This window comes from Nocardioides sp. LMS-CY, assembly GCF_018732145.1.
In the GTDB taxonomy this organism is placed as follows: domain Bacteria; phylum Actinomycetota; class Actinomycetes; order Propionibacteriales; family Nocardioidaceae; genus Nocardioides; species Nocardioides soli.
The window spans coordinates 5,179,045-5,236,715 of the sequence record NZ_CP076104.1 but is presented as its reverse complement, the minus strand read 5'-3'; the positions used below and the strand labels follow the sequence as shown (position 1 = coordinate 5,236,715).

The window sequence follows — 57,671 nt, the reverse complement described above, 5'->3', positions numbered from 1 at the left end:
CGCCGGTAGCCCGGCGAACCGCAGGATGCTCCGGGTCTCGCTCTCCTTGATCGATCGCGAGCGACCGTCGAGGTGCTCCAGGAGGACGACCGCCTCGTCGGCCCCGTCGCGCCACAGGCACGACAGCGCGAACGTGCGGATGGCGTCGATCGTGGTGTGGTGGTGATGGAGCAGCCAGTCGCCGACGTTGATCGCGTCGATGAGGCGTGCCCGCGCGCAGTAGGCGACGAAGGCCGCCTCGACCGTCACGCCGACGTCATCGGTGGGCGGCAGCCTCTTGGTCCGATGCAGGAAGACGTCGTTGAGGGCGAGGTGGTGGTCGCGGTCCACCACGAAGCGGATCGGCCGAGCCGGCCCGTAGTCCAGGCCGAGCCGCTGGAGCCGGGTGATCCCGGTCAGGTGGGCGTCGTCGGGCAGGGCGAGACGGGCGGCCGCGACCCAGTCCGCCTCTGTCATGACGTGGATCGTGGCCCGCCAGACGTCCTGGTGGAGTCGCGTGAACCGCTTGCCTTGCAGCATCCGGGAGGTCACGCCGAGACGCCGGGCGTCGGTGCGGGTGAAGGAGCCGGTCAGGAGCTCGGGCGGGATCGGTCGCATCCACCCAGTCGACGCCGCCGGCGCCGATGCTGGCGGTGTGCTGGACGGTGGCTGTGGATCCGTCCGTCGGACGCCGGCCTGTGGGCGGACAACGGGCCCGGCTGGCGATGAGTCGGCCGGTTGGCGGTGAGCCAGCAACCGATCACTCCGGGCAAACGGTTGCCTGCTCACCGCCGCACCGACGGGCACCTGCCACCCCAGAACCCACCAACCGTGACAGCACTTCTGTCATGATGCGGGACATGCCGGACGAGACGTACGAGCTGGGACAGGGCACCGGGCCGCTCCGGGGCGTGAAGGTCGTGGAGATCGCGGGGATCGGGCCGAGCCCGCACGCGTGCATGATCCTCGCCGACCTGGGGGCGGACGTGATCCGCGTGGAGCGGCCGGGCGGTCAGCTGTTCGCGGGCGGGGGCAGCCACATGCTGCTCAACCGCGGCCGGCCCAGCGTCGCGCTCGACCTCAAGAGCAAGCAGGCGCGGGCCACGGTGAAGCGGCTCGTCGAGGGTGCCGACGTGCTGGTCGAGGGGATGCGGCCGGGCGTGATGGAGCGGCTCGGACTGGGGCCGGCGGACCTGGAGCAGGTCAACCCGCGGCTCGTCTACGGCCGGATGACCGGCTGGGGCCAGCACGGCCCGCTCGCCCAGGTGGCGGGCCACGACATGAACTACATCGCGATCACCGGCACGCTCTTCGGCCTGGGCCAGGACAAGGGTCGGCCGCACTTCCCGGCCAACCTGGTCGGCGACTTCGGCGGCGGCTCGACGTACCTCGTCATCGGCATCCTGGCCGCGCTCCTCGAGTCGCGCACCAGCGGGAAGGGTCAGGTCGTCGATGCCGCGATCGTCGACGGCACCGCCCACCTCAACGCGATGACGGCGGCGTTCCTGGCGTCCGGCGGCTACCACGAGGAGCGCGCGGCCAACCTCCTCGACGGCGGCGCGCCGTACTACGACATCTACGAGACCGCCGACGGCCGGCACATGTCGGTCGGCGCGCTGGAGCCGCAGTTCTACGACGCCTTCGTCGCCCTGCTCGGCATCGGCGCCGACGCTCCCGACCGCTACGACCCGGCCAACAACGACCGCCTCCGGACCCTGATCGCCGACGCCTTCCGGCAGCGGACCCAGCGGGAGTGGATCGCGGTCTTCGAGGGCACCGACGCCTGCGTCGCCGGGATCGTCCCGATCAGCGAGGCGTTCGAGCACCCGCACCTGCGCGCGCGGGGGACGTTCGTCGAGAAGGACGGCCACACCCAGCCGGCCCCCGCACCGCGCTTCTCGCGCACCGAGGCCACCATCGGCCGCGCCGCGGAGAGCGCCGGCGACAGCACGCGTACGGCGCTGACCGCGTGGGGCATCGACGACGTCGACGCGCTGATCGGCATCGGCGCGGCGGTCCAAGCCTGACCCTAGGCTTGTTGACAGATATTCAGTAGAGTGCCGGCATGACCGAGCACGTCGACGTCCTCATCGTCGGTGCCGGGCTCTCGGGCATCGGCGCCGCGTGCCGCCTGCGCACCGAGCATCCCGGCCGCAGCGTGGCCGTGCTGGAGGCGCGCGCCGCGAGCGGCGGCACCTGGGATCTCTTCCGGTACCCCGGGGTCCGCTCCGACTCCGACATGTTCACCTTCGGCTACCGCTGGCGGCCCTGGGTCGGCGAGCGCGCGCTGGCCGACGGCCCGTCGATCCTGCGCTACCTGCGCACGGTCGCCGAGGAGTATGGCGTGGACCGGCTGATCCGCTACCGCCACCGTGTCATCGCGGCCGGCTGGGACTCCGCGACCGCCCGCTGGACCGTCGAGATCGACCGCGACGGCGAGCCCGTCACGATGACCGCGAGCTTCCTGTGGGGCTGCGGCGGCTACTACGACTACGACCGCGGCTTCGCGCCCGACTTCCCGGGGCTGGCGGACTTCCGCGGCACCGTGGTGCACCCCCAGCACTGGCCCGACGACCTCGACTACGCCGGCAAGCGGGTGGTCGTGATCGGCTCGGGCGCGACCGCGGTGACACTGGTGCCGGCGATGGCCGAGGCCGGCGCCGGGCACGTGACGATGCTGCAGCGATCGCCGACGTACGTCCTCTCGTTGCCCGGCGACGACCCGCTCGCCACGCGGCTGCGCCGGCTCCCGACGAAGGTCTCCTACCCGATCGTGCGCTGGAAGGCGATCCTGGTCGCGACGGCGTTCTTCCAGCTCGCCCGCCGCCGCCCCGACCGGGTCAAGGCCTTCATCCGCAAGCAGGCCGCCGGTCAGCTGCCGCCGGAGGTCGACGTCGACACGCACTTCAAGCCGGCGTACAACCCGTGGGACCAGCGCCTGTGCTTCGTGCCCGACGGCGATCTCTTCCGGGCGCTCCGCAGCGGCCGGGCATCCGTCGTCACCGACCACGTCGACACGTTCACCGAGACCGGCATCCGGTTGCGCTCGGGCGAGGAGCTCGAGGCCGACGTCGTCGTCAGCGCGACCGGCCTGACGCTGAAGGCCATGGGCGGCGTCGAGCTCACCGTCGACGGCACCCCGGTGAAGATGCACGACACCCTCACCTACCGCGCGCTGATGCTCAGCGACGTGCCCAACTTCGCCTTCACGATCGGCTACACCAACGCCTCGTGGACGCTCAAGGCCGACCTGGTCGCCGACTTCGTGTGCCGGCTGCTGCGGCACATGGACGACCACGGCGTACGCCGGGTGGTGGCGCCGCGCGACCCGACGGTCGGCGAGGAGCGGCTGATCGACTTCAGCTCCGGCTACATCCTGCGGGCGCTCGACGAGCTACCCCAGCAGGGGGACCGGGAGCCGTGGAAGCTGCGGCAGAACTACCTGCGCGACGTCCGCGCCATCAACCACCGGCCGCTCGACGACGGCGTACTGGCCTTCAGTTGAGCCCCGATCGGCCGCTGACGATTCGGACGCGTGCCGTCCGGCACGGTAGGGTTGGCGGCAACAGCCCGTCCTGTCTTGCCTCGGGCGACTGCGCGAGCCGTGAGTTCTGCGCCCCTCTCGGGATCCATACGCTGGCGAGACACCCCCAGCAGTGAGTGACCCTTCCTTGTCTTCTGCAGCAACCGCTGCGGGCTTCGCCGAGCTCGGCGTGCCCGCGGACCTGTCCACGATCCTCGCCGACCTCGGCATCACCACCCCCACGCCGATCCAGGCCGCGACCCTGCCCGACTCGCTCGCCGGCCGCGACGTCCTCGGTCGGGGCCGTACCGGCTCCGGCAAGACCTACGCGTTCCTGCTCCCGCTGGTCGCCCGGCTCTCCGGCGGGAAGCCCGCCCAGTCCCGCCGGCCGCGGGCGCTGGTGCTCGCGCCCACCCGGGAGCTGGTCGCCCAGATCGAGGCCGCCCTCAAGCCGCTCGCCGAGGCCGCCGGCCTGCGCACCCGCACCGTCTTCGGCGGCGTCGGCCAGAACCCCCAGGTGCAGGGCCTGCGGGCCGGCGTCGACATCGTGCTGGCCTGCCCCGGCCGCCTCGAGGACCTGATCGGCCAGGGCCACTGCGACCTCGGCGCGATCGAGATCACGGTGCTCGACGAGGCCGACCACATGGCCGACCTCGGCTTCCTCCCCGGCGTACGCCGCCTGCTCGACCGCACCCCGCGGGAGAGCCAGCGGCTGCTGTTCTCCGCCACGCTCGACAAGGCGATCGACGTCCTCGTCAAGCGCTACCTGCGCAACCCGGTGACCCACCAGGCCGACTCGGCGCAGTCGCCGGTCGCGACCATGGACCACCACGTGCTGCACGTCGCGCGCGAGCACCGCGTGCCGGTGCTCGTCGACCTGACCAGCGCCCCGGGCCGCACGGTCGTCTTCACCCGCACCAAGCACGGCGCCAAGGCCCTCTCGCGCCAGCTCAACCGCGCCGGCGTGCCGACGGTCGAGCTGCACGGCAACCTGAGCCAGGGCGCGCGCACGCGCAACATGGACGCGTTCCACTCCGGCCGCGCGTCCACGCTCGTCGCCACCGACATCGCCGCCCGCGGCATCCACGTCGACGACGTGGCGCTGGTCGTGCACGCCGACCCGCCGGTGGAGCACAAGGCGTACCTGCACCGCTCGGGGCGGACGGCGCGGGCCGGTGCCCGCGGCACCGTCGTGACGCTGATGACCGACGAGCAGGTGCGCGAGGTGCGCAGCCTGACCCGCGCGGCCGGCATCAAGCCGACCACCACCAAGCTCGCCGACGCCTCGCACCCCGTGCTCGCCACGCTCGCGCCGGGTGAGCGGGTGCTGGTGCCGGGTGGCCTGGTCGTCGAGGCGCCGGCGCCCGCCCAGCCCGCGCGGCGCAAGCAGCCCGCGCGTCCGCAGGGCGGCGGGAGTCGCCCGGCGGGTCAGCAGGGTGGCCGTCGCCGGAGCCGCGGCGGTCGCGGTCGCGGCCGCCGTCCCGCGGCCTGAGGTGCGTCCCTGACGTTTGCCGCCGGGGCCGCCGGTCACCGCCTCCCCAAGCACGCGCGATGAAGGAGGCAGTGATGGGACTCAAGGACAAGGCCGAGCACAAGCTCGAGGAGCTCAAGGGCCACGGCAAGGAGTCGGCGGGCCGTGCATCGGGTGACCGCGACCTCGAGGCCGAGGGCAGGGTGGACCAGACCAGCGCCAAGGCCAAGAGCGCCGGCGAGCACGTCAAGGACGCCGTCAAGGACGTGAAGGACGGGCTGCGGAAGTAGCGACCCGCGACCCCCGGGACCATCGACTCTCGCCCTCGCGACCGGCGACTCCCTACGCTGGAGCCGAGGGCGGGGTCCCGGGAGGTGGAGCATGAGCGAGGAGTCGCCCGTGGTCGAGATGACCACGCAGGAGTGCTGGGAGATGCTGCGCGACCACGAGTTCGGCCGGCTGGCCTTCACGATCGTGGACGAGCAGCACATCACCCCGATCAACTACGCCGTCGACGGCGCGACGCTGCTCTTCCGCACCGCGCCCGGCAGCAAGCTGCTCGGCGTGGTGCTCGGCGCCGAGGTCGCTTTCGAGATCGATGACTTCGCCGGTGAGACCGCGGCCAGCGTCGTCGTCCGCGGCCGGGCGCGCCACCTCGGCGAGGCCGAGGAGCACCGCGCCGAGAACGTCCCGCTCCGCCCCTGGGTCGGCTCCGACAAGTACGACGTGGTCGAGATCGCCCCGATCGAGGTCACCGGTCGGCGGTTCGTCCTCGACCGCCCCTGGCTGCACCTGCGGCTCGACAACTGAGCGCCGTGCTGCCCCGGCGTACCCGTCGCTTCTGGGTGTGGCATCGGCCGTGAGGTGCTCGCGATCCGGGATAGTCCGTCACGTTCTGGTGGTCGTTTCTGCCTGGGGCAGCCGTATTGTGACGGACTATCGGCCTGGCGGCACTCGGAGGTGGGTGTCCCGCCGGGACGACTCGCCGGCCACGCGAACCGGCCACGCGAACCAGTCACGTGTCGGGTCACGAGACCCGGGCCTACCTCGCCCGCCGCTCGATGTTCTCGCGGCGGGTCTCGTCCATGGCGGACTCGTACGCCGCGACCAGGCTGGCGACCGAGAGCGGCTTGAGGTTCTCGACGACCCTGCGCAGCGACTCGGTGGAGGCGCCGGACTCCTTGTAGACCGGCCAGACCATGGTGCGAAAGAGCTCGTTGAGCTCCTTGGCGATCTGGCGTCCGTGCTCGGCGTACACCTCGGAGGCCGCGATCGCCGCCTCGACCGGGAAGCCGAGATCGAGCAGGGTGAGCCCGACCGAGAGCTGGGAGACCGCGACCTCGTAACGGCCCCGCGCCGTCGGGAACACGATGCCCAGCGCCTTCAGCGTGCTCAGGTCGTCGGCGGAGAGCGTCCGGCCGGTGCGCCGGTCGAGCTCGGCGCGCGACATCTCGACGGGCAGGTCGGCCTGCCACGGCGCGAGCATGGTCCGGTGCAGCGCGATGTCCTCGGGGGTGGCGTCGGCGGGGATGCGGGCGACGTACTTCTCGATCGCCGACAGCGTGAAGCCGTGCGCCTGGAGCTCCTGCACCAGCTCGAGCCGTGCCACGTGGTCGGGGCTGTAGTAACCGGAGCGGCCGCGCCGGATCGGGGGCGGCACCAGTCCCTTGGTCGTGTAGAAGCGGATGTTGCGCACGCTCATGCCGACGCGGTCGGTCAGCTCGTCGAGGGTGAGCAGCCCGCTCGACGGCTCGACGGTCTCCTCCATGACCCTCCTCACATCCGGTCCCTGCCTTGACGATGACAGTAATAGTGTCACAATCGAGCGCACAGGTTCTTGTGGCATCGCCCCACCATCATGGAGTAGGACATGGCTGAAGCATTCGTCTACGACCACCTTCGTACGCCGCGCGGCAAGGGCAAGGCGGCGGGCGCGCTGCACGAGGTGAAGCCGGTCGACCTGATCGTCGGGCTGCTCGACGAGGTCAAGGACCGCAACCCCGGCCTGGAGCCCGCGCGGGTCGACGACGTCGTCCTCGGCGTGGTGTCGCCGGTCGGGGAGCAGGGCGGCGACATCGCCAAGACCGCCGCCCTCGCGGCCGGCTACCCCGAGACCGTCGCCGGCGTGCAGCTGAACCGGTTCTGTGCCTCCGGCCTCGAGGCGGTCAACCAGGCCGCCTCGCGGGTCCGCGGCGGGTTCGAGGACCTGATCCTCGCCGGCGGCGTGGAGTCGATGAGCCGGGTCCCGATGGGCTCCGACGGCGGCGCCTGGGCGTCCGACCCGGCCACCGCGCTGCGCACCGGCTTCGTGCCGCAGGGCATCGGCGCCGACCTGATCGCGACCCTCGAGGGCTGGAGCCGCGAGGACGTCGACGCGTACGCCGCGGAGTCCCACCATCGCGCGGCCAAGGCCTGGGCCAACGGCTACTTCGCGGGCGCCGTGGTGCCGGTCGCCGACCGCAACGGGCTCACCATCCTCGACCACGACGAGCTGATCCGCCCCGACACGACCGTCGAGGGCCTGTCCGGCCTCAAGCCGAGCTTCGCCCAGGTCGGCGCCGACGCGGGCTTCGACGACGTGGCACTCGAGAAGTACCACTGGGTCGAGCGGATCAACCACGTCCACCATGCCGGCAACTCCTCGGGCATCGTCGACGGCGCCGCGCTGGTGGCGGTCGGCACCGAGGAGATCGGCACCGAGCTCGGCCTGACCCCGCGGGCCCGCATCGTCGCGACCGCCGTCTCCGGCGCCGACCCGACGATCATGCTCACGGGTCCGGCGCCCGCCGCGCGCAAGGCGCTCGCCCGGGCCGGCCTCGAGGTCGGCGACATCGACCTCTTCGAGATCAACGAGGCGTTCGCCGCCGTCGCGATGCGCTTCATGCGCGACCTCGGCATCAGCCACGAGATCACCAACGTCAACGGCGGAGCGATCGCGATGGGCCACCCGCTCGGCGCGACCGGCGCGATGATCCTCGGCACGCTCGTCGACGAGCTGCACCGCCGGGACCTGCGCCGCGGCCTCGCCACGCTCTGCGTGGGCGGCGGCATGGGCATCGCCACCATCGTCGAGATCGTCTGAGACCCGACAGGCGCCAGGTTGACCCGCGTGTCGAACCCGGTGAGGCGGACGCGGGCCGCAGGTCAGAACAGCAACTCCACAGCGGTGGTTCGAGGCTCGGCGTCGGCGCGCCTCGCACCTCGACCACCGTCATCCAGACAGGACAGACCATGAGCACCAGCACCGAGCAGCAGACCGCGGTCCACTACGAGCGCGACGCCGACGGCATCGTCACCCTGACGATGGACGACCCGACGTCAAGCGCCAACACGATGACCGAGCTCTACCAGTCCTCGATGGCGGCGGCCGTGCAGCGGCTGTACGACGAGCAGGACGACGTGACCGGCGTCGTGATCGCGAGCGCGAAGAAGACCTTCTTCGCCGGCGGCAACCTCAAGAACATGATGGCCGCCACCAAGGACTCCGCCGCCGACGTCTTCGCGATGGGCGAGGCCGTCAAGGCCGGGCTGCGCAGGCTCGAGCTCTACCCGCGCCCCGTCGTCGCCGCGATCAACGGCGCCGCGCTCGGCGGCGGCTACGAGATCTGCCTGGCCTGCAACCACCGCGTCGCCGTCGATGACCGTGCGGTCAAGATCGGCCTGCCCGAGTCGACCCTGGGCCTGCTCCCGGGCGGCGGCGGCGTCACGCGCGTCGTACGCCTGCTCGGGCTGCAGCAGGGGCTGATGGACGTGCTGCTCCCCGGCACCCAGTTCTCACCGGAGGCCGCGAAGGAGAAGGGCCTGGTCGACGAGCTGGTCGAGACCCGCGAGGAGCTCGTGCCCGCCGCGAAGGCGTGGATCAAGGCCAACCCCGACGCGGCCCAGAACCCCTGGGACAAGCCCGGCTACAAGATGCCCGGCGGCACCCCGAAGACCCCGGCCCTCGCGGCGTTCCTGCCGGCGTTCCCCGCCCTGCTGCGCAAGCAGACCAAGGGTGCCGTCTACTCGGCGCCGCGCGCGATCCTGTCCGCGGCGGTCGAGGGCGCGAGCGTCGACTTCGACACCGCGTCGCGGATCGAGTCGCGCTACCTGACCAGCCTGATCGTCAACCAGGGCGCGAAGAACATGATCCAGGCGTTCTTCTTCGACCTGCAGGCGATCAACGCCGGCAAGCTCCGCCCGCAGGGCATCGAGCCGTACCGGGCCACCAAGGTCGGCGTACTCGGCGCCGGCATGATGGGCGCGGGCATCGCCTACTCCTGCGCCCGCTCGGGCATGCAGGTGGTGCTGAAGGACGTCTCGGTCGAGAGCGCTGCGCGGGGCAAGGAGTACTCGGAGAAGCTCAATGCCAAGGCGATCTCGCGCGGCAAGCTGACTCCGGAGTTGAGCCAGGAGCTGCTCGACCGGATCACCCCGACCGCCGACCCGGCCGACCTGGCCGGCTGCGACCTGGTGATCGAGGCGGTCTTCGAGGACCCGTCGCTCAAGCAGCAGGTCTTCGCCGAGATCGCGCCGTACGTCAACGCCGACGCGCTGCTCTGCTCGAACACCTCGACCCTGCCGATCACCGAGCTCGCGACCGGCGTGGACCGCCCGGCCGACTTCATCGGGCTGCACTTCTTCAGCCCCGTCGACAAGATGCCGCTGGTCGAGATCATCAGGGGCAAGGAGACCTCCGACGCCGCGCTGGCCAAGGCGTACGACGTGGTGCAGCAGATCAGGAAGACGCCGATCGTCGTCAACGACAGCCGCGGCTTCTACACCTCACGGGTGATCGGCACGATGGTCAACGAGGTCCTCGCGATGGTCGCCGAGGGCCAGCGGCCCTATTCGATCGAGCGCGCCGCGACCCAGTCCGGCTACCCGGTCGGCCCGCTGCAGCTCACCGACGAGCTGAACATGGAGCTGATGGCCAAGATCGCCCAGGCGACCCGGGCCGCCGCCGAACGTGACGGCGCCGACCACGAGCCGCACCCCGGCACGCTGGTCGTCGAGAGGATGATCGCGGCCGGCCGCCCGTCGCGGCTCGCGGGCGCCGGCTTCTACGAGTACGCCGACGGGAAGCGCGGGTCGGTGTGGTCCGGGCTGGCCGAGCTGTTCCCGATCGCCGACGCGGTCCCCTTCCAGGACCTGAAGGACCGGATGCTCTTCGTCGAGGCCATCGAGACCGCGAAGTGCTTCGAGGAGGGCGTCATCGAGTCCGCCGCCGCGGCGAACATCGGCTCGATCATGGGCATCGGCTTCCCGGCGATGACCGGCGGCGCCGCGCAGTTCATGCAGGGCTACGAGAGTGCTTCCGGCGAGATCGGCCTGGCCGCCTTCGTGGCGCGTGCCGACGAGCTCGCGGATGCGTACGGCGAGCGGTTCCGGCCCTCGGCGTACCTGCGCGACCTGGCTGCCTCTGGGGGCTCGTTCCCGGCGTAGGGGGCTTGCTCGTTTCCCCGGTCGGCCGGTGAAACGGACGCGACACGCCGAAGGAGCTCGGCGTGTCGCGTTCGCTTCACCTGGCCAGGCGACCCGCGCACGACACGCCGCGGGTGTCCGGCGTGTCGTGCTCGTTTCGCCGGGCAGCCGGTGAAACGAGCGCTGAGCGACACCCTCAGTGCGACGAGAACCAGGGATGGTGCAGGTCGTAGAAGGTCGCGCCGTGCATGGCGTACTCCAGCTCGGTGCGGACGTCGGGGGGCGGCTCGACCGACTCGCCCTCGCGGGCGCTGGCCTCGTCGGTGAAGGCGACCGTCTCGGTGAAGGTGCCGTCCGGCTCGATCGCGAGCGTGGCGCCGAGGATCTCCGGGCGCATCCGCTTGAGCTCGGTCGGATCGCTGGTCATCATCGCGCGCAGCCGCTCGGGGTCGTCGACCTTGCCCCGGATCACCTGCACGAAGCCGGCGTCGTCGGAGCCGCCGTCGAGCAGCAGGCTGACGTCGTCGCAGTCGTGGAACTCCACCGGGCCGTCGAAGAGCGCCATCATCTCCTCGGCCCACCTGCTCTGCTCGGGGCGCTCGGAGTTCCTCATCGCGAGCTCCCGGTCGGTGAAGCGGACCACGGCGACGAACATGTCGTCGTCGGTGAAGCCGTAGGTGCCCCCGAGCCAGCCCTCGGCCGTCGGCCCGAGCTCCTGCGGCCAGCGATCGAGCACCGTGCGCAGCTCCGGCTGTCGGGTGCACCTCCCCTGGATGATCTGGATGAACATCGTGGACCTCCCTCCGTGCGGATTGCTGACCTTCGGACGCTAGTGCCGTGCGTCAGAAGTTCTGGTGCGCTTCGCGCACCCATGGCACGCGCTCTGCTGCGTTGCCGTCGCTTGCGAGACGAGCGGGTATGGCGGCACTCCGGCGCCTGGCAGCGCACGCACCGTGAGCACGCCAACCGTTCAACAACTTCCAACGCACGACACTAATCCGAAAATCAGCCGGAGCCGGACACACGACAACCTTGCGCCGTTCCGATGGCTCGGTGCTGCGTGTCGGCTTCAGTTGTGGACGGGTGACCTCCGCGCTGTTGGAGCAGGGGTGTGACAGGTGACCGCCCGGGGGGACTGATGAGGTGGATCGAATCTAATCCTCGTGCTCTGACCCTGAAGGGTCGTGGCGACATCGAAGGGCACATGGCCGGTCCCCGCGCGCAGGCTAGTCCACGGCCTCGTAACGGACCATAGGGTGAGCGTCGTCGACCGGGCGGCCACCCACCGATTTTCAGCCCGGAACGGGCGCCCCCGCAAGGGGGCAGGATGGCTAGTCCCGAACGGCGGCCGGCGAATCGCCCGAATTCGTCGTTCGTCTAGCCTGCGGCGCATGGGCGTGGTGTTGCTGGTCCGGCACGGGCAGGCGTCGTTCGGCGCCGACGACTACGACGTGCTGTCCGGCGCCGGCTGGGAGCAGGGGCGGCTGCTGGGCCGGTGGCTGCGCGATCGGAAGGTCGAGCCGACGACCGTGCTGCGCGGCGGCATGAGGCGGCACCGCGAGACGGCGGAGGCGATGTCCGCGCCGGGCGGCTGGCCGGCGGCGGCCGTCGATCCCGGGTGGGACGAGTTCGACCACCTGGGGGTGGTCGCGGCCCACCCCGACGCGCCCGCCGGCGAGCTGGACCGGCGCGAGTTCCAGCGTGTCTTCGAGCTCGCCACCGCGCGCTGGTGCGGCGGCGGCCACGACGACGAGTACGCCGAGCCGTGGCCGGCGTTCCGGGGCCGGGTCCGGGTCTCCTTCGCCGCCGCGGCCGCGCACGCCGGACCCGGCGGGACCGCCATCGTCGTCAGCTCGGGCGGGCCGATCGCGTCGGTCTGCGCCGATCTGGTCGACCCCGAGGCGGACGATGCGATGCACGCCCGGCTCTGGAGCCGCCTCAACACCGTGCTCGTGAACTCCTCGGTCACCCGGGTCGTCGTCGGCTCCACCGGAGCCCGGCTGCTGACCTTCAACGAGCACCCGCACCTCGAGAGCGAGCACCTCACCTACCGCTGAAGCCGCGCGGCTTGACGGGGCCGCGCCGCTGCCGTTGAGTGGGCCGGTGAGCTTCTCTGGGGTGGCGGGTTCGGCCAGGGTGCGCGTCCTCGGGATCGGAGTCGTCATCGCGGCACTGCTCGCGATCGTCCCGGTCCCGTCGGCGCACGCCAAGACCCGCCCGGCGCCCAGCTCGCTCGCCGACGGCCGCTACATCGTGCTGTTGCGCGCGCCCGCGGCCACGGGCTACGCCGGGGGCACCGGCAGCTACGCGGCGACCCGGTCGACGACGGGGCAGTTCAACGCCCGGTCGGCCCGCGTGGCGGCGTACTCCGCCCACCTCCGGCGCACCCATGCCGAGGTCGCCCGCGACCACGGCACGGAGACGGTGCAGGACTTCACGGTGGCCGCCAACGGGTTCGTCGCGGACCTGACGAAGGAGCAGGCCTTCGACCTGTCGACCGACCGCCGGGTGCTGCTCGTCGAGAAGTCCCGCACCCTGCGCCTCACCACCTGGCACTCGCCGGACTTCCTCGGGTTGACCGGCCGCCACGGCGCCTGGGCGCGGCACGGCGGCCGGGACGACGCCGGCGCCGGCGTCGTGATCGGCGACCTGGACTCGGGGATCTGGCCGGAGTCGAAGTCGTTCGCGGGCGAGAAGCTGACGACGAAGCCGAAGACCACCTGGGACGTCTCGCGCCGAGGCGAGAAGACCCGGATGGAGAAGGTCGACGGACAGGTCTTCCGCGGGCGCTGCCAGATCGCGGAGAAGTGGCACAAGCGGGACTGCACCACGAAGATCATCGGCGCCCGCTACTACGCCGACAGCTTCCTGCAGACGGTGCCGGCAGCCAAGCTGGCCAGGACCGAGCAACTCTCGGCCCGGGACGGCAGCGGCCACGGCACCCACACGGCCAGCACCGCCGCCGGTGGCGTGGTCGAGAAGGTGCGCACCGAGGGTCGCCGGTTCGGCCGGGTCGTGGGGATGGCGCCGGCCGCCCGGCTCGCGGTGTACAAGGTCTGCTGGGAGGCCGCCGACCCCGACGACAGCGGCTGCAACAACGCCGACTCGATCGCGGCGATCGAGCAGGCCGTCATCGACGGCGTCGACGTCATCAACTTCTCGATCGGCGGTGGCGCGAGCCCGACCCTGGACGCCGTCGAGCTCGCCTTCGAGGGGGCGGCCGAGGCCGGCATCTTCGTCTCCGCCTCCGCCGGCAACTCCGGGCCCGACCCGTCGACGCTCGACCACCCGGCCCCCTGGGTCACGACCGTCGCGGCGACCACCAGCTACAACTACGAGAACACGATCGTCCTCGGCAACGGCAAGCGGATCGTCGGCGCCTCCGTCTCCACCGATCCGGTGCCGAGCACGCGCGTCGTCGACGCCAGCAGGGCGGCCGCGGCCGGTGCGGCCGACGGCGACGCCGACATCTGCGGGCCGAAGTCCCTCGACCGCGACCAGGTGAAGGGCAGGATCGTCGTCTGCCTGCGCGGCGTCTACGACCGGGTGGCGAAGAGCGACGAGGTCGAGCGCGCCGGCGGGGTCGCGATGATCCTGGTCAACCCGTCGCCGAACAGCCTGGACGCCGACTTCCACGCGGTGCCGACCGTCCACATCTCCGACACCGACGGCACCCGGCTCTTCGACTACCTGGGCGAGGCCGGCAGCAAGGCGCGCGCCGAGTTCGTGCTCGGCAACCGGACCAGGCACCAGACGCCGCTGCCGCAGGTGGCGGGCTTCTCCTCGCGCGGCCCAACGCTGGTCTCCGGCGGCGACCTGCTCAAGCCGGACGTCTCCGCCCCGGGCGTGAGCGTGCTGGCCGCGGTCTCGCCGCCGTCGAACTCCGGCCGCAAGTACGACCTCTACTCCGGTACGTCGATGGCCGCGCCGCACATCGCCGGCCTCGCGGCGTTCATCCACGGCGAGCGCCCCCAGTGGACGCCGATGCAGATCAAGTCCGCGCTGATGACGACGGCGCGGCCCGCGCTGACCGAGAAGGGCGCGGAGTCCAAGGACGCCCTCGCCCAGGGCGCCGGCGAGGTCACCCCCCGCAGGTTCTTCGACCCCGGGCTGTTCGTGACCTCCACCCCGGTGCAGTGGCGCGGGTTCGTGACCCAGCAGGGCATCGCGACCGGAACGCCCGCCCTGGCGCCGAAGAAGGTCAACGTCCCGTCGCTGGCCGACGGCGCCGTCACGGCGAAGACCACGCTGCGGCGTACCTTCCAGGCGACCCGGCCCGGCGTCTGGGAGATCTCCGCCTCGGTGCCCGGCTTCACCGTGAAGACTTCGCCGGCGCGGATCCGCTCGGACCGCAAGAACGACGCCATCGACGTGAAGTTCGTGTTCCACCGCACCAACGCGAAGCTCGGCCGCTACAGCCAGGGCGCGGTGGTGCTCGAGGGGCCGACCACCGTGCGGCTGCCGGTCGCGCTCCGGCCGGTCTCGGTCGACGCTCCGGCGGCGGTCACCGGCACCGGGCCGAGCGGCTCGGTGAGCGTGCCGCTCGTCGCCGGCTTCACCGGCGACCTCGACGCCAACGCCCGGGGCCTGGCGCAGTCCACCACCGTGAACGACTCCGTCGCGGCCGGCGCGGACGACTACCAGTGCGTGACCGTCACCCCCGAGACCACGCTGGCCCGCTTCCAGGTCGACGCGGTCGACGACACCGCCGACCTCGACCTGACCGTGCTGTCGTCGACGTCGTGCAACATCGAGGACGCGTTCGCGATCGCCGGGCAGTCCGGTACGGCGTCCGGCGACGAGGCCGTCACGCTGCGCAACCCGGATCCCGGCACCTACCTCGTCCAGGTCGCGGGCTTCTCCGCGGGAGACCAGGGCTCCCCGATGGCCTACGGCTTCGACTTCTGGGACGTCAACCCGGCGGCCACCGCCGGCGGCCTCCGGCTCACGCCCGACCCGGTGCCGGTGCGGGCCAACCGGAAGACCTCGGTCGACCTGTCCTGGGGCGGCCTGGTCGCCGGCGTGCGCTACCTGGGCTACCTGACCTACCCCGACTCCGACGACATCACGCTGGTCCGGGTCGACGGCTGACACCCCGGGCTGACCCGCGGCAGCCTCCTACTACGGTGGGCGGGTGTCGGACCAGACCCTGAACGCGGTCATCGCGATCGTGCTCGGATCGGGCCTGTCGGTGCTCCTGCTCGCGCCGGTCGCGGCGGTGCAGTACCGACGCGACGGGCGCCTCGGACCGGGCGACCTGCTGGTGCTGGTGAGCGCCGCCGTCTACGGCCTGGCGCTGTGGACCTACACGCTGCTGCCGTTGCCGGCCGGCGACTACCGCTGCGTCGGCCGGCAGACGGTGCCGTTCGCGACGATCGGCGAGATCGACCTGGCGCGGGCGGTCGACCTGCTGCGCGACCCGGCGTTCCTCCAGGTCGCCCTGAACGTCGCGCTCTTCGTGCCGCTCGGCTTCTTCGTACGGCTCGTCCTGCGTCGCGGCGTCCTGGTCACGACGCTGCTCGGCTTCGGGATCTCGCTGGCGATCGAGTGCACCCAGGGCACGGCGCTGTGGGGCCTGTACCCCTGCCCCTACCGGCTCCTCGACGTCGACGACCTGATCGTGAACACGTTCGGCGCCTTCGTCGGCGGGGTGCTCGCCGCCGGGCTGCTGCGCCGGCACCGGCCGCGGGTCCGGCCGCTGCCCACGCGCGTCAGCGTCGGCCGGCGCTGGACCGGCATGGTCTGCGACGGGCTGTTCGTGCTCGTCGCCGGCGCCGGGGTCGCGATCGCCTGGCGGGCCTGGCAGCTGTACGTCGTGCACCGGCCCGTCGCGGAGATCGACCTCGAGGTCCAGACCCTCCTGCAGTGGGGCGTCCCGGCGCTGATCGAGGCCGCGGCCGTGCTGGTGGCCGGCCGCACCGTGGGCGACTGGGTGGTCGCGACCCGCACCGTCCGCGGCCGGCGGTGGCCCACCGCGGCGGCTCGCCTGGTCAAGCTCGTCACGGGCGTCGGCGGCTACCTCGCGCTGCTGGTCGCCGACCTGCCCGGTGGGGCGCTGCTGCCCGCCGGCTTCGTCCTGGCGAGCGTCCTGGCCGTGCCGTGGTCGCGGGGGCGCCGCGGCCTCAGCAACGCCGCGGCGGGCCTCGACCTGGTGGTCGACTCAGGCCGGTCCGACTAGCCGGTCCCGCAGCCGGCCGAGCAGCCGCCCGGGGTCGGCGCGCAGGCCGTCGTGCTCGTACTCGTTGGTGACCCAGGCCCGCACGTTGCCGACCCGGGCCGCGGTCTCGAGCGAGAGGTCGGGGTCGACGTACATGTCGTTGTGGTAGACGACCGCCGCGACCGGCACCTCGTTGGCCGTGAGCCGGTCGAGGTCGTAGAGCGGCGGCCAGTCGTCGTACGCCGCCAGCAGGTCGGCCGCGCCGCGGAAGGGGCGCAGTGCGGCGATGTCCTCGAACATCCAGGGGAACATGGTCTCGCCGGTGAACAGCAGCGGGTCGGCGTCGTCGGCGAACTCCGGGCGGCCCTCGATCGCCCGTTGTGCGGCCCAGCCGCTCGGCCCGGAGCCGGGACGGCCGTAGGCGTACTCCTGGAGCGCGAAGAGCGGGGTGTCGACGAAGCCCGTCAGCGCCATCACCTGGTAGCGGAAGCCTGCGGAGAGCCGCTCGTCGTGCCAGGCGTCGTCGAGCAGCCAGTGCAGTCGTTCGAAGGCGTCGCTCATGCCGAACGAGCTGCCGAGCACGCGCAGCCGGCGGGTCGTCAGCCGGTCGCCGTCGGGCAGCCGGACGTCGTCGGCGGCGAGGTGGTCGGCGATCCGCCGCACGGCGGCGGCGTCGCCGGGGTAGCGGCGGTAGAGCGCGGCGTTCTTGGCCGCGATCCGGGGGAAGGTACGGGCGTAGACGTCGTCGGCCGTCGCGGTCAGGCCGGGCAGGCCACCGGTGACGTAGCAGCCGCGCAGTGCCTCGGGTGCCTGCGAGAGGTAGGTCATCGTGCAGAAGCCGCCGTAGCTCTGCCCGAGCGTGTACCACCGCTCGCCGCCGGCCACCTGCCGTCGCAGCGCCTCGCAGTCGGCCACGATGCTGTCGGCGCGGAAGTGGCGCAGGTACGCCGCGAGGTCGGCGTCGCCGCGCCCCGCGACGGTCGCCGCCGAGATCGGGGTGCTGCGGCCGGTGCCGCGCTGGTCGAGCAGCAGCACGCGGTAGTGCTGCGTGGCGGCGGCGAGCCAGCCGTCGCCGGCGCCGCTCGCCGGCCGGGGCGACTTCGTGCCGGGTCCACCCTGGAGGAAGACCAGCCAGGGCAGGTCGTCGTGCTCGCGGCCGATCGCGACCACCTCGCGGGCGAAGACCTCGATCGCGGGCCCGTCCGGGTCGGCGTGGTCGAGGGGGACCGCGGCGGTGTGGTCGGTGACCCGGTAGCCCGGGACGAGGTAGCGCGCCGGCATCGCCGCAGTCTGTCATGCATACGTGGTATACATACCGAGTATCCATCCGTCACGGGGGCGGATGGCGAACGGGGGAGGCCGGCATGTCGGTGCGGCAGGCGCTGCTCGCGCTGCTGGAGGAGGGGCCGCGCTACGGCTACCAGCTGCGCGCGCAGTTCGAGCAGCGGACGGGTGCGACCTGGCCGCTCAACGTCGGGCAGGTCTACACGACGCTGACCCGGCTCGAGCGCGACGGCCTCGTCGAGGGCGCCGGCGACGACGGCGCGGGGCACGTGGTCTACCGGATCACCGAGGCCGGCAGCGATGAGGTGGCGACCTGGTTCACGACGCCGGTCGAGCGCGCCCAGCCGCCGCGCGACGAGCTGGCGATCAAGCTCGCGCTGGCCGTCACCGTGCCGGGGGTCGACGTCGGGACGGTCATCCAGCAGCAGCGCACGGCGACGATGTCCGCGCTCCAGGACTACACCCGGCTCAAGCGCCGGGCCGCCGACGGGCAGTCGCGCGAGGATCTCGCGTGGACGCTGGTGCTGGACTCGCTGGTCTTCGGCGCCGAGGCCGAGATCCGGTGGCTCGACCACTGCGAGGCGCGCCTGCGGCGCGCCCAGCTGGAGCGGCCGGAGGCCGCCCCAGCGACGCCGGCCGCCGTCGAGCGGGAGGCGTCGCGATGACCGCGAGCGTGACCATCGAGCAGGCGCAGCGCCTGCGCGAGGCCGAGACGCGCTGGCTGCGGCAGAGCGCCGACCGGCTCCGCGCCGCCCATGCCCGACCCGCCGCGGCGCGGACCGAGCGCCAGGAGGACGAGTCGTGACCGCCGTGCTCCAGCTACGAGAGGTGACCCGGGTGCACGGTGCGGGCGAGACCGAGGTGCACGCGCTCCGGTCGGTCTCCTTCGCCGCCCATCCCGGCGAGCTGGTCGCGGTGATGGGCCCGTCGGGCTCGGGCAAGTCGACGCTGCTCACCCTGGCCGGCGGCCTGGACACGCCGACCGCCGGCACGGTGACGGTCGAGGGCCAGGACCTCGCCGCGCTCGGCGCCGCCGGCCGCGCGCGGGCCCGGCGTACGTCGATCGGCTTCGTCTTCCAGGACTTCAACCTGATCCCCGCCCTCACCGCGGTCGAGAACGTCGCGCTCCCGCTCGAGCTCGACGGCGTCCGCAGTCGGACCGCCCGGGCCACCGCGCGGCGGGCGCTCGAGGAGGTCGGCATCGCCGACCTCGCCGACCGGTTCCCCGACCACATGTCCGGCGGCCAGCAGCAGCGGGTCGCGATCGCCCGCGCGGTCGTCGGCGACCGGCGGCTGATCCTGGCCGACGAGCCGACCGGCGCGCTCGACAGCGAGACCGGCGAGAGCATCCTGCGGCTTCTCCGCGCGCGCTGTGACGCGGGCGCGGCCGGCGTACTCGTCACCCACGAGGCGCGGCACGCCGCCTGGGCGGACCGGGTCGTCTTCCTGCGCGACGGCGTCGTCGTCGACGAGACCGGCGCCGACCGGGCCGACGCGCTGCTCGACGCGGGCGCCACGCAGTGAGCGGGCTGACCTCCTGGCGACTGGCGCTCCGCCTCGCCGGGCGCGACGCCCTGCGTCACCGGGGCCGCTCGGTGCTCGTGCTCGTGATGATCGCCCTGCCCGTGCTGGCGGTGACGGCCGCGGACGTGATCATCCGGACCCAGGACGTCAGCAGTGTCGAGGGGCTCGACCGGCGGCTCGGGTCGGCCGACGCCCAGCTCGAGGTGCCGGCGGGCGGGGCGCCGGTGCTCCAGGCGTTCGACCCGTTCGACGGCAACACTTCGACGGGTGGGGCCGACCGCGTCCCGACCGCGCAGCAGCTGGCCGACGCCCTGGGAGGAGCCCGGCTCGTCGAGCAGCGCGAGGGCGACCTCCTGGTCCGCACCGAGGACGGCGTGACGTACGCGGCCGGCACCGAGGTCGACCTGCGGGACCCGATGACCGACGGCCTCTTCGAGCTCGCCTCCGGCCGGTGGCCGGCCGTCGACGACGAGGCGGTCGTCAACCAGGCGATGCTCGATCGGGGTTACGCCGTGGGCGACCGCCTCGACCTGGTCGTCGACGGCGCGCCGTCGCCCGTCATCGTTGGCGTGGCGGAGTCCACGGCCTCGCGCGGCTACCCGCTGGCGGCCGGTCGGCTCGGCAGCCTCGGCATCGAGGTCAGCCGCGCCGCGTGGGGCATGGGGCCGGCGTACCTCGCCGCCGGCGGCCCGGTCTCGTGGGAGACGGTGCAGGAGCTCAACGCCCTCGGCGCGACGGTGCTGTCGCGGGCGGTGCTCACCGATCCGCCACCCGACTCGGAGATCCCGGACGAGATCCGTGGCTGGAGCGGCGGCACCGACGACGCGATGATCGCGGTCATCGTGCTGGTCGTGGCGATGGCCCTGCTGGAGGTCGTGCTCCTCGCCGGCCCGGCGTTCGCCGTCACGGCCCGACGCCAGTCGCGCACGCTGGCCCTGATGGCCGCCAGCGGCGGCACCCCCGCCCAGAGCCGACGGGTGGTCGTCGGCGGTGGTGTCGTGCTCGGTGTGGTCGCCGCGGTGAGCGGCGTCCTGCTCGGCATCGCGGTCGGCTGGCTGCTCGTGCCCGTGGTGCAGCACTGGTCGAGCGAGCGGTTCGGTCCGTTCGACGTGCCGTGGCCGCACCTCGTGGGCATCATGCTCTTCGGTCTCGTCAGCGCCGTGCTGGCCGCCGTGGTGCCGGCCTGGATCGCATCCCGCCAGGACGTCGTGGCGGTGCTGGCCGGACGCCGCGCCGACCGGCGCCCGTCGCTGCGCTCGCCGCTGCTCGGCGTCGGCCTGCTCGGCGCCGGGATCGCCGGCTCGGCGTACGGCGCCACCTCGGCGTCGAGCGGCGAGTTCACGATCGCCGCCTCGGCGGTCGTCGCGGTGCTCGGGATGATCCTGCTGGTCCCGGTCGTCGTCGTGGCCCTGGCCCGGCTGGCCGGCCGGCTGCCGCTGTCGCCGCGCTACGCCACGCGCGACGCGGCGCGGCACCGCACCCGCACGGTGCCCGCGGTGGCCGCCGTGGCCGCGACCGTCGCCGGGGTGGTCGCGCTCGGCATCGGCGTGACCAGCGACGAGGCGGAGAACCGCGGCACCTACCAGGCGATGCTGCCGATGGGCGACGGCGCCGTCACCGCCCCGGGGCTGACCGACGAGCAGTGGTCGCGCCTCCAGGACACCGTCGCCGGCAAGCTGCCCGGCGCCGACCTCACGCCGATCGTGGGCGTCCCCGAGAGCTCCCCGATCGCCGACCCCGAGGCGCGGTCCTACTACGTCGAGGCGCACCTGCCCGGCGAGCGCGACGGCGAGCCGCTGCTCGACGGGTGGGGGTCGTCGTACGGCTCGTCGATCCTCGCGGGGGACCGGCTGCCGTCCATCGTCCGTGGCATCTCCCTCGGTGACCGCGACCGCGCCGACGCGGCGCTCGCGACGGGCCGGGCGGTGATCTTCACCGACCACCCGGTCGACGCCGGCGAGGTCGTCCTGCGCGCCTCGTGGTGGACGCCCGGCGACGGCGACGAGTTGCCGCCGGTGACCGTGCCGGCGGCGTTCGTGTCGTACACCGGGACCGACCGGGTCGCGACGATGGTGCTGCCGCACGACGTCCTCCGGCAACTCGACGTGCCGACCGCAAGGGTCGGGCTGGCGGTCGGCGGCGTCGGGATCTCCGCCGAGAGCGAGCGCGCCGTCGCCGACGCCGCGCGGTCCGTCACGAGCGACGCCGGGTTCTACGTCGAGCGGGGCTACCAGATGCCCGACGAGACGATGATCGCGCAGCTGGTGCTCGCCGGTCTCGGCGGCGTGCTGATGCTCGGCGGCACGCTGACCGCGACCTTCCTGGCCCTCTCCGACGCGCGTCCGGACCTCGCCACGCTCGCCTCCGTCGGCGCCTCGCCGCGGCGACGGCGCTCGATCGCCGCGTCGTACGCGCTCGTGATCGGCTTCGTCGGTGCCACCCTCGGCGCCTTGGTGGGCTTCATTCCGGGCATCGCGGTCAGCTACCCGCTCACCCGCGGCTACGCCGAGGTCCGCGCGCACTACCTCGACATCCCCTGGCTGATGATCCTCGGCCTGGTCGTGGCGCTGCCCCTCCTCACCGCCGCCATCGTCGGGCTCTGCGCCCGGTCCCGACTGCCCCTGGTGACCCGGGTCGACTGAGGCTGGCCGGGGTCGGTCGGGGTCGGTCGGGGTCGGTCGGGGTCGGCCGGGGTCGGTCGGGGTCGGTCGGGGTCGGCCGGGGTCGGTCGGGGTCGGTCGGGGTCGGCCGGGGTCGGTCGGGGTCGGTCGGGGTCGGTCGGGGTCGGTCGGGGTCGGTCGGGGTCGGCCGGGGTCGGTCGGGGTTGTGGAGACGTCGGGATAGTCCGTCACGTTCTGGTTGCCGTCACCGGCGATCCGGATCCGGAACGTGACGGACTATCCCGGTCGGTCCCACCTTCAATAAAAAGTCAGGCTTGACTGTTTGTTAGTACGCCGAGCATGCTGGGCGGCATGCCGACCACGACCCGCGTGCCCCAGGAGGAGCGGACCCGGGTGATGCGGGCGCGGCTGCTCGAGGCCACGATCGAGTGCCTGGTGGAGCGCGGGTTCGCGGGAACGTCGACCACGCTGGTGTCCGAGCGGGCCGGGGTGAGTCGGGGGGCCCAGCTGCACCACTTCCCCACGAAGAACGACCTGGTCGTCGCCGCGGTCGAGCACCTCACCGAGAAGCGGGGCGTCGAGCTCGTCGCGGCGGCGGACGCGCTGCCGGACGGGCCGCGGCACACCCGCGCGGTGCTGGAGATGCTGGCCGACCACTTCACCGGGGCCGTCTTCGCGGCGGCGCTGGAGCTCTGGGTCGCGGCCCGTACCGACGCCTCCCTGCTCGCGGCCGTCGAGCCGCTGGAGCAGCGCATCGGCCGCGAGACCCACCACCTGACGGTCGAGCTGCTCGGTCTCGACGAGTCCATGCCCGGCAACCGCGAGCTGGCCCAGGCCACCCTCGACCTCGTGCGCGGTCTCGGGCTGGCCGACACGATCACCGACGACAGCCGCCGGCGCGCGGCGATCCTCGACCGCTGGGCCGACGTGTTGGACAAGGAGCTCGGATGACCCTCCTCGACGACCTGCTCGCCGACCTCACCGCCGAGGGCGACCGGCTCTGGGCCGCCGTCGCCGGCCTCGACGCCGACGGCTGGGCGACGCCCACCCCCGCTGCCGGATGGACGGTCGCCACCCAGATCGCCCACCTCGCCTGGACCGACGAGGTCGCCACCGTCGCCGCGACCGACCAGGACGCCTGGGACGCGATCGTCCTCGATGCGGTCGCGGACCCGATGGGCTACGTCGATGCGCAGGCGCTCGAGGTCGCCCGGCTCGCCCCGGAGGCGCTGCTCGCGCGCTGGGGCGCGGCACGCGACGGGCTGCGGGCGGCGCTGCGCGACCACCCGGCCCGGGAGCAGATGCCGTGGTTCGGCCCGCCGATGTCCCCGGCGTCGATGGCGACCGCGCGGTTCATGGAGACCTGGGCCCACGCGCTCGACGTGTACGCCGCGCTGGGCGTCGACCCCGAGCCGACCGACCGGATCCGGCACGTCGCGCACCTCGGCGTCCGCACCCGGGACTTCGCGTTCGGCGTCCACGCCCTCGAGCCGCCGGCCGGGGAGTTCCGCATCGACCTCGTGGCCCCCTCGGGTGACCAGTGGTCGTGGGGACCCGAGAACGCCGCCCAGACCGTCACCGGGAGCGCGTGGGACTTCTGCCTGCTGGTCACCCAGCGGGTGCATCGCGACGACACCGACCTCGTCGCGACCGGCGCCGACGCCGAGCGGTGGCTGACGATCGCGCAGGCGTTCGCCGGCCCGGCGGGCGAAGGGCGGCCGCCGCGGTGAGGATCGGCAACTGCTCGGGCTTCTACGGTGACCGGCTCGCCGCGATGCGGGAGATGCTGGAGGGACGCCAGGAGGATGGGCAGAGTCTGGACTACCTGACCGGCGACTACCTCGCCGAGCTGACCATGCTGATCCTCGGCAGGGACACGATGAAGGACCCGTCGCTGGGCTACGCGAAGACCTTCGTGCGCCAGGTCGAGGACTGCCTGGGCCTGGCGCTGGAGCGCGGCGTCCGGATCGTCAGCAACGCGGGCGGGCTCAACCCGGCGGGCCTCGCCGACCGACTCCGCGAGGTCGCGCGCGGGCTGGGCCTCGACCCGGCGATCGCGCACGTCGAGGGCGACGACGTCCGGTCGCTCGGCTTCCCGAACGCACTGACCGCCAACGCCTACCTCGGCGGCTTCGGCATCGCGGCCGCGCTCCGCGCAGGGGCCGACGTCGTCGTCACCGGTCGCGTCACCGACGCCAGCCTGGTGGTCGGACCCGCCGTCGCCCATCACGGGTGGACGCCCACGTCGTACGACGAGCTGGCCGGCGCCGTCGTGGCCGGACACGTGCTGGAGTGCGGCTGCCAGGCCACCGGCGGCAACTTCTCCGGCTTCACGACGCTCCCGAACCGAGACCTGCCTCTCGGCTTCCCGCTCGCCGAGATCGCCGCCGACGGGGGCAGCGTGATCACCAAGCACCCCGGCACCGGCGGGGCGGTCACCGTCGACACGGTCACCGCGCAGCTGCTCTACGAGATCCAGTCGACCCGCTACCTCAACCCCGACGTCACCACCCGCCTCGACAGCGTCGAGCTGAGCCAGGTCGGCCCCGACCGCGTCTCGATCAGCGGGGCGCGCGGCGAGCCGCCGCCGGAGCGGCTCAAGGTCTGCGTCAACGAGCTGGGCGGCTTCCGCAACACGGTCGAGCTCGTGCTCACCGGGCTCGACATCGACGCCAAGGCCGACTGGGTGCGCGCCCAGCTCGATCCGGCGCTGGTCGCGGCCGAGGTGAGCTGGACCCGCACCGCGCTGCCGTCCGTCGACGCCGACACCGAGGAGGGCGCGTCGGCGCTGCTGCGCTGCACGGTGAAGGACCCGACGCCCGACCCGGTCGGCCGTGCCTTCACCGGCGCGGCGGTCGAGCTCGCGCTCGCGTCGTACCCCGGCTTCACGATGACCGCGCCGCCGGCCGCGCCCGCGCCGTACGGCATCTACCGCGCGGAGTACGTCGACCGCTCGGCCGTCACCCACACGGTGGTGCACGGGGACGGACGTCGCGAGGTCGTCGCGGACCCGACCGCCTTCGGCGAGGCCGACCACCGCGGTGGCCTGCGTCCGTCGCCCTACCCGGCGCCCACCGACTCGCTGACCCGCCGCGCACCGCTCGGGTCGTTCGTGCACGCCCGCTCGGGCGACAAGGGCGGCGATGCCAACCTCGGCCTCTGGGTGATGCACGACGGGTCCGACAAGTACGACGCGCGGGTCACGTGGCTGACGAAGCTGATCACGCCGCGCAAGGTGCGCGAGCTGGTGCCGGAGGCGGCCGATCTCGTCGTCGAGGTGCACGTGCTGCCCAACCTGGGTGGTGTCAACGTGCTGATCCGCGGGCTGCTCGGCGAGGGCGTCGCCGCGTCGACGCGCTTCGACCCGCAGGCCAAGGGGCTCGGCGAGTGGGTGCGCTCGCGCATGGTCAACATCGAGGAGCGGCTGCTGTGAGTGGTTTCGAGGCTCGCTTCGCTCGCACCTCAACCACCGAGTTGAACGAGCTGGGCGCGGAGTTCGTGCGCCGCGAGGTCGCGCCGCACCTCCAGGAGTGGGAGGACGCCGGCGAGGTCCCGCGGTCGGTCCACCTCGCGGCAGCGAAGCAGGGCCTGCTCGGCCTGTCGTTCCCCGAGGACGTCGGCGGCGAGGGCGGCGACGTCCTCGACACGGTCGACCTCCAGGAGGGGATGCTGTCAGCGGGGGCGTCGAGCGGCTTCCTGGCCGCGCTCTTCACCGGCGGCATCGCACTGCCGCACATCGCCTCGTCCGGCAACGCGGACCTGGTCGACCGCTTCGTCCGCCCGACCCTGGCCGGCGAGAGGATCGGCGCGCTCGGCATCACCGAGCCCGGCGGCGGCTCCGACGTCGGCGGCATCCGCACCACCGCCGTCCACCAGAAATCGACACAGGGCGACGAGTACGTGGTCAACGGGGCCAAGACCTTCATCACCAGCGGGGTGCGCGCCGACTTCGTCACCACGGCCGTGCGCACCGGTGGCCCGGGCGCGGAAGGTGTCAGCCTGCTCGTCGTCGAGAAGGGCACGCCCGGCTTCACCGTCGACCGGTCGCTGCGCAAGATGGGCTGGCACTGCTCCGACACCGCCGAGCTGTCGTTCGTCGACGTGCGGGTGCCGGCCGCCAACCTTGTGGGCGAGGAGGGCACCGGCTTCGCCCAGATCGCCCAGCAGTTCGTGGTCGAGCGGCTCGCGCTGGCGGTGCACGCCTACGGCATCGCCGGCCGCTCGCTCGACCTCACCGCGGCGTACTGCCGCGACCGCGACACCTTCGGCAAGCCGCTCATCGCTCGGCAGGTGGTGCGGCACAAGCTCGTCGAGATGCGGCGGCAGGTCGAGGTCGCGCGCACCTACACGCGTGAGGTCGCCCGTCGGCACGCCGCCGGGGAGCAGGTCGTCGCCGAGGCCTGCCTGGCGAAGCAGACCGCGGTCGACTGCGCGACGTACGTCTGCGACCAGGCCGTCCAGCTGCACGGCGGGACGGGATATCTGCACGGGACCGAGGTCGAGCGGCACTACCGCGACGCCCGGATCCTGCCGATCGGAGGAGGGGCCAGCGAAGTGCTGACCGATCTCGCAGCCAAGCTGCTGGGCTACGCATGACCTCGACCGGCGGAGGGGACCGATGACGAATCGCGAGGCGATGCTGGACAAGCTCGCCGAGCTCGACGCCGAGCACGCCAAGGCCGTCGCCGGCGGCGGGCCGAAGTACGTCGACCGCCACCACGCCCGCGGCAAGCTGCTGCCCCGCGAGCGGATCGAGCTGCTCGTCGACGAGGGCTCGGCGTTCCTCGAGCTGTCGCCGTTGGCCGGCTGGGGCTCGGACTTCACCGTCGGTGCCTCGGTCGTCACCGGCATCGGCGTCGTCGAGGGCGTCGAGTGCATGATCACCGCCAACGACCCGACGGTGAAGGGCGGCGCCTCCAACCCCTGGACGGTGAAGAAGATCTTCCGCGCCGCGCAGATCGCCGAGGAGAACGGGCTCCCGACGATCTCGCTCGTCGAGTCCGGCGGCGCCGATCTGCCCACCCAGAAGGAGATCTTCATCCCGGGCGGCAGGCTCTTCCGCGACCTCACCCGAGCGTCCGCGCGCAAGGAGCCGACGATCGCGCTGGTGTTCGGCAACTCGACCGCCGGCGGCGCCTACGTGCCCGGCATGTCCGACTACACGGTGATGGTGCGCGAGCAGGCCAAGGTGTTCCTGGGCGGCCCGCCGCTGGTGAAGATGGCGACCGGCGAGGAGTCCGACGACGAGTCGCTCGGCGGGGCGGAGATGCACGCGCGGACGTCGGGCCTAGCCGACTACCTGGCCGAGGACGAGCGGGACGCGATCCGGATCGGCCGGCGGATCGTCGCACGGCTGAACTGGCGCAAGGCCGCCGCCGGGACGTCATACGGACGGAGCAAGGGGACACACTCACCGTATGACGTCCCGGCGTACGCCGAGCCGGACGAGGACCCGGAGGGTCTGCTCGACCTGATCCCGAGCGACCTCAGGGAGCCGTTCGATCCGCGCGAGGTGATCCGCCGCATCTGCGATGGCGTCTCGAACACGAACGGTGCGGTCTTCGACGAGTTCAAGCCGCTCTACGGCACCTCGCTCGTGACCGGCTGGGCCAAGCTGCACGGCCGGCCGATCGGCATCCTCGCCAACGCGCAGGGCGTGCTCTTCTCCGAGGAGGCGCAGAAGGCGACGCAGTTCATCCAGCTCGCCAACCAGACAGACACCCCGCTGCTCTTCCTGCACAACACGACCGGCTACATGGTCGGCCAGGAGTACGAGCAGGGCGGCATCATCAAGCACGGCGCGCTGATGATCAACGCGGTCAGCAACTCGACCGTCCCGCACCTCACGGTGATCATGGGCGCGTCGTACGGCGCCGGCAACTACGGCATGAACGGCCGCGCCTACGACCCGCGCTTCCTCTTCACCTGGCCGTCCGCGAAGTCCGCGGTCATGGGCCCGGCCCAGCTGGCCGGGGTGCTCTCGATCGTCGCGCGCGCCGCCGCCGAGTCGCGCGGCACGGAGTACGACGAGGAGGCCGACGCCGGCATGCGCGCCTTCGTCGAGCAGTCGGTCGAGGAGCAGTCGCTGCCGTTCTTCCTCTCCGGGATGGTCTACGACGACGGCGTCATCGACCCGCGCGACACCCGCACGGTCCTCGGCATCTGCCTGTCCGTGATCGAGAACAAGCCCGTCGTGGGCACCGACCGATTCGGGGTGTTCCGACCATGACCCGACGAACCATCACTCGCCTGCTGGTGGCCAATCGCGCCGAGATCGCCTCGCGCGTCTTCCGCACCTGCCGCGCGCTCGGCATCGAGACCGTCGCCGTCCACTCCGATGTCGACGCCGACCTGCCCTACGTGCGCGAGGCCGACGCCGCGGTGCGCCTCCCCGGCGACGCGCCGTCGGAGACCTACCTCCGTGCCGACCTCGTCATCGAGGCGGCGAGGAGGTCGGGGGCCGACGCGATCCACCCCGGTTACGGCTTCCTCTCGGAGAACGCCGACTTCGCCCGGGCGGTCATCGACGCCGGCCTGATCTGGGTGGGCCCGTCGCCGGAGTCGATCGAGGCGATGGGCTCGAAGATCGAGGCGAAGCGGATCATGAAGGCCGCCGGCGTTCCGGTGCTCGAGGCGCCGGCGCAGCCCACGGAGGCCGACCTGCCGCTGCTCGTGAAGGCGTCGGCCGGTGGCGGCGGGCGCGGCATGCGCGTCGTCCGTCGCCTCGAGGACCTCGCCGGCGAGGTCGCCAAGGCAGAGGCCGAGGCGCTCTCGGCGTTCGGCGACGGCACCGTCTTCGTCGAGCCGTACGTCGAGCGCGGTCGCCACGTCGAGGTCCAGGTCGTCGACTCGGTCGTGTACGGCGAGCGCGACTGCTCGGTCCAGCGCCGCCACCAGAAGGTGGTCGAGGAGGCGCCGGCGCCGAACCTCCCCGACGAGGTCCGCACCGCGCTGCACCAAGCCGCCCGCAGGGCGGCCGAGGCGGTGCGGTACCGCGGCGCCGGCACCGTCGAGTTCCTCTACGACCCGGCGACCGAGCGGTTCTTCTTCCTGGAGATGAACACCCGGCTCCAGGTCGAGCACCCGGTCACCGAGCTGGTCCACGACGTCGATCTCGTCCACCTGCAGCTCCGCTCGGCCGAGGCGAGCTGGTTCATGGGCTGGACCGATCCGCCGGAAGGCCACGCGATCGAGGTCCGCCTGTACGCCGAGGACCCCGGCGCCGACTACCAGCCGCAGAGCGGCCGGCTCGACGCGTTCGAGATCCCGCTCGAGGACGGCATCCGGGTCGACGCCGGCTTCGAGTCCGGCAGCGTGGTGTCGACGCACTACGACGCCATGCTCGCCAAGGTGATCGCGCACGCCGACTCCCGCGAGGCCGCCGCCCGCAAGCTCGCCGGCGTGCTGTCCCGCGCGAAGATCCACGGGCTGGTCACCAACCGTGACCTGCTGGTGTCGATCCTGCGGGACCCGACATTCGTGCGGGGCGAGATCAGCACGGACTTCCTCGGCGGTTTCGAGACAGGACTTCGTCCTTCCTCAACCACCGGCAGTGCGGTCGCAGCCGCGATCGCGCTGGCCGAGCGCGCCAAGGAGGCGCGGACGGTCCAGCGCGGCATCCCCGTCGCCTGGCGCAACGTGGTCTCGCAGCCCCAGCGCACGGTGTTCGAGGAGGCGACGGTCGACTGGTTGGCTTGTCGTGGAGTGGGCGCCTACCGGGTCGACGGCCACGAGGTGGTCGCCGCGAGTCCCGACAGCGTCACCCTGGAGACCGACGGCGTGCGCACGACGTACGCCGTCGCGGTTCACGGCGACGCGGTCTACGTGGACAGCTCCCGCGGACACGTCCGGCTGACCCGGGTGCCGCGCTTCGTCGACCCGGCCGAGCAGGTCGCGAGCGGCAGCCTGCTGGCGCCGATGCCCGGGACGGTCGTCAGCGTGGCGGTCGAGGCGGGCCAGCGGGTCGAGTCCGGGCAGCCGGTGCTGGTGCTCGAGGCGATGAAGATGCAGCACCCGGTCGCGGCGCCGCACGCCGGCACGGTGACCGAGATCGACGTGAAGCCCGGGGCGCAGGTCGCCGCCGGGGAGGTCCTGGCAGTGGTGGAGGAAGAGGAGCAGGCGTGAGCAGCTTCAGCGAGTCCGAGGAGCGTCAGGAGCTCCGCAAGGCCGTGGCCCGGCTGGCCGGGAAGTACGGCCGCGAGTGGTTCACCGCGAAGGCCCGCAGCGGCGAGAAGACCACCGAGCTCTGGTTGGAGATCGCCCGCAACGGCTACCTCGGCATCAACATCCCGGAGGAGTACGGCGGCGGGGGCGGCGGCATCGGCGACATCGCGGCGGTGTGCGAGGAACTCGCCGCCCAGGGCTGCCCGCTGCTGCTCATGGTCGTCAGCCCCGCGATCTGCGGCACGATCATCACCCGCTACGGCACCGACGAGCAGAAGCGCCGCTGGCTGCCGGGCATCTGCGACGGCACCTCGACGATGGCCTTCGCGATCACCGAGCCCGACGCCGGCACCAACACCCACAACATCACCACGACCGCCCGCAGGGACGGCGACGAGTGGGTGCTCAACGGCCGCAAGATCTACATCTCCGGCGTCGACGAGGCCGACCGCGTGCTCGTCGTCGCCCGGGCCGAGGCTCTGACATCGGATGGGCAGAAGACCGGCAAGGTGAAGCCGGTGCTCTTCGTGGTGCCGACCGATGTCGAGGGCTTCGAGTACCGGCACATCCCGATGGAGATCGTCAGCCCCGAGCTGCAGTTCCAGGTGTTCATCGACGATGTCCGGCTGCCCGGCGACGCGCTGGTCGGCGACGAGGACGGCGGGCTCGTGCAGCTCTTCGCGGGGCTCAACCCCGAGCGGATCATGGCCGCGTCGTTCTCCACCGGCCTGGCCCGCTACGCGATCGACAAGGCGGCGGCGTACGCGAAGGAGCGCACGGTCTTCCGGGGCGCCATCGGCTCCCACCAGGCCATCGCGCACCCCCTCGCCGAGGTGCACATCGAGACCGAGATGGCCCGGCTGATGACCCAGAAGGCGGCCGCGCTCTACGACGTCGGCGACGACATGGGTGCCGGCGCGGCCGCCAACATGGCCAAGTACGCCGCCGCCGAGGCCGCCTGCCGTGCCGCCGACGTCGCCGTGCAGACCCACGGCGGCAACGGCATCACCCAGGAGTACGGCGTGGCCGGGCTGCTGGTCGCCACCCGGGCCGGCCGGATCGCCCCGGTGAGCCGCGAGATGATCCTCAACTTCGTGGCGATGCACTCCCTGGGGCTGCCCAAGTCCTACTGAGCACGCTGGGATAGTCCGTCACGTTCCGGTTGCCCGTTCCCCCGATCGACAACCGGAACGTGACGGACTATGCCTCCAGGCGGCTTGCCATGATCGAACAGATGTTCGATCATGGAGCGTGGCGCGGATCCGGAGCAGCGAGGCGGGTACGGCGGGCATCCTGCACGCCGATCTCGACTCGTTCTTCGCCTCGGTCGAGCAGCGCGACGACCCGCGGCTGCGGGGCCGCCCGGTCATCGTCGGCGGCGGCGTGGTGCTGGCGGCCAGCTACGAGGCGAAGGCCTGCGGCGTCCGCTCGGCGATGGGAGGGCGGCAGGCGATGCGGCTGTGCCCCGAAGCGTTGGTGGTGCCGCCGCGGTTCTCGGCGTACGTCGAAGCGAGCCGCCGGGTCTTCGCGATCTTCGAGGACACCACCCCGCTGGTCGAGGGGCTCTCGATCGACGAGGCGTTCCTCGACGTCGGCGGCCTGCTCCGGCTGGTGGGGCCACCCGAGCAGGTCGGCGCCGACCTGCGCCGCCGGGTGCGCGACGAGGTCGGGCTGCCGATCTCGGTCGGCATCGCCCGCACGAAGTACCTCGCCAAGGTGGCCAGCGCGGTCTCCAAGCCCGACGGCCTGCTGCGGGTGCCGCCGGACGCCGAGCGCGAGTTCCTGCATCCGCTGCCCGTCGAGCGGCTGTGGGGTGTCGGGAAGGTGACCGCGGCCAAGCTGCACGCCGACGGCATCCGCACGATCGGCGAGCTGGCCCGGCGCGAGGAGCTCGAGCTGACGATGCGCGTCGGCGCGGCGGCCGGTCGACACCTGTGGGCGCTGGCCAACCTGCGCGACCCGCGGCCCGTCGAGGTCGGGCGCCGACGGCGCTCGATCGGCTCGCAGTGCGCGATCGGCCGGGCCGGCCGACCGAAGGGCCGCGACGAGCTCGACGCGCTGCTGGCCGGGCTCGTCGACCGGGTCGCGCGCCGGTTGCGCGGCGGCGAGCGGATCGGTCGGACCTTCACGCTGCGGCTCCGCTTCGACGACTTCACCCGCGCCACCCGCTCGACGACGATCCCGCACTCGACCGCGGCGACCGCCTCCTGGCTCGAGACCGGCCGCCGTCTGCTCGAGGCGGCCTGGCCGCTGATCGAGGAGCGCGGCTGCACGCTGCTCGGCATCACCATCTCTGGGCTCGTCGACGCCCACGGGGCCGAGCAGCTCGAGCTGCCGCTGTTCGCCCAGGAGGCGGCGTCCGGCAGCCTCGACGTCGCGCTCGACCGGGTCCGTTCGCGGTACGGCGGCAGCGCCGTCACCCGGGGCAGCCTGGTGGGTCGGCGCACCGGACTGGAGATGCCGACCCTGCCCGACCACGTACCGCCCCGGAGCCCGGTCCGACACGCCGGGTGACCCGGCGACCGCACCGGCCACCTCACCACCGTGGGCGCCGAACCCCGATAGCGTGGCCCGGTGGCCAAGGTCGTCGACGCTGCCGATCGCGCCCAGCGTCGGTGGTCGGTGCTGGGCTACCCGATCGCGGTGATCTACAAGTACTTCGACGATCAGGGCAACTATCTCGCCGCGATCATCACCTACTACGCGTTCATCGCGATCTTCCCGCTCCTGCTGCTCGGCTCGTCGATCCTCGGCTTCTTCCTCCAGGACAACCCCGAGCTGCAGCAGGACCTGCTCGACACGGCCCTGGCGCAGTTCCCGATCATCGGCGACCAGCTCGGCCGCCCGGAGGGGTTGCAGGGGTCGACCGAGGCGATCGTGATCGGTGGCCTGGTCGCCCTCTACGGTGCGCTCGGGCTCGGCCAGGCGCTGCAGAACGCGCTCAACATCGCCTGGTCGGTGCCGCGCAACAGCCGGCCCAACCCGGTGCTGCTCCGGCTCAAGAGCCTCTTCCTGCTGCTGACGGCCGGCGTCGCGGTGCTCGCGGTCTCCGTGCTCTCGACGCTCGCGGCCAACACCGAGGTCTTCGGTGAGACCGTCTCGTCGTACCGCTGGCCGATCACGGTGGCGACGATCGTCATCAACACCCTGGTGCTGACCGCGCTCTTCCGGGTCGGCGCGGCGCGCAGTCACAGCATCTGGACCGGCTCGGTCCCCGGCGCCGTCACGGCGTCGCTGCTGTGGATCGGGCTGCAGAAGGTCGGCACGCTCTACGTCACCAACGTGCTCACCGAGACCAGTGCGATGAACCAGACCTTCGGCCTGGTCCTCGGCCTGATCGGCATCATCTGGCTTACGGCGGTGATCGGCGTGCTCGGCATCGAGGTCAATGTGGTGCTGGAGCGTCGCCTCTGGCCGCGGGCGCTGCTCACGCCGTTCACCGACCGGGTCGAGCTCACGGAGGCCGACCGGCGCGCCTACACGAGCTATGCGAGAGCCCAGCGCCACAAGGGCTTCGAGACCGTCGAGGTCACCTTCACCGACACCCAGAAGCTCCGGCTGCGCAGCGCCGAGGTCGAGGACGACCAGGCCGACCACGTGCCGTAGCGGGCCGCTGGGTCAGCGCAGCCGCTCCCGCAGCGCTCCGAGCACGTCGCCGTCGAGACCCAGGCCGTCGCGCAGGTAGCCGTCGACCGAGCCGTACAGCTCCGCGACCGCGTCGTACGCCGACCCCAGGAACGACGCGTCGACGACCATCGTCGGCTCGTAGACGCCGACCTTGTCGGCGCCCAGGTGCTCGGCGATCAGCGCGAGATACTTCTCGCGGGTCGTCGAGGAGACCTCGTTGGTGAGCAGGTAGTCCGCCACGATCGTGTCGCGGTCGACCCCGGCGATCTCCAGCAGCAGCACCGCGGCCCAACCGGTGCGGTCCTTGCCCGCGGTGCAGTGGAAGAGCTGTGGCGCCGACCGCGTCGCGAGGTCGCCGAGCAGGGCGGCGTACGACGCGCGCGCGTCGGGCGAGCGGACGAACGCGTCGTACACCTGCCGCATCACGCGGGTCGCCGCATCGGCGTCCGCGAGCCCCGACACCAGCTCCATGGGGATGCCCGACACCTCGACGTGGTGCCAGACGGCGCCCGGCACGTCGACGTCGGGGTGCGCGTCGACCTCCATCTGGCTGCGTAGGTCGTGGATCCGGGTGATCCCGAGCCCGGCGAGGACGCCCGCGTCGGCCTCGGTCAGCTGCAGCTCGTTGGAGCGGTAGAAGACACCCCGACGGACCCGGCGCCCGTCCGTCGTCGGATAGCCCGCACCCGTGCCGGCCACGTCGCGGAAGTTGTCGGCGGAGGCCAGGCGGGTCAGCCGTCGCGGGACGGACTCCTCGCCGGTCAGCGGGTCGCTCACCCGGCGAGCATAGGTGGCCCGGCCGGGTGTCCGCGCTGGTCGCTCAGCGCAGCGGCACGAACCGGTAGTGGCCGTGCCGGGTGATCTCGGGCGCCGCGGACGAGGTGTCCACCAGGAGCATCTCGCCGGCGACCGGCACGACCATCCGACCCCCCTCGCCGAGTTGTGCGACGAGCGACCCGGGCAGCTCGCGGGCCTCGGCCGAGACCAGGATCCGGTCGTACGGCGCGCCGCCCGGGTCGCCCAGCACGCCGTCTCGGGCCGGCTCGATCCGGGCCCACGGCCAGGCGCCCCGACGCAGGTTGGACCGGCCGAAGTCCACCAGGTCGGGCTCGATCTCCAGCCCGAGCACCTCGCCGGCCGGGCCGGTCAGCTCCGCCAGCAGCCCGGTGGTCCACCCCGAGCCCGAGCCGACGTCGAGCACCCGGTGGCCCGCACGCACGTCGAGCAGGCGCAGCATCGCCGCGACCGTGCGCGGCTGGGAGTTGGTCTGCCCGTGCCCGATCGCGATCGGTCCGTCGTACGACGTCCGGGAGCGCTCGCTCGCCGGCAGGAACCAGGCGCGAGGCACGGCCTCGAACGCGGCGGCCACCCGGACGGCGTCCATCACTCGAGTGTGGCACGAGTGATGGACGCCGCCCGTCGGGGGAGTGGGGCAGTGGCCGGTGGTGGGCTAGCGGACGCGGGTCTTGATCTTGGTGGCCTTCTTGGTGTGGGTGGTGGTGGTGGGGAGGGTGATGGTGTAGGTGGTCTTGGTTCCTCGGGGTTGGTTCTTGAGGGTGAGGGTGGCCTTGCCGTTCTTGAGGGTGGCGGTGGCGATGGGTTTCTTGGCGGCCTTCTTGGTCTTCTTGGTGGCGCCCTTGGGTGCGGCGCGGCGGATGGTGATCTTTCCGGTGAGTGCGGTGGTGGGGATGCCGGGTGCGGTGGCGGTGATGGTGATGCGGACCTTGCCCTTGCCGGGTGTCTTGACCTTGGTCTTGAGCGTGGGGGTGGTCTTGGCGATCGGGGTGGTGGGGGTGCTGGTGGCGGTGGCGGGGGTGTGGCCGGGGTGGGTGCCGGTGGTGGTGACGGTGATGCGTCGGGCGGCGTCGGCGGTGCCTGGTTGGTAGGTGGTGTTGGTGGCGCCGGGGATGGGTTGGCCGTTGCGGTGCCATTGGTAGGTGATGGTGGGGGTGGTGCCGGTGGGGGTGCCGGCGTAGGTGGGTGGGGTGGCGGTGAGGGTCTGTCCGATGCGGGGGGTGCCGGTGATGGTGGGGAGGCCGGTGACGGTGACCACACGACCCGACGCACCCGGATCCTGACCAGGACCAGGGTCAGTGCCGGGGTCCGGGCTGGGCTCCGGGACGGGCTCCGCCTGGATCAGCACGCCGTCGGAGGCGGCTCGCACCCAGCCCGACGCCAGCTCGGTCGGGGCCAGGGTCTCGTACGGCGTGAGCGTGGCGTGGGTCTCGTAGTGGATCCGGGCGCCGACGTCCTCGGCGGTGAGCACGTAGGAGGTGCTGCCGACCGAGTGCGTGGCGCCGTCCTGATCGTCGCCGATCGGCTCGCCGTCGCGGTACCAGACGTGCCGGACCTGCTGCGGCTGCACGGAGAACTCCGCCGGGCGGGCGGTCAGGGTCTGCCCGACCCACGGGCTGCCGACGACGGTCGGTCGGTCGACGACCGTGAGCTCCGGCTCCGGCTCCGGCTCCGGCTCCGGCTCGGGCTCGGGTTCCGGCTCCGGCCGGGGGAGGACCCGCAGGTCACCGGTGGAGACCCGGGTCCACGGGCCGTCACCGATCCGGGCGCGGCTCTCGTAGCGGATCCGAGACCCGACGTACTGGTCGGCGAGGGTGAACTCCGGCACCGTGATCGCGTCGACCAGCACGTCGTTGACGTACCACGCGTGGTGGACCGTCGCCGAGCTCGGGACGAACGTCGCGGGCTGCGCCGTCAGCGTCCGTCCCGCCTGCGGCACACCGTCGAGTGTCGGCTGGGCGGTCACCCGGGTGCGGGTGTACGGCACGGTCACCTCGGCGGTGGAGACCAGCGAGGGGTACCCGGTCCGGCGCGGCCAGGTCTGGTACTGGAGGACGGCGCCCTCGTCCTCCGGCCGCACCTGGTACGTCGTCGTCGTGTTCCCGGTCGCGAGGCCGTCGCGGAGCCAGCGGTGATCGGCGCCCGTCGCGGACGGGATGTAGGTGGCCGGGGTGCCGGTCAGCAGCTCGCCGGCGCGGGGCTCGCCCGAGATCCTGGCCGCGGTATCGACCCGGAACGTCTGGGTAACGTCGAAGGAGATGGTCTGTGAGGTCGTGTTGCCCGCGACGTCTGCTGCCTCGACGACCAGGCTGCGCCGGCCCACCTTGTCGGTGATGATCGGCTGGTTCCGGGCGGTCGGACGAGAGCTGCAGGAGGCGATCCCGGAGCGCTCCTCGTGGCAGGTGAAGTCCGCCAGGACCGTCTGATCGAGGTGGTAGGTGCCGTTGGGTCGCAGCTGACCCGGGAAGGCGATCGTCGGCGGCGTCCGGTCGATGCCGACCCAGAAGGTCTTCGTCGTGTGCAGGTATCCGCGGTCCACGGCGTGGACCGTGATCTGGTACGACCCCTCGTCGTGGAACGCCAGGACGGTGGTGGCGGCCAGCTGCCGCCGGCCCTGGCTGACCGTGTCCTTCTTGATCTCGTAGTAGGAGGACTCGAAGTCCATGCCGCTGCTGCCCACGTCGCGCACACCGATGCGTGCCTCGATCGACGTGTTGTACCAGTCGCCCGGGCCAGGGGTCGGTCGGGAGATCGAGATCTCCGGTGGGCTGGTGTCCTCGGGAAGGTCGGCCTGCACGGTCGGAGCCGTTCCGAGCGCCGCGCCGATGCTGAGGAGGGCGACGAGCAGGCCGGCGAGGGTCCGTCGGGAGGCGGGGGCGAGCATCGAGTGGTCTTCGCTTTCTGGGGGACGAACGGCGGAAGGGCCGCCGCACGGGGGTGCGGCGGCCCTTCCACGGTGGTGTCCCGACGGCCCGGGCGGGTAGGTGTGTCGGTCCCGACTGTCCGGCGGGCCGGGCCGGCTAGCGGACGCGGGTCTTGATCTTGGTGGCCTTCTTGGTGTGGGTGGTGGTGGTGGGGAGGGTGATGGTGTAGGTGGTCTTGGTTCCTCGGGGTTGGTTCTTGAGGGTGAGGGTGGCCTTGCCGTTCTTGAGGGTGGCGGTGGCGATGGGTTTCTTGGCGGCCTTCTTGGTCTTCTTGGTGGCGCCCTTGGGTGCGGCGCGGCGGATGGTGATCTTTCCGGTGAGTGCGGTGGTGGGGATGCCGGGTGCGGTGGCGGTGATGGTGATGCGGACCTTGCCCTTGCCGGGTGTCTTGACCTTGGTCTTGAGCGTGGGGGTGGTCTTGGCGATCGGGGTGGTGGGGGTGCTGGTGGCGGTGGCGGGGGTGTGGCCGGGGTGGGTGCCGGTGGTGGTGACGGTGATGCGTCGGGCGGCGTCGGCGGTGCCTGGTTGGTAGGTGGTGTTGGTGGCGCCGGGGATGGGTTGGCCGTTGCGGTGCCATTGGTAGGTGATGGTGGGGGTGGTGCCGGTGGGGGTGCCGGCGTAGGTGGGTGGGGTGGCGGTGAGGGTCTGTCCGATGCGGGGGGTGCCGGTGATGGTGGGGAGGCCGGTGACGGTGACCACACGACCCGACGCAGCCGGATCCGGAGGTGGGGGACCGACCGGCGTCTCGATGGTGATCCCGGTGGTCGACGCGGGCAGCCAGTCGGCACCCTCGTGGAGCCTGGCCTGGGTCTCGTAGCGGATCGTGTGGCCGGCGTCGCCGGCGGCCACGACGTAGGTCAGACCGGTGGCGCCGTCGATCAGCTGCTCCTGACCGCTGCCGGATCGGTACCAGACGTGGCGGACCTGGAGCTGGTTCGCGGGGCGGTTGAACCCGGCCGCGGTGGCGGTCAGGGTCTCGCCCACCCGTGGAGTGCCCGTCAGGGTCGGAGCCGAGGCGACCTCGAGGGCCGGACCGGGGCCGGGCTGATCGCCGATGGTGACGCCCTCGGTCGCGGCGCTGACCATCGGACCGCCGTTGAGGCTGGCGCGGATCTCGTAGTGGACGACGTGACCCGCGTCGTCGGCGGTCGTCTCGTACTCCGTGCCGTCGGCGCCGTCGATCTCCTCCTCCACGCCGGCACCGTCGGTGCGGTACCACGTGTGGTCGATCTGCGTGGGCGGGAGGTTGAAGCCCGTCGGAGACGCGGTGAGCGTCTCACCGACCTCGGGGACGCCGCTCAGGACGGGTGGCGTCGTGATCCTGAGCACCGGGTCGGGGTCGGGCTCGGCCGGGATCTCGACCGGGTCCGAGGCCGCGTGCGTCCAGGCATCGGTGCCGAGGCGGCCGCTGGCCCGGAAGTAGATCCTGGAGCCGGCGTCGGCCGCGGTCACGACGTAGCTGGTGGTGGTCGCGCCCGCGATGAGGTTGGTCTGCTCGACGCCGTCCTCGTCGACCGTGATCTGGAACCAGGCGTGCTGCCACTCGCTCGGCGTGGGATCGAACCTGGCGTCGGAGCCGGTCAGGGTGCCGCCGACCTCGGCGGTTCCGGCGATCTTGGGGCGGCTGACCACGTCCATGTCCGAGCTGACGTGGACGGTCCTCGAGTACGCCCGGGTCCACGGCAGGCTCTCGTCGTCGGGTCGGTAGGTCGCCTCGGTCGCGTAGCGGATCAGCTTGCCGGCATCGGCGGCGGTCAGCTCGTAGAGCGCGGATGTGGCGCCCGCGATGCGCTCGTGCTGCTCCACCCCCTCCTCGTCGATCGAGACGTAGAACCACGCGTGCCGGACCGCGGCGGGGTTGGTCGCGAAGGTGGCGCGGCTGCCCGTCAGCGTGCGTCCGACGCGCGGCGTACCGGCCAGGGTCGGCCAGACCGAGACGTCGACATCGGTGCTGATCAGGACCTCGGGAGCGGCGGCGCTGACCGGCTGGTCGCCCCGGTGCTGAACGGCCTCGGTCTCGTAGTGGATCCGGGTGCCGGCGTCGACGGCCCGCAGATCGTAGGTGGTGTCGGTGGCGCCGGGGATGCGCCGGCCGTCGCGGTACCAGACGTGGTGGGACTCCTCCGGAGCCGGCTGGAACGTCGCCGGCGTCGCGGTCAGGGTGTGGCCGACCCGGGTGGTGCCGGTGAAGCTGGGCGCGACGTCGAGCTCCATGACCGGGGTGATCTCGATGATCGCGGACCGGGCGGGCGTCCAGTTCGTGCCGTCGTGGGTGGCCAGGGCCGCGTAGTGGATCGGCTTGCCGGCATCCGCGCGGGTGAGCCGGTAGGTCATCGTGTCCGCGCCGTCGATCGGCTGCCCGTCGCGGAACCACGCGTGCCGTCGGCCGACGGTGTCGCCGAGGAACGTGGCCTCCTGGGTGACCCGCAACGTGTGGTCGACACGCGGGGTGCCGGTCACGACCGGCAGGCCGACGACCTCCACGTCGGTGCTGACCGGGACCGGCTCGGACGGTGCCGAGAGCCACGGGTCGTCCTCGTGGAGCCGGGCCTGGAGCTCGTAGCGCAGGGTCTTGCCGGCGTCGGCCGAGACCAGCTCGTACGTCGACTCGTCGGCGCCGGGGATGACCTGGCTGCCGCGCACCCACACGTGCCGGGTGTGCTGCGGGTCGGGGGTGAAGTCGACCGGGGTCGAGTCGGCGGTGAGCGTGTGCCCGACGACGCGGGCACCGGTCACGGTCGGTGCTCCCGAGACCCGGAGGACGGGCGCCACGTCGACGGCCTCGGTGGCGGACCGGGTCCAGGGATGGTCGTCGTGGTACCGGGCCTGGGTCTCGTAGTGGACGGGCTTGCCCGCGTCCTCGAGCGTGAGCTTGTAGCGGCTGCCGGTCGCCCCCTCGATCGGCTGCCCGTCGCGGAACCACACGTGCCGGGTGCTGGGGTTGCCGCGGAACGTGGCCGCGGTGGCCTCCAGCGTCTGGTCGACCCGCGGTGCGCCCTCGATGCTCGGCCCGGTCAGGACGTCCGCCGTCGTGGCGATGTCGGTGCCGGCGGTGGCGGAGCTCGTCCACGACCCCGACTGTCCGTTGAAGGATGCCCGGGTCTCGTAGCGGATCTGCCGGCCGGCGTCGGCGGCGGCCAGCTCGTACGTCGTGCCGGCGGCGCGGGCGATCACGTCGTTCCCGCGGTACCAGACGTGCTGGACGTGGGGTGTGGTCTGGTGGAAGGCCGCCGGCGTGGCGGTGAGCTCGTGGCCGACGCGCGGGGTGCCGGCGACGGCGGCGTGGGTCCGGACCTCGGGGGCGGCCGGGACGGTGACGGAGGCACTGGTCACCGTGCGCGGCCGGTAGTTGTCGCGCTTCGCGGTGACCTCGACCCGGATCGGGTGGCCGGCGTCGGCCGGGGTGACCGCGTAGTTGCGGCCGGTGGCGCCGGGGACGCCGACGTTGCCGCGGAACCACTGGTAGGTCGGCTGGTTCACGCCCGGATCCGGCGTGAAGCTCACGTTCGTCGCGCTCAGGGTGCTGTCGACCTTCGGGGTGCCGGTGATGGTCGGGGTCGTGGCGGTGAAGAGACCCAGCACGCGATAGGCGATCGACTTCGTCTGTGCGTTGTCGACGTTGTCGACGGCGCGCACCCATCCGGCGTACAGGCCGGGAGTGCTCGTGCTGATGCGGGTGCCGTTGGGGACCCATCCCTCGCAGGAGCGCAGGCCGGAGGTGCTGCGGCCGGCGATGTTGTCGTGGCAGTCGAAGCTGGCGGTCACGACCGTGCCGGTGTCGAACTCGGAGCCGTCGACCAGGGGGCCGTTGATGTTGATGGTGGGTCGGGTCCTGTCGATGCCGACCCAGTCGGTGAGCTGGGTGCGCTCGCCGTGCCTGTCCTCCGCCCAGACCCTGAGGTCGGTCCGGCCCTCGTTCGTCAGCCGGATCGGCACCTCGAGGGCGGAGTGCGTGACGGTGTGAGCGCCGCTGAGCTCGTAGCCGGACGCGTCGGTGTCGATGCCGAGGCCGTTGACCTCCAGCCCCACCGCGACGTCGCCGTTGTACCAATGGCTGTTCCAGCTCGGGGGACGCGTGATGATGATGTGCGGCGCGGCTTCGGCGGGGGCCGGGATGGCGGCCAGGCCCGCGCCGACGAGGACGGCGAGCCCGCCGAACGCGAGGCGGTGGAGGGTGGAGCGTCCCGTGCGCGATCGGCGGTTGCGGCGATCGGTGGCGACCGGCCCGGTTCCGGTGGGGAAGGACATGACTGCTTCGCTCTCTGGTCAGACGACGTCGGCATGACGAAGGGGCCATCCGCGTGGGTGTGGTGGCCCTTCCACGGTGGTGTCCCGACGGCCCGGATGAGCAGGTGTGTCGGTCCCGAATGTCCGGCGGCCGGGCCCGGGCGGGCCCCGGGAGCCGCGGGTCACGCCCTGCCGCCTACGGCCGCGGGCCGCGCTCTTCGGGCCGGCGTACGCCGACGCCCTCGTCGAGAGCCAGGGCAACCAGCCCGCCGCGGTCGACGACGCCGACCTTCGCGAAGATCGAGTAGAGGTAGTTGCGCACGGTCTTGCTGCTGAGTGCCAGGACCCGCGCGATCGTGGTGTTGTCGTAGCCGCGCGAGACCAGCTCGAGGACGTCGCGCTCGCGCTCGGTGAGCTCGGCGAAGGAGCCGCCGCGGGCGTTGCGGGCGGTGACCAGGTGGTCCATGGCGCGTGCGGCGACCTCGGGCCCGAGCACCAGCGTCCCGGCGGCGACGGAGCGGATCGCCCGCTCGACCTCGTCGGGGTCGGCGCCCTTCACGAGGTAGCCGCGGGCGCCGGCGCGGATCGCGGCGAAGAGCGACTCGTCGTCCGCGGACCCGGTGACCACCAGCACCGCGGTGTCGGGTCGATGGCCGAGGATCTCGCGGGTGGCCGCGGCGCCGCTGTCTCCGTCGAGGTCGAGATCCATGACGACGACGTCGGGAGACCGCGCGACCACCAGCTCGACGGCCGCCCGGTGGCTGTCGGCCTCGCCGACGACCTCCACGCCGGGCAGCTCCTCCAGGAGCGCGGTCATCCCGATCCGGAAGACGGGGTGGTCGTCGACGACCGCCACCCGGGTCGGGGCGCCGGCGTGGGGTGGGCCGGCGCTCACGGGAGCTCCAAGCCGATGCGCGTGCCGCGACCCTTGCGACCGGGCCCGATCTCGAGCCGGCCGCCCAGCTCCTCGGCGCGCTCGCGCATCGAGGTCAGGCCGATGCCGCGGCCGCGGTCGGAGGCGATGCCGCCGCCGTCGTCGACCACCTCGAGCAGGGTGGCGCCGCCGGCGGTGGTGGACACGCTCACGTCCACCGACGACGCGTTCGCGTGCCGGTGTGCGTTGAGGAGCGCCTCGGCCGCCACGTGGTAGCAGGCGACGAGGCGCGGCGCGTCGAGGTCGCCGAGGCCGCTGGTGTCCACCCGCACCCGGAGGCCGTCCCCGGAGAACCTGGCGGCGAGCACGCTCAGGGCACCTCGCAGGTCGCCGTCCTCGAGCTCGGCCGGCAGCAGCGAGTGGGCGAGCCGGCGGACGCCGTCTGATCGGCGGGTGATCTCGGTGCGCAGGTCGTCGATGAGCCGCCCGGCGGCCTCCGGGTCGTGCTGCAGGCGCCGCTGGGCGGCGGCGAGTCCGAGCCCTACGCCGGCGAGCATCGGCCCCATGCCGTCGTGCAGCTCGCGGCGGATCCGTCGTTGCGCCTCGGTGTGCACCTGGCCCAGGCGCTCCGAGGCGACCCGCAGCCGGAGCTCCGCCTGGGCCAGGTCGAGGGTCATCGCCACCAGGTCGGTGAGCCGGTACGCCGTTCGCCGGGCCCGGAGCGTGATCGGGCCGCCGGCCGGACCCTGCAGGACCAGCTCGCCGACCCGGCGTCCGCGCACCACGAGGTCGTAGGTGATCGTCGGATCGTCCGGACGGAGCCCGCCCGCGGCCACCTCGACCTCGGGGTCGCCGTTCGCCCGGATCACCGTCGCCCCGAGGCGTAGGGCGTGCCTCAGCTCGTGCGCCACCCGTTCGAGCGCGTCGGTGGCGCTCTCGGTGTGCAGGTCGGCCGCCAGCGCGGTCCGGAGCGCTTCGGGGTCGGCCGCCGCGCCGTGCACCAGCAGGTCGACCCGGTGCTGCAGCCAGCGCCGCAACGGGTCGACGAGGAGGGCGAGCACCGCGACGGCGGCGGCGCCGATCACGCGGTCGTCGATCGGCAGCGCCTGGCTCACCAGCCCCACCACGCCGACGTAGGCCGCGACCACGATGGCGGAGAGCAGTCCCCGGACGGCCACGCGCGGCACGACCGGGCCGACCGGCTGGTCCCAGGTCCGCAGTGTGAGCACGACGACGCTGAGGACCAGCACCATCTGGGCGGCCGCCAGCACCGCCAGCGCGACCGCGTCGACCAGGTCGTGGAGCTGCAGGTTGAGCACACCCACGGACACGAACAGGACCGGGACGGCGACCGTCAGCAGCCGCACGGCCCGGACGCCGGCGGCCACCTCGTGGCGGCTGCGGCGGAGCAGCTCGAGCAGCGCGAGGAGGCCGACCACGGCGCACACGACGGCGGCGGGAAGGCCGACGACGGCGAGGGCGCGTCCGAGGCGACTGTCGACGGCGAGCGGGTTCGCGGGGGCTCCGGGCTGCTGGACGATGACGCCGCTCAGCACGATCACGACGGTGGCGACCATCCCGGTGACCGTCAGCGATCGATCACGCGGCGGGAGCGGACCGTTGCGCAGGAACCACGGCAGGACGGCGATCGCGAGGAAGCCGCCGGGTGCGGCGAGCCAGGTGGAGGCGTGCGCCGCCAGCCCGACGCCCGGCCAGCCGTGCCCGGCGGCGAGGAAGCTCCACCCGACGGCGGCGACCGCCCCGGCGAGGAGGAGCGCGATCAGCCCGAGGATCGGGCCGACCGGATGACTGCTGCGGGCGATGACGAGCGCCCCGCCGGCGCCGGTCGTCACCGCGGCGAAGACGTAGCAGGCGAAGAAGTGGACGTCGTGGTACCACCCGGCGGAGGCGTCGAACGCGCGTGGCGCCAGCGCGACCATGGTCAGCGCGGCGGTGGCCAGGACGCCGGTGACCCCTCCGACCGCGGCGCCGGCGAAGCGGCGCACCGTGGTCTGCTCGCTGGGCGTCATGCTGGTGATCCGGGGTCCCGCGCGGCAGGGACCGCGATCCGCGTCGCGCGGGACATGGAGGCGGGCCGGAGCTACTCGCTCGCGAACGTGACCGTGAAGCCGCCGTCCTTGGCGTCGACCTGGAAGTAGACGTCGCTGGAGGAGCCGGTGAGCATGTCGCGACCGAGTCCAGAGGGGTCCTCGCGGCTGGTCTCGTAGCCGGCGTCGCCCAGGGCGCCCTCGTAGGCGTCGAGGATCTCGGACGGCGCGGCCGAGGACACGTAGTTGGCGTTCTGCTCGGTGTTCGTCGACGAGGTGCCGCAGAGGACGGCGTCGTCGATCGGCTCGGGCCAGTCGGCGGGCATCTTGTCGACGCTGTCGATGTCCGGCTCGCCGAAGGTGCCGATGTGCACGGTGAAGCACTCCTCGGGGATCCCGAACTCCTCGGCCGCGTCGCCGAGGTCGGTCGTGTCGCCCCCGCCCGCGTCCTGGCTGGAGGCGGGAGTGCTGCCCGGCTGGTCGTCGTCGCCCCCGCAGCCGCTCAGGGTCATCAGCGCGATGACCGCTGCAGCGGCGAGAGCGGTCGTGCGGGAGGTCGTGCGCATGGTCGTGGGTCTCCTCTCCCCGGGGTGTCGGGGATCCATGTCGGTCGGTACGACGCCACGGTGCCGCGCCCGGCGACCCCACCGGCAGTGACCGGAGTCCCGGTTGGCCGGGCGATTGGGGTCCAGCCCGTGTTGATCGACTCCGCGCCTGCTACGCGGCGCGCTGGACGCACGCTGACGGCGTTGCCGTCGCTCGGAATACGAACGGGTATGCCGGTCGCTCCGGCGCCTTGCGATGCACGCACCCCGAGCACGGGCCACCCCCGAGGAACTTCCAGCGACGACCACTAGTCATCTAGCCCGAGCGTCGTGGCGGGAGGGGAACGAACATCGAGGTGCGGGCGGCGTACTCCGGATAGCCGGGCCGCTTCATCATGGTCTTCTCGAGCAGGCGGGCGCCGGTGATCCAGACCAGCCAGACCGTCATGGCGATGGGCGAGAGCGCGCTGACGAGGCCGGGTAGCCAGCCGGAGGCGAGGCCGCCGGCGAGCCAGATGCCCCACCAGACGCAGGCGTCGCCGAAGTAGTTCGGGTGCCGGGTCCACGCCCAGAGGCCGCGATCCATCACGGGTCGACGGTCGGGGTCGGCGCGGTACGCCGTGAGCTGGGCGTCGCCGATGCTCTCGAAGAGCACGCCGACGACCCAGACGGCGACGCCGATCCAGACCGTCCAGGCCCGATCGAGGCCGGCGACCGCCGCTGCCTGGAGCGGCAGCGAGACCAGCCAGACCGCGGCGCCCTGCACCAGGAAGACCTTGCGCACGGCGGCCCCGATGCCGACCTCGTCGAGCGTGCCGCCGAGAAGCTCGCGGTAGCGCGGGTCCTCGCCGCGGCCGCGGGACCGCATGAAGATGTGCGACGACAGCCGCCCGGCCCACACGCCGACGAGCAGCACGAGCAGCCACGACTGCCAGGAGCCGGACACGGCGGCGCACCCGACCGCGGTCCCGAGCAGGGCGATGCCCCAGGCGGTGTCGACCACCGAGACCCGGCCGGCCCGGGTGGCGGCGTACGCCGCCGCGGTCATCACGATCGCCGCGATGAGCAGGGACAGGCCGGCGACGAGGAGGAGGTCAGTCACGGGTGCGCTCCATCAGGATCTGGTCGACTCCCATCCTGCCGTCCCGGAAGGCCATCGAGCCGCCCACGAGGTAGAGCCGCGAGACCCGCACGACCTCCTCGCCGACGAGGTCGGTGAGCCGGTCGACGTTCGCCTCGAGACGGGCGAGCCAGCCGGCGACCGTGCGCACGTAGTGCTCACGCAGGGACTGGACCTGACGCACCTCGAGTCCGCCGACCTCGAGGTGTGCCACCGTCTCGCCCAGGGGGCGCATGTGCATGTCGGGGGCGATGAACGACTCGATGAACGGACCGCCTCCCGGATGCCTGCCTCGCCTGGACATCTGCTGGACCAGCACCCGCCCGCCGGGCCGCACGGCCCGGTGCAGTGCGGCGGCGTACGCCGGGTAGCGGTGCTCGCCGACGTGCTCGCCCATCTCGAGCGAGACCACGGCGTCGAAGCTCGTCTCGGGGACATCGCGGTAGTCCTGGAGGCGTACCTCGACCCGGTCGGCCAGGCCGCGCTCGGCGACGCGCTGCTCGACGAACGCGCGCTGCTCGCCCGCGATGGTGACGCCGACGACCGAGGCGCCGTAGTGCTCCGCCGCGTGCAGCGAGACGGACCCCCACCCGCACCCGACGTCGAGCACGCGCATCCCGGCCTCGAGGTCGAGCTTGGTGCAGACCAGGTCGAGCTTGGCCCGCTGCGCCTCCGCGAGCGTCTCGGACCCGGTCGCGAAGTAGGCGCAGGAGTAGGCCATCGACGGATCGAGGATCAGTTCGTAGAACTCGTTGGAGAGGTCGTAGTGGTCGCGGGCAACCCGCACGATCCGCTGCGAGCGAGGCGCCCGCGGGGGTACGCCGAGCGCGCCGACCGACCGGGCCGCGCGGAGCGCGCCCAGCAGGGCGCCGGGGGCCGGGCGACGGGGCAGGCCGCGCTCGCGCGCGACCGCGAAGGCGTAGGTGAGCGCCTCGTCCAGGTCGCCGGGGACGTCGAGCTCACCGGTGACGTAGGCCTGGGCGGCGCCGAGCTCGCCCGGGTGACGGAGCAGCCGGCGTACGGCGTCCGGCGAGCGCAGCTCGAGCACCGGTGCGTCCACGGGGCCGGCGGTGGACCCGTCCCACGCGATCAACCGGACCGGCAGCTCGCCGCCGACGAAGGGCTCGACCGCCTCGGCCAGTGTCGTCGCGACGGCCATCAGGACTCCCCGGTCAGCAGCAGCTGCTGCACGTCGAGGTAGCCGGAGGCGAAGCCGGCCCGTGAGTAGCAGAGGTAGAAGTGCCACATCCGCAGGAACGTCTCGTCGAAGCCCAACGCGCGCACGTCGTCGGCGCGGGCCAGGAATGTCTCGTCCCATCGCCGCAGCGTCTCGGCGTAGTCGGGTCCGAAGGACAACCGGTCGGTCACCCGCAGCGACGTGTGCGTCGCGGTCAGCTCGTCGACGACCCGGGCCGACGGCAGGAAGCCGCCGGGGAAGATGTACTTGTTGATCCAGGTGTAGCCGCCCCGCGTGGCGAGCATCCGGCCGTGGGGCATCAGGATCGCCTGGAGGCCGACGCGGCCGCCGGGGGCGAGGAGCCGGTCGAGGGTGGCGAAGTAGGTCGGCCAGTACTCGTGCCCGACGGCCTCGATCATCTCGACGGAGAGCACGACGTCGTGCTCGCCGGTCGCGTCCCGGTAATCGCAGAGGTCGACCTCGACGCGGTCGGCGTGGCCGGCCATCGCAATGCGCTTGCGCGCCAGGACCTGCTGCTCGCTCGAGAGCGTGATCGACCGGACGACGGCGCCGCGTGCCGCGGCTCGGATCGCCAGCTCGCCCCAGCCGGTGCCGATCTCGAGCACGCGGGTGCCCGGTCCCACGCCGGTCAGGTCGAGGAGCCGGTCGATCTTGCGCCGCTGCGCCGTACCGAGCTCGGTCGAGGTGTCGAAGAGCGCCGACGAGTAGCTCATCGTCTCGTCGAGGAAGAGGCCGAAGAGGTCGTTGGACAGGTCGTAGTGGTGCGCGACCAGGTCGCGGGCATGGTCCCGGGAGGCCCGGTGCGCCGTCGGCGTCCGGTGCTGCGTCAGCCCGCGCAGCCGCTGGAACGGGCGGGGCACGAGGTCGGCCACGTGGGACGCGAGGACCGTGAGGAAGCCGGTCAGGTCGTCGGAGTCCCAGGCGCCGGTGAGGTACGCCTCTCCGAAGCCGATCAGCCCGTCCCGGCCGAGCCGGGCGAAGAGCTCGTCGGGCCGGTGCACCGTGATCGCGTCGTCGGACAACGGCAGCCGGGCCATGGCGGACCGGAAGAGCCGACGGGCGACGGCCGCCGAGACCGCCGTACGAGGTCCGCCCGGCACGGCTTCGAGGCCGGGCCAGGCGTGGGTGGGGCGGGTCGGTGCGAGGGTCACCGGACTCCCTCCTGGTGGTGGTCGGGGCGGGGGCGGATCGGCAGCCGGCGCAGCCAGAGCGCGATCCCGTGGAGGCGGATCAGCGCGGCGCCCCGGAGCGCCGCCGGAGCGGCGCGCCACGCGCGATGGGTGGTGCGGTACCCCGACAGCGAGGCGCTGAACGTCGCGCCGTCGTCGGTGAGCAGGGTGACGGCCACGTGCAGCCGCTCGTCCGGGACCGGTACGGCGAGCTGGTAGCGACCGTCGACACCGTGGAACGGCGACACGTACATCGCCTTGGGCGTCGTCGCGCGGGCCCGCTCGTCGGGATGGACGAGGTAGGCGTGCCGGTCGCCGTAGGTGTTGTGCACCTCGACGACCACGCAGGGGTCGTCGCGCTCGGGTCGGACCCAGAAGACGCTGATCGGGTTGAAGCAGTAGCCGAGCGCGCGCGGGTGCGCGGCCATCAGCACCCGTCCGCGGCCGAGCTCGACGTCGTGCCGCTTCAGGAAGCGGCTCAGGTTCTCCCGGATGGAGAGGCCCGGGTCGCCGAGGTGGTCGCGCGCCTCGAAGCGACCGAGCACGCCGTGGTCGGGCAGGTCGTCGAGGTCGACCAGCCAGGTGTGCGAGCGGTGCGTGAACGACCGCTTCACCGGTGTACGCCGGGTGTGCCGGATGGTCGTCGCGTAGACCCCCGTCACGGTGGTTTCGAGGCTCGTCGCTGACGCTCCTCGCACCTCAACCACCGTGTCGGTGGTTGAGGAAGGCGCGCCAGCGCCTGCCCTTCGAGACGGTTGCTGCGCAACCTCCTCAGGAACCATCTCGAAACCACCATCACCCCACGACAGCCCCAGCCGTTCGACAGCCGCCAACCCGGACCGCGCGCCGTCCTCGTGGAATCCCCAGCCGTGGTAGGCCCCGGCGAACGCGACCCGATCGGTGTCGATGCCCGGCAGCCGGCGCTGGGCGGCGACGGAGGCGGGCGTGTAGAGCGGGTGCTCGTACTCCATCCGGTCGATCACGGCCGCGGGGTCGACGAGGCCCTCGCCGCCGAGGGTGACGAGGTAGTGCGTGTCGGTCGGCAGCCGCTGGAGCCGGGTCAGGTCGTAGGTGACGGTGACGTGGTCGCGTGCGTCGGCGGGCCGGCGGAAGTTCCACGACGCGCGGGCGCGCTCGGCCCGGGGCAGCAGCGACATGTCGGTGTGCAGCAGCGCGACGTTGGCCGAGTAGGGGATCGCGCCCAGCACCTCGCGCTGGGCCACGGTCGGCTCGGCGAGCATCGTCAGCGCCTGGCCGGGATGGGTGGCGACCACGACGGCGTCGTACGTCGCGACCGCGCCGTTGCCGTCGGTCACCTCGACGCCGGTCGGCGTCTCGAGCACCGACGTCACCTTCGTCCCGGTGCGCACCTCGGCGATCGACGCGGCCACCCGCTCGACGTAGGTGCGCGAGCCGCCGGTGACGGTGCGCCACTGCGGCGAGCCGAGCACGCCGAGCATGCCGTGGTGCTCCAGGAACGTGAAGAGGTAGCGCGCCGGGTAGTCCAGCGCCACCGCCGGGTCGCACGACCACACCGAGGCGACGAGCGGCTCCATGAAGTGCCGCCGGAAGTACGCCGGGAAGCGGTGCCGGTCGAGGAACTCCCGCAGGGTGAGGTCGTCGCCGTCGCGGGACAGCAGGATTCGGGCCTGGCGGTGGAAGCGCGGGATCTCGGTCAGCATCCGCAGGTACGCCGGCCGGGCGGCGTTGCGGCCGGCCGGGAAGAGCCCGCGTGGGCCGAGCGCGCCGGCGTACTCCAGCCCGGTTACGTCGTCGCGCACCGAGAGCGACATCTGCGACGGCTGCGTCTCGACACCGAGCTCGCGGAGGAGCCGGAGCAGGGTCGGGTAGGTGCGCTCGTTGTGGACGATGAAGCCGGTGTCGATGGCGAGACCGTCCGCCCCCTCGGCCACCAGGTGGGTGTCGGCGTGGCCGCCCAGCCGGTCGTCGGCCTCGTAGAGGGTCACCGACGCCGTGCGTGATGCGACGTACGCCGCGGTCAGGCCGGCCACGCCGGACCCGACCACGGCGACCGTCCGAGGCCCGCTCATGCGTCGGACCTGCCGAAGTCGAAGAGCGCGATCGGGTCCGACGTCGGCGCCGCGGACCCACCCGCCGGTTCGACGGTGATGCCGGCGCCGGTGGCGGTGGCCGCGTCGCCGCTGAGCAGCACCGTCTGGTCCTCCTTCACCGGCATCACGCCGGCCGAGACCATGCCCTCGCCGGGCTGGTCCAGCCAGAGCTGGTAGACCTTGCCCTGCGGCGGCGGCGGCATCTTGCTCGTGACGATGACGGCCCGGCCGACCGAGTCGGAGTGGGTCACGGTCGCCGAGGCGCCGCCGGGGAAGTCGAGGGACGTGCTGAGCGCGTCGGATGCGTCGAGCACCGTCTGGGCGGTCGGCGGCTGCTGTTGGGAGGTCTCGTCCGCCCAGGGCTGCTGCCAGGCGACGGCACCCGCGCCGACGAGCACGGCCGCGGCGGCGGCCGCGACCAGCAGCCGGACCCGGCGGTGGCGGCGCGATCCCGGCGCCGGGGTCTCCGGTGGGAGCGGACGGACCGTCGCGATCCCGGCGAGCACCCGATCGCGCAGCGCGGCCGGCGGCTCGTTCGCGGTGGTCTCGGCGAGCAGGGTCGCGGCCTCGCGAAGGCCGGCGACCTCGGCGCGGCAGTCCGCGCACTCGGCGAGGTGGCGCTCGAACGCCACCCGCTCGAGGTCGTCGAGCGCGTCGACGGCGTACGCGCCGGACAGGGCGTGGATCTCGGTCATGAGCCGACCCCCAGGGCGTCGCGGAGACGGATCAGTCCGTCGCGGATTCGGGTCTTGGCGGTGCCGACCGGCAGGTCGAGCATGGTCGCCACCTCCGTGTGGGTGTAGCCACCCAGGTAGGCGAGACCGACGGCCTCGCGCTGCACCTCGGTGAGGGCCGCCATCGCACTGCGGACCCGACGGGCCTCGAGCGAGGCCTGCGCGGCCTCCGCGGTCACGTCGTGGTCGACCGGCTGGTGCTGGTGGTGGTAGGTCGTGTCGCGGCGGGTCGACGCCTCGGCCGACCGGACCCGGTCCACCGCGGTGCGATGGGTGATCATCAGCAGCCACGAGAGCGCGCTGCCGCGGCCGGGGTCGAAGCGGCTCGCCGTCCGCCAGATCTCCAGGAACGCCTCCTGGGTGACCTCCTCGGCCTGGGCCGGGTCGCGGACCACACGGAGGGCGAGCCCGTAGGCCCGGGCGGCCGTGGCGTCGTACAGACGGGCGAACGCCACTTCGTCGGCCCGGCCGGCCCGCCGCAGCAGGTCGGCCAGGTCCGGCGGGGCGTCAGACGAGTCATCGTCTGGCGAGGCGCCGGACCCCACTGGTCGGAGGTGCTCCATGGTCGGTCAGTGCCCCCTCGTCAGCCCATCGAACCCGGCATCAGGACCGAGTCGATGACGTAGACGGTGGCGTTGGCGGTCGGGACGTTGCCACAGAGGACCTTCGCCGAGTCGGCGCCGACGGTGAAGTCCTCGCCCGAGCCCTCGACCACGACCTTCTCGCCCTCGAGCGTCTGGTGCGATCCGGCGAGCTGGTCGGGGGTGAGCTGGCCCGGGACGACGTGGTAGGTCAGGATCTCGGTGAGCGTCGCCTTGTCGGACATGACGGCGTTCAGGTCCTTCTTCGGGATCTTCGCGAACGCGTCGTCGGTGGGTGCGAACACCGTGACGCCGTCGGCCGAGTTGAGCGTGTCGACGAGGCCGGCCTTGTCGACGGCCGCCACGAGCGTCGTGAGCAGCGGGTTGCCGCTCGCGGCGGTCGCGACGGGCTCGGTGGCCATGCCGTCGAAGGAGCCCGCGCCGTCGCTGGGGATCGAGGAGCAGCCGGCACCGAAGGTCTGGGCGCCGGCGTCCATGGCGTCCCCGGAGCTCATGTCGTCCGAGGGCGACTGGCTCATGTCGCCGGACGGGCTCTCCCTCATTGAGCTCGAGCTGTCGGAGGCGGTGTCGTCCCCGGAGTCGTCGCTGCTGCAGGCGGCCAGCCCGAGGCCGGTGGTCAGCGCCAGCACGGCGATGCCGGAGGTGCGTCGGAGGGAGCGGTTCATGATCGGGTGCCTTCCCGTTGCGGTCTGGTCGGGAAGGCATTCGGCGCCCCCTCCGAAACGGATTGGTCCGCTTCCCGGCGGCCTGGTGGTGGTTTCGAGGCTCGCTCCGCTCGCGCCTCAATCACCGTGTCGGTGGTTGAGGTGCGAGGGCCGCCAGGCCCGAGCCTCGAAACCACCACCGACGATCGCGCGCCTACCCGACGTTGACCACGATCTCCTGGATGCCGCTGGAGCCGTCGGGGAAGGGCGTGGCGCGGTCGGCGGTCTGCACGGTGCCGTCGCCGGCGATCGCGCGGCAGGCGATCGTGTGCCGGCCGGTCTCGGCGGTCCAGGGCAGGTACCACTGCCGCCAGTAGTCGGCGCCGAGCGAGGGGCCCAGCCGGGCCCGCTGCCAGTCGCCGCCGTCGACACGCACCTCCACCCGCTCGACGCCGCCCTGGTGCTGCGCCCAGGCGATGCCGCCGATGACGGTCCGGCCGGGGCCGACGGTCGAGAGCGGCTTCGGGGTGTCCACGCGGCTCGAGAGCTTGATCGGGGCATCGGTCGCCCAGTCGCGGTCGGTCCAGTAGGCGTCCTGCTCGGCGTACGTCGTCAGTGTCATCCGGGTGATCCACTTGCACGCACCGACGAACCCGTAGAGGCCGGGCACCACCATCCGGGCCGGGAAGCCGTGCTCGCGAGGCAACGACCTGCCGTTCATGCCGACCGCGATCATCGCGTCGCGGCCGTCGGTCGCCACCGACAGCGGGGTGCTGATCGTCATGCCGTCGACGTCGGTCGACAGGATCTGGTCCGCCGACGTGTCGCCGATGCCGGCCCGCTCCAGCAGGTCGGTGAGCCGTACGCCGAGCCAGCGCGCGCCGCCGACGTACCGCCCGCCGACCTCGTTCGAGACGCAGGTCAGCGTGATGTCGCGCTCGATCAGCGGCATCGCCAGCAGGTCGTCGAAGGTGAAGCTGACCTCCCGGGCGACGTCGCCGTCGATGGTGAGCGTCCAGTCGCCGGCGTCGACGATCGGCAGCGAGAGACGGGTGTCGACGCGGTAGAAGTCGCCGGTCGGCGTGCGGAGCGGGGTGATGCCCGGGACCCGGTCGTCCAGCGTCCTCGGGAACGGCGGCGCCGGGTCGGTCGTCGCCGGCAGGTCCACCGACGTCGTTCGGGTGCGGTACGACGTGATCCAGCGCCCCGCGCCGCCCATCACCACGCCGGCGGCGGCGAGCGAACCGGCCGCGACCAGGAGGCCGCGCCGGCTCGGACCGGTGCCGCCGGACCGCACACGGACGCGGGTCGAGGGCAGCCACCACAGCCACCACAGCGACCCGACGCCGACGACGCCGGCGACCACGCTGGGCAGCACGTCCGAGACCGGGGAGCCGGGGCGGCCGAGCGCGGCGCCGACGGGAATCGCCACCAGCCCGACCAGCAGGCCCGTGCCGTACCCGAGCCGGCGCCGGGAGAGGAGGCCGCCGACCGCCGCGAGCACGACGACCCCGACCATGACCGAGCCCACGAGCACGGTCTTGTCGTGGACGCCGAAGTGCTTGATCGCCCACTCCTGCAGGGGCGTCGGCGTCAGGTCGATGACCGTCGATCCGACCACGAGCACGGGCGACGACGCGGGTGCGGTGAGCGCCGCGACCAGGTGTCCGGCGGCGACGCCGACGAGCACGGCCAGGACGCCGAACCCGGAGTACAGCGGTCGGTTCCCCATGGAGGAGGTTCGGTGCGGCCCGGCCGTTGGATGGCCGCGGCCGGACCCGAGAGACCTGGCGCACACCGCATGCAAGATTTCCTCAAGCCGCCGCCCACCCGCGTGGGTGAACCCTACGGTCGCTGGTTGAACACTGCCCGGGTCACGGGCGGCGCACACAGCTGGGGGGCTGGCACATGTCACTGTCGCGCGCACGAATGCGGGCCGCACGACCATCTCGAGCACGCCGAGGCGGTACCGCCGCGGTGGCCCTCGGGTTGACCGCGGGCCTGTTCGCGCTCCTGCCGACCGCGCCCGCGGTGGCCACCGGCGGCGGTGGTGGTGGCGGTGGTACGGCGAGCTTCGTCTGCGCCAGCGACACCGTCTACAGCATCGACCAGGGCTCCCACGCGATCAGCAAGATCACGCCGTCGACCGGCGCAGCATCGTCGAACGGGTCGTTCGACGCCGGCTCCGGCGACGCCGTGAACGCACTCGCGCTGCCCGGCGGCGGCGGTCGGTACGCCTACGCGTTCAACCGCTCCGACAACCAGGTGCTGCGCTTCGACGCCGCCACCGGCGACACCGACTCCTACCACCAGCCGTCGAACGACAACGCCAGCAGCGTGATCGCGGGCGCGATCAACCCGGCCACGGGGATCTACTACTACGCGGCCGGTGGCGACCCGTGGAGGCTCTACGCCTTCAACACCGGCACGAACACCTCGATCGGCCGGGTCGGCACGATCTCCGACCTGTCCGTGAACGGCGACATGGCCTTCGACGCCGTCGGCAACCTGTACGTCGTCAGCAACGCGAGCAACACCGCCGCCGGCACGCTGGCCCGGGTCAACGGCCCGCTCCCGACCACCGCGGGCAGCACGACCCTCGCCGCTACCAAGCTCGCCACGCTCCCGGGCAACTCGGGTCAGTACGCGTCGATGGCATTCGACGGCTCCGGTGACCTGGTGATCGGCACCGGCTCGGGCAAGGTGCTGCGGGTCAACCCGTCGAGCGGCGTGCTGATCTCGACGAAGGACACCAACCGCCAGCTCTCCGACATGGCGTCCTGCTCGAGCCCGAGCACCGCGAACGCCAACGTCAACCTGCCGTCGGGCCGGCACGGCTCCGGCGACCAGTTCACCGTGACGATCACCGGCAACGGGGTGTCGAGCGGCAACACCGGCACCACCACCGGCAGCGACTCCGGCCTGCAGGGCAACCCCGCCGAGGTCGCCGGCCCCGTCGTCGTGGTGCCCGGCAAGACCTACACGATCACCCAGACCGCGGCCGGTGGCACCGACCTCAACGACTACACGACGACCTGGAAGTGCGTGTCGGGCGTCAGCGGCACCACGATCGCCAGCGGCGCCGGCAACTCCGGCACGTTCACCGTGCCGGCCTCGGCGGGCAGCACGATCACCTGCACGTTCACCGACCTCCCGCGCCTGCCGGCGATCGAGCTCGACAAGACCGCGGGCGCGCTGGTCGACACCGACGGCAACGGCCCGGACGCCGGCGACACCGTCACCTACGGCTTCAAGGTCACCAACACCGGCAACATCGTGCTCGACCCGGTGACCGTCGCGGACCCGAAGCTCGGCGCGATCACCTGCCCGTCCGGGCCGCTCGCGGTCGGCGCGTCGATCACCTGCACGCCGAAGACGTACGCCGTGTCGCAGTCCGAGGTCGACGCCGGGCGCGTCGACAACACCGCGACCGCCACGGGCATCGGCTCGAACGGCGTGCGCGTCACCGACACCGACTCGGTGACCGTGCCGGTGACGCCGCGGCCCGCCATCGAGCTGGACAAGACGGCCGGACCGGTGGTCGACGCCGACGACAACGGACCCGATGCCGGCGACACCATCACCTACGGCTTCACCGTGACGAACACCGGCAACGTGACCCTCGACCCGGTGACGCTGGTTGACCCGATGCTGGCCGACCCGATGCTCGGCGGTGCGATCGCCTGCGGCACCGGGGCGCTGGCGCCGGGTGCGTCGCGGACCTGCACCTCGCAGACCTACGAGCTGACCCAGGCCGACGTGAACGCCGGCAAGGTCGCGAACACCGCCACCGCGACCGGCACCCCGCCCTCCGGTCCGGTGGTCACCGACACCGACTCCACCACCACGACGCTGGCCGGTGCCCCGGAGATCGCCCTCGACAAGACCGCGAGCACGATCGTCGACGGTGACGGCAACGGTCCCGATGCGGGAGACACGATCACGTTCGGCTTCGAGGTCACCAACACGGGCACCGTCACGCTCGACCCGGTGACGCTGGTTGACCCGATGCTGGCCGACCCGATGCTCGGCGGTGCGATCGCCTGCGGCACCGGGGCGCTGGCGCCGGGTGCGTCGCGGACCTGCACCTCGCAGACCTACGAGCTGACCCAGGCCGACGTGAACGCCGGCAAGGTCGACAACACCGCCACCGCGACCGGCACCCCGCCCTCCGGCCCGTCGGTCACCGACACCGACTCCACCACCACCCCGGTCACCGGCACTCCGGCGATCACGCTGGACAAGATCGCCGGCGCGATCGTCGACGGTGACGGCAACGGCCCCGACCGGGGCGACACGATCGACTACACGTTCGTCGTGACCAACACGGGCACGGTGACCCTGTCGACGGTCGGCGTGAGCGACCCCAAGGCCGGACCGGTCAGCTGCCCGGTCACCACGCTGGCGCCGGGCGCGTCGACGACGTGCACGGCCGCGGCGTACGCGCTGACCCAGGCCGACGTCGACGCCGGCAAGGTCGACAACACCGCCACGGCGACCGGCACCCCGCCGTACGGCCCGAAGGTCACCGACCGCGACTCGACGCACACGCCGGTGCCGCCGCACGCGGCGCTCGAGCTGCTCAAGACCGCGGGCGCGGTCAACGACGTCAACGGCAACGGCCTCGACGACGGCGACACGGTGACCTACCACTTCACGGTCACCAACACCGGCACCGTGACGCTGAGCCTGATCGGCGTCACCGACCCCAAGGTCGGCCCGGTCACCTGCCCGGCGACGTCGCTGGCTCCCGGCGAGTCGCTGGAGTGCGAGCCGCGCACCTACTCGCTGACCCAGGACGACATCGACCACGGCTCGGTGGACAACACCGCGACCGCGACCGGTACGACGCCGTCGGGCGAGACCGTCGAGGACGACGACTCGCGCACCGTGCCGCTGCCGGCCACCGGCGCCATCCAGCTGGTGAAGACGGCGAGCGCCGTCCACGACCTCGACGGCAACGGGCC

The 57,671-nt window shown here is 72.6% G+C and carries 43 protein-coding genes (2 of these 43 only partly in view); 24 read left to right on the top strand and 19 right to left on the bottom strand.

Annotation, left to right across the window (positions count from 1 at the left end; all coding sequences use genetic code 11):
* Positions 1 to 597, bottom strand: partial view of a hypothetical protein gene (locus KM427_RS24620; protein ID WP_215525672.1) — the 5' portion only. Its footprint begins 366 nt before the window's first position; 597 of the gene's 963 nt are visible here — the first part of the coding sequence; the start codon lies at positions 595 to 597; the stop codon falls past the left edge of the window.
* Positions 598 to 839: 242 nt separating this feature from the next.
* On the opposite strand from KM427_RS24620, the gene KM427_RS24615 reads away from it, so the two are divergent.
* The 5 genes from KM427_RS24615 (at position 840) to KM427_RS24595 (ending at position 5,783) form a co-directional block, all read left to right on the top strand.
* The gene (locus KM427_RS24615) at positions 840 to 2,006 is read left to right on the top strand and encodes a CaiB/BaiF CoA transferase family protein (protein WP_286674244.1); all 1,167 of its coding nucleotides are present in this window, start codon (positions 840 to 842) and stop codon (positions 2,004 to 2,006) included.
* Between the two features lie 38 nt (positions 2,007 to 2,044).
* Positions 2,045 to 3,484: a flavin-containing monooxygenase gene (locus tag KM427_RS24610; protein WP_183595429.1), complete on the top strand. Its 1,440-nt coding sequence runs from the start codon at positions 2,045 to 2,047 to the stop codon at positions 3,482 to 3,484.
* Between the two features lie 166 nt (positions 3,485 to 3,650).
* A complete protein-coding gene (locus KM427_RS24605) occupies positions 3,651 to 4,994 on the top strand; it encodes a DEAD/DEAH box helicase (RefSeq protein ID WP_215525671.1) in 1,344 nt (447 codons plus the stop codon).
* 74 nt (positions 4,995 to 5,068) lie between these two features.
* Positions 5,069 to 5,263: a CsbD family protein gene (locus KM427_RS24600; protein WP_215525670.1), complete on the top strand. Its 195-nt coding sequence runs from the start codon at positions 5,069 to 5,071 to the stop codon at positions 5,261 to 5,263.
* A 91-nt stretch (positions 5,264 to 5,354) separates the two neighbouring features.
* Complete coding sequence (locus KM427_RS24595; protein ID WP_215525669.1) at positions 5,355 to 5,783, top strand: pyridoxamine 5'-phosphate oxidase family protein; 429 nt, start codon at positions 5,355 to 5,357, stop codon at positions 5,781 to 5,783.
* A 232-nt stretch (positions 5,784 to 6,015) separates the two neighbouring features.
* Here the strand turns inward: KM427_RS24595 and KM427_RS24590 are convergent, their stop codons facing one another.
* The gene (locus KM427_RS24590) at positions 6,016 to 6,741 is read right to left on the bottom strand and encodes a MerR family transcriptional regulator (protein WP_183595426.1); all 726 of its coding nucleotides are present in this window, start codon (positions 6,739 to 6,741) and stop codon (positions 6,016 to 6,018) included.
* A gap of 102 nt (positions 6,742 to 6,843) precedes the next feature.
* Between KM427_RS24590 and KM427_RS24585 the strand changes: the two genes are divergently transcribed.
* Positions 6,844 to 8,055, top strand: coding sequence for an acetyl-CoA C-acetyltransferase (locus tag KM427_RS24585; protein ID WP_215525668.1), 1,212 nt, complete (start codon positions 6,844 to 6,846; stop codon positions 8,053 to 8,055).
* Between the two features lie 149 nt (positions 8,056 to 8,204).
* Entirely contained in the window at positions 8,205 to 10,397 is a 2,193-nt protein-coding gene (locus KM427_RS24580; RefSeq protein ID WP_215525667.1) for a 3-hydroxyacyl-CoA dehydrogenase NAD-binding domain-containing protein, read from the top strand.
* A 175-nt stretch (positions 10,398 to 10,572) separates the two neighbouring features.
* Here the strand turns inward: KM427_RS24580 and KM427_RS24575 are convergent, their stop codons facing one another.
* Entirely contained in the window at positions 10,573 to 11,166 is a 594-nt protein-coding gene (locus KM427_RS24575) for a hypothetical protein (protein WP_183595423.1), read from the bottom strand.
* A gap of 601 nt (positions 11,167 to 11,767) precedes the next feature.
* On the opposite strand from KM427_RS24575, the gene KM427_RS24570 reads away from it, so the two are divergent.
* From KM427_RS24570 to KM427_RS24560, 3 genes are read left to right on the top strand one after another with little or no spacing between them, the layout of a single operon-like run.
* The gene (locus tag KM427_RS24570) at positions 11,768 to 12,433 is read left to right on the top strand and encodes a histidine phosphatase family protein (protein ID WP_215525666.1); all 666 of its coding nucleotides are present in this window, start codon (positions 11,768 to 11,770) and stop codon (positions 12,431 to 12,433) included.
* Between the two features lie 46 nt (positions 12,434 to 12,479).
* Positions 12,480 to 15,467, top strand: coding sequence for a S8 family serine peptidase (locus KM427_RS24565; protein WP_215525665.1), 2,988 nt, complete (start codon positions 12,480 to 12,482; stop codon positions 15,465 to 15,467).
* 43 nt (positions 15,468 to 15,510) lie between these two features.
* Entirely contained in the window at positions 15,511 to 16,554 is a 1,044-nt protein-coding gene (locus KM427_RS24560) for a VanZ family protein (RefSeq protein ID WP_215525664.1), read from the top strand.
* Here the strand turns inward: KM427_RS24560 and KM427_RS24555 are convergent.
* Complete coding sequence (locus tag KM427_RS24555; protein ID WP_215525663.1) at positions 16,537 to 17,814, bottom strand: alpha/beta fold hydrolase; 1,278 nt, start codon at positions 17,812 to 17,814, stop codon at positions 16,537 to 16,539. The genes KM427_RS24560 and KM427_RS24555 overlap by 18 nt on opposite strands.
* An 83-nt stretch (positions 17,815 to 17,897) precedes the next feature.
* On the opposite strand from KM427_RS24555, the gene KM427_RS24550 reads away from it, so the two are divergent.
* The 13 genes from KM427_RS24550 (at position 17,898) to KM427_RS24490 (ending at position 33,731) form a co-directional block, all read left to right on the top strand.
* Entirely contained in the window at positions 17,898 to 18,482 is a 585-nt protein-coding gene (locus KM427_RS24550) for a PadR family transcriptional regulator (RefSeq protein WP_183595391.1), read from the top strand.
* Positions 18,479 to 18,622 (top strand): hypothetical protein, encoded by a 144-nt coding sequence (locus KM427_RS24545; RefSeq protein ID WP_183595392.1) that lies wholly within the window; start codon positions 18,479 to 18,481, stop codon positions 18,620 to 18,622. The genes KM427_RS24550 and KM427_RS24545 overlap by 4 nt, the downstream gene beginning before the upstream one ends.
* A complete protein-coding gene (locus KM427_RS24540) occupies positions 18,619 to 19,341 on the top strand; it encodes an ABC transporter ATP-binding protein (RefSeq protein ID WP_183595393.1) in 723 nt (240 codons plus the stop codon). The genes KM427_RS24545 and KM427_RS24540 overlap by 4 nt, the downstream gene beginning before the upstream one ends.
* A complete protein-coding gene (locus KM427_RS24535) occupies positions 19,338 to 21,983 on the top strand; it encodes an FtsX-like permease family protein (RefSeq protein ID WP_215525662.1) in 2,646 nt (881 codons plus the stop codon). Before KM427_RS24540 ends, KM427_RS24535 begins: the two co-directional genes overlap by 4 nt.
* A gap of 330 nt (positions 21,984 to 22,313) precedes the next feature.
* Complete coding sequence (locus KM427_RS24530; RefSeq protein ID WP_215525661.1) at positions 22,314 to 22,913, top strand: TetR/AcrR family transcriptional regulator; 600 nt, start codon at positions 22,314 to 22,316, stop codon at positions 22,911 to 22,913.
* Positions 22,910 to 23,692, top strand: a complete 783-nt coding sequence (locus KM427_RS24525) for a TIGR03084 family metal-binding protein (RefSeq protein ID WP_215525660.1) — start codon at positions 22,910 to 22,912, stop codon at positions 23,690 to 23,692. The genes KM427_RS24530 and KM427_RS24525 overlap by 4 nt, the downstream gene beginning before the upstream one ends.
* The gene (locus KM427_RS24520; protein ID WP_252274865.1) at positions 23,689 to 25,395 is read left to right on the top strand and encodes an acyclic terpene utilization AtuA family protein; all 1,707 of its coding nucleotides are present in this window, start codon (positions 23,689 to 23,691) and stop codon (positions 25,393 to 25,395) included. The genes KM427_RS24525 and KM427_RS24520 overlap by 4 nt, the downstream gene beginning before the upstream one ends.
* A complete protein-coding gene (locus tag KM427_RS24515; protein ID WP_252274863.1) occupies positions 25,392 to 26,558 on the top strand; it encodes an acyl-CoA dehydrogenase family protein in 1,167 nt (388 codons plus the stop codon). Before KM427_RS24520 ends, KM427_RS24515 begins: the two co-directional genes overlap by 4 nt.
* Positions 26,559 to 26,580: 22 nt before the next feature.
* Complete coding sequence (locus KM427_RS24510; protein ID WP_215525659.1) at positions 26,581 to 28,191, top strand: acyl-CoA carboxylase subunit beta; 1,611 nt, start codon at positions 26,581 to 26,583, stop codon at positions 28,189 to 28,191.
* The gene (locus tag KM427_RS24505; protein WP_215525658.1) at positions 28,188 to 30,086 is read left to right on the top strand and encodes an acetyl/propionyl/methylcrotonyl-CoA carboxylase subunit alpha; all 1,899 of its coding nucleotides are present in this window, start codon (positions 28,188 to 28,190) and stop codon (positions 30,084 to 30,086) included. Before KM427_RS24510 ends, KM427_RS24505 begins: the two co-directional genes overlap by 4 nt.
* Complete coding sequence (locus KM427_RS24500) at positions 30,083 to 31,258, top strand: acyl-CoA dehydrogenase family protein (protein WP_215525657.1); 1,176 nt, start codon at positions 30,083 to 30,085, stop codon at positions 31,256 to 31,258. Before KM427_RS24505 ends, KM427_RS24500 begins: the two co-directional genes overlap by 4 nt.
* A gap of 118 nt (positions 31,259 to 31,376) precedes the next feature.
* Positions 31,377 to 32,639, top strand: coding sequence for a DNA polymerase IV (gene dinB / locus KM427_RS24495; protein ID WP_252274861.1), 1,263 nt, complete (start codon positions 31,377 to 31,379; stop codon positions 32,637 to 32,639).
* A gap of 60 nt (positions 32,640 to 32,699) precedes the next feature.
* A complete protein-coding gene (locus KM427_RS24490) occupies positions 32,700 to 33,731 on the top strand; it encodes a YihY/virulence factor BrkB family protein (protein ID WP_215525656.1) in 1,032 nt (343 codons plus the stop codon).
* Between the two features lie 12 nt (positions 33,732 to 33,743).
* On the opposite strand, the gene KM427_RS24485 is transcribed toward KM427_RS24490, so the two are convergent.
* The 15 genes from KM427_RS24485 to KM427_RS24415 form a co-directional block, all read right to left on the bottom strand.
* Positions 33,744 to 34,529, bottom strand: a complete 786-nt coding sequence (locus tag KM427_RS24485; protein ID WP_215525655.1) for a tyrosine-protein phosphatase — start codon at positions 34,527 to 34,529, stop codon at positions 33,744 to 33,746.
* 43 nt (positions 34,530 to 34,572) lie between these two features.
* The gene (locus KM427_RS24480) at positions 34,573 to 35,136 is read right to left on the bottom strand and encodes a protein-L-isoaspartate O-methyltransferase family protein (protein ID WP_215525654.1); all 564 of its coding nucleotides are present in this window, start codon (positions 35,134 to 35,136) and stop codon (positions 34,573 to 34,575) included.
* 66 nt (positions 35,137 to 35,202) lie between these two features.
* A complete protein-coding gene (locus tag KM427_RS24475) occupies positions 35,203 to 37,431 on the bottom strand; it encodes a hypothetical protein (RefSeq protein WP_215525653.1) in 2,229 nt (742 codons plus the stop codon).
* Between the two features lie 136 nt (positions 37,432 to 37,567).
* Positions 37,568 to 41,719 carry a hypothetical protein gene (locus KM427_RS24470; protein WP_215525652.1) on the bottom strand — a complete coding sequence of 1,384 codons (4,152 nt, stop codon included), beginning with the start codon at positions 41,717 to 41,719 and terminating at the stop codon, positions 37,568 to 37,570.
* Between the two features lie 175 nt (positions 41,720 to 41,894).
* Positions 41,895 to 42,593, bottom strand: coding sequence for a response regulator (locus tag KM427_RS24465; RefSeq protein WP_252274859.1), 699 nt, complete (start codon positions 42,591 to 42,593; stop codon positions 41,895 to 41,897).
* Positions 42,590 to 44,602, bottom strand: coding sequence for a sensor histidine kinase (locus KM427_RS24460; protein WP_215525651.1), 2,013 nt, complete (start codon positions 44,600 to 44,602; stop codon positions 42,590 to 42,592). The genes KM427_RS24465 and KM427_RS24460 overlap by 4 nt, the downstream gene beginning before the upstream one ends.
* Positions 44,603 to 44,673: 71 nt before the next feature.
* The gene (locus tag KM427_RS24455) at positions 44,674 to 45,186 is read right to left on the bottom strand and encodes a hypothetical protein (protein ID WP_215525650.1); all 513 of its coding nucleotides are present in this window, start codon (positions 45,184 to 45,186) and stop codon (positions 44,674 to 44,676) included.
* A gap of 295 nt (positions 45,187 to 45,481) precedes the next feature.
* The gene (locus tag KM427_RS24450; protein ID WP_215525649.1) at positions 45,482 to 46,267 is read right to left on the bottom strand and encodes a DUF1295 domain-containing protein; all 786 of its coding nucleotides are present in this window, start codon (positions 46,265 to 46,267) and stop codon (positions 45,482 to 45,484) included.
* Positions 46,260 to 47,444: an SAM-dependent methyltransferase gene (locus tag KM427_RS24445; RefSeq protein ID WP_215525648.1), complete on the bottom strand. Its 1,185-nt coding sequence runs from the start codon at positions 47,442 to 47,444 to the stop codon at positions 46,260 to 46,262. Before KM427_RS24445 ends, KM427_RS24450 begins: the two co-directional genes overlap by 8 nt.
* Positions 47,444 to 48,634 carry a class I SAM-dependent methyltransferase gene (locus KM427_RS24440; protein ID WP_252274853.1) on the bottom strand — a complete coding sequence of 397 codons (1,191 nt, stop codon included), beginning with the start codon at positions 48,632 to 48,634 and terminating at the stop codon, positions 47,444 to 47,446. Before KM427_RS24440 ends, KM427_RS24445 begins: the two co-directional genes overlap by 1 nt.
* The gene (locus KM427_RS24435) at positions 48,631 to 50,703 is read right to left on the bottom strand and encodes an FAD-dependent oxidoreductase (protein ID WP_215525647.1); all 2,073 of its coding nucleotides are present in this window, start codon (positions 50,701 to 50,703) and stop codon (positions 48,631 to 48,633) included. Before KM427_RS24435 ends, KM427_RS24440 begins: the two co-directional genes overlap by 4 nt.
* On the bottom strand, positions 50,700 to 51,419 hold the full coding sequence (locus KM427_RS24430) for an anti-sigma factor (protein ID WP_215525646.1): 720 nt from the start codon (positions 51,417 to 51,419) through the stop codon (positions 50,700 to 50,702). Before KM427_RS24430 ends, KM427_RS24435 begins: the two co-directional genes overlap by 4 nt.
* Complete coding sequence (sigK, locus tag KM427_RS24425; protein WP_183595410.1) at positions 51,416 to 52,021, bottom strand: ECF RNA polymerase sigma factor SigK; 606 nt, start codon at positions 52,019 to 52,021, stop codon at positions 51,416 to 51,418. Before sigK ends, KM427_RS24430 begins: the two co-directional genes overlap by 4 nt.
* A 20-nt stretch (positions 52,022 to 52,041) precedes the next feature.
* Complete coding sequence (locus tag KM427_RS24420; protein ID WP_215525645.1) at positions 52,042 to 52,725, bottom strand: fasciclin domain-containing protein; 684 nt, start codon at positions 52,723 to 52,725, stop codon at positions 52,042 to 52,044.
* Between the two features lie 193 nt (positions 52,726 to 52,918).
* Positions 52,919 to 54,436 (bottom strand): molybdopterin-dependent oxidoreductase, encoded by a 1,518-nt coding sequence (locus KM427_RS24415; protein WP_215525644.1) that lies wholly within the window; start codon positions 54,434 to 54,436, stop codon positions 52,919 to 52,921.
* A gap of 245 nt (positions 54,437 to 54,681) precedes the next feature.
* Here KM427_RS24415 and KM427_RS24410 point away from each other — a divergent pair, with 245 nt between their 5' ends.
* Positions 54,682 to 57,671, top strand: partial view of a CLIPPER-2 domain-containing protein gene (locus KM427_RS24410; RefSeq protein ID WP_215525643.1) — the 5' portion only. 1,867 nt of this gene lie beyond the right edge of the window; only the first 2,990 of its 4,857 coding nucleotides appear in the window; the start codon lies at positions 54,682 to 54,684; the stop codon falls past the right edge of the window.

Excerpts from the sequence above, each read along its gene's own strand:
- KM427_RS24585 (WP_215525668.1), top strand. The coding sequence starts at position 6,844 with ATGGCTGAAGCATTCGTCTACGACCACCTTCGTACGCCGCGCGGCAAG.
- KM427_RS24575 (WP_183595423.1), bottom strand. The coding sequence starts at position 11,166 with ATGTTCATCCAGATCATCCAGGGGAGGTGCACCCGACAGCCGGAGCTG.
- KM427_RS24470 (WP_215525652.1), bottom strand. The coding sequence starts at position 41,719 with ATGTCCTTCCCCACCGGAACCGGGCCGGTCGCCACCGATCGCCGCAAC.
- KM427_RS24475 (WP_215525653.1), bottom strand. The coding sequence starts at position 37,431 with ATGCTCGCCCCCGCCTCCCGACGGACCCTCGCCGGCCTGCTCGTCGCC.
- KM427_RS24590 (WP_183595426.1), bottom strand. The coding sequence starts at position 6,741 with ATGGAGGAGACCGTCGAGCCGTCGAGCGGGCTGCTCACCCTCGACGAG.
- KM427_RS24505 (WP_215525658.1), top strand. The coding sequence starts at position 28,188 with ATGACCCGACGAACCATCACTCGCCTGCTGGTGGCCAATCGCGCCGAG.
- KM427_RS24570 (WP_215525666.1), top strand. The coding sequence starts at position 11,768 with ATGGGCGTGGTGTTGCTGGTCCGGCACGGGCAGGCGTCGTTCGGCGCC.
- KM427_RS24545 (WP_183595392.1), top strand. The coding sequence starts at position 18,479 with ATGACCGCGAGCGTGACCATCGAGCAGGCGCAGCGCCTGCGCGAGGCC.
- KM427_RS24510 (WP_215525659.1), top strand. The coding sequence starts at position 26,581 with ATGACGAATCGCGAGGCGATGCTGGACAAGCTCGCCGAGCTCGACGCC.
- KM427_RS24595 (WP_215525669.1), top strand. The coding sequence starts at position 5,355 with ATGAGCGAGGAGTCGCCCGTGGTCGAGATGACCACGCAGGAGTGCTGG.
- KM427_RS24435 (WP_215525647.1), bottom strand. The coding sequence starts at position 50,703 with ATGAGCGGGCCTCGGACGGTCGCCGTGGTCGGGTCCGGCGTGGCCGGC.
- KM427_RS24430 (WP_215525646.1), bottom strand. The coding sequence starts at position 51,419 with ATGACCGAGATCCACGCCCTGTCCGGCGCGTACGCCGTCGACGCGCTC.
- KM427_RS24445 (WP_215525648.1), bottom strand. The coding sequence starts at position 47,444 with ATGGCCGTCGCGACGACACTGGCCGAGGCGGTCGAGCCCTTCGTCGGC.
- KM427_RS24420 (WP_215525645.1), bottom strand. The coding sequence starts at position 52,725 with ATGAACCGCTCCCTCCGACGCACCTCCGGCATCGCCGTGCTGGCGCTG.
- KM427_RS24455 (WP_215525650.1), bottom strand. The coding sequence starts at position 45,186 with ATGCGCACGACCTCCCGCACGACCGCTCTCGCCGCTGCAGCGGTCATC.
- KM427_RS24480 (WP_215525654.1), bottom strand. The coding sequence starts at position 35,136 with ATGGACGCCGTCCGGGTGGCCGCCGCGTTCGAGGCCGTGCCTCGCGCC.
- KM427_RS24615 (WP_286674244.1), top strand. The coding sequence starts at position 840 with ATGCCGGACGAGACGTACGAGCTGGGACAGGGCACCGGGCCGCTCCGG.
- KM427_RS24600 (WP_215525670.1), top strand. The coding sequence starts at position 5,069 with ATGGGACTCAAGGACAAGGCCGAGCACAAGCTCGAGGAGCTCAAGGGC.
- KM427_RS24460 (WP_215525651.1), bottom strand. The coding sequence starts at position 44,602 with ATGACGCCCAGCGAGCAGACCACGGTGCGCCGCTTCGCCGGCGCCGCG.
- sigK (WP_183595410.1), bottom strand. The coding sequence starts at position 52,021 with ATGGAGCACCTCCGACCAGTGGGGTCCGGCGCCTCGCCAGACGATGAC.
- KM427_RS24610 (WP_183595429.1), top strand. The coding sequence starts at position 2,045 with ATGACCGAGCACGTCGACGTCCTCATCGTCGGTGCCGGGCTCTCGGGC.
- KM427_RS24555 (WP_215525663.1), bottom strand. The coding sequence starts at position 17,814 with ATGCCGGCGCGCTACCTCGTCCCGGGCTACCGGGTCACCGACCACACC.
- KM427_RS24525 (WP_215525660.1), top strand. The coding sequence starts at position 22,910 with ATGACCCTCCTCGACGACCTGCTCGCCGACCTCACCGCCGAGGGCGAC.
- KM427_RS24580 (WP_215525667.1), top strand. The coding sequence starts at position 8,205 with ATGAGCACCAGCACCGAGCAGCAGACCGCGGTCCACTACGAGCGCGAC.
- KM427_RS24415 (WP_215525644.1), bottom strand. The coding sequence starts at position 54,436 with ATGGGGAACCGACCGCTGTACTCCGGGTTCGGCGTCCTGGCCGTGCTC.
- KM427_RS24530 (WP_215525661.1), top strand. The coding sequence starts at position 22,314 with ATGCCGACCACGACCCGCGTGCCCCAGGAGGAGCGGACCCGGGTGATG.
- KM427_RS24550 (WP_183595391.1), top strand. The coding sequence starts at position 17,898 with ATGTCGGTGCGGCAGGCGCTGCTCGCGCTGCTGGAGGAGGGGCCGCGC.